Source organism: Pseudomonas sp. ICMP 561, from assembly GCF_002699985.1.
Lineage (GTDB): Bacteria > Pseudomonadota > Gammaproteobacteria > Pseudomonadales > Pseudomonadaceae > Aquipseudomonas > Aquipseudomonas quasicaspiana.
The window spans coordinates 115344-170265 of record NZ_LKBT01000067.1 but is presented as its reverse complement, the minus strand read 5'-3'; the positions used below and the strand labels follow the sequence as shown (position 1 = coordinate 170265).

Annotated in this window: 62 protein-coding genes, 1 other RNA gene and 1 pseudogene (2 of these 64 only partly in view); 45 read left to right on the top strand and 19 right to left on the bottom strand. The window is 56.7% G+C overall.

Going from position 1 to position 54922, the window contains the following annotated elements:
• A protein-coding gene (gene tldD / locus AO242_RS26280) for a metalloprotease TldD (protein WP_027898155.1) crosses the window boundary here: on the top strand, positions 1-354 show its 3' end. The gene continues 1086 nt to the left of window position 1, outside the view; the window shows 354 of its 1440 coding nt (coding positions 1087-1440); its start codon lies beyond the left edge, outside the window; its stop codon occupies positions 352-354.
• 87 nt (positions 355-441) lie between these two features.
• Here the strand turns inward: tldD and yjgA are convergent, their stop codons facing one another.
• Positions 442-963: a ribosome biogenesis factor YjgA gene (gene yjgA, locus AO242_RS26275; protein ID WP_099271036.1), complete on the bottom strand. Its 522-nt coding sequence runs from the start codon at positions 961-963 to the stop codon at positions 442-444.
• A gap of 107 nt (positions 964-1070) precedes the next feature.
• Between yjgA and pmbA the strand changes: the two genes are divergently transcribed.
• The 9 genes and pseudogenes from pmbA (at position 1071) to AO242_RS26230 (ending at position 7646) form a co-directional block, all read left to right on the top strand.
• Entirely contained in the window at positions 1071-2417 is a 1347-nt protein-coding gene (gene pmbA, locus AO242_RS26270) for a metalloprotease PmbA (RefSeq protein WP_099270968.1), read from the top strand.
• A gap of 239 nt (positions 2418-2656) precedes the next feature.
• The gene (locus AO242_RS26265; RefSeq protein WP_027897853.1) at positions 2657-3055 is read left to right on the top strand and encodes a hypothetical protein; all 399 of its coding nucleotides are present in this window, start codon (positions 2657-2659) and stop codon (positions 3053-3055) included.
• A complete protein-coding gene (locus AO242_RS26260; RefSeq protein ID WP_099270967.1) occupies positions 3048-4424 on the top strand; it encodes a class II fumarate hydratase in 1377 nt (458 codons plus the stop codon). The genes AO242_RS26265 and AO242_RS26260 overlap by 8 nt, the downstream gene beginning before the upstream one ends.
• A gap of 30 nt (positions 4425-4454) precedes the next feature.
• Complete coding sequence (locus AO242_RS26255; RefSeq protein ID WP_027897851.1) at positions 4455-4916, top strand: hypothetical protein; 462 nt, start codon at positions 4455-4457, stop codon at positions 4914-4916.
• 1 nt (position 4917) lies between these two features.
• Positions 4918-5529, top strand: a complete 612-nt coding sequence (locus AO242_RS26250) for a superoxide dismutase (protein ID WP_027897850.1) — start codon at positions 4918-4920, stop codon at positions 5527-5529.
• A gap of 29 nt (positions 5530-5558) precedes the next feature.
• Positions 5559-6443 (top strand): ZIP family metal transporter, encoded by an 885-nt coding sequence (locus AO242_RS26245; RefSeq protein WP_099270966.1) that lies wholly within the window; start codon positions 5559-5561, stop codon positions 6441-6443.
• Between the two features lie 88 nt (positions 6444-6531).
• Positions 6532-6876 carry a zinc ribbon domain-containing protein YjdM gene (locus tag AO242_RS26240; RefSeq protein ID WP_027897848.1) on the top strand — a complete coding sequence of 115 codons (345 nt, stop codon included), beginning with the start codon at positions 6532-6534 and terminating at the stop codon, positions 6874-6876.
• A gap of 173 nt (positions 6877-7049) precedes the next feature.
• Positions 7050-7348 (top strand): annotated as a pseudogene (locus AO242_RS26235) (type II toxin-antitoxin system RelE/ParE family toxin).
• Positions 7341-7646 (top strand): XRE family transcriptional regulator, encoded by a 306-nt coding sequence (locus AO242_RS26230; RefSeq protein WP_099270965.1) that lies wholly within the window; start codon positions 7341-7343, stop codon positions 7644-7646. The pseudogene AO242_RS26235 and the gene AO242_RS26230 overlap by 8 nt, the downstream one beginning before the upstream one ends.
• A gap of 41 nt (positions 7647-7687) precedes the next feature.
• On the opposite strand, the gene AO242_RS26225 is transcribed toward AO242_RS26230, so the two are convergent.
• The 10 genes from AO242_RS26225 to AO242_RS26180 all read right to left on the bottom strand — a co-directional run bounded on the left by AO242_RS26225 (position 7688) and on the right by AO242_RS26180 (position 14788).
• Positions 7688-7960 carry an HPr family phosphocarrier protein gene (locus AO242_RS26225; protein ID WP_099270964.1) on the bottom strand — a complete coding sequence of 91 codons (273 nt, stop codon included), beginning with the start codon at positions 7958-7960 and terminating at the stop codon, positions 7688-7690.
• 16 nt (positions 7961-7976) lie between these two features.
• Positions 7977-8834, bottom strand: a complete 858-nt coding sequence (gene rapZ / locus AO242_RS26220) for an RNase adapter RapZ (protein ID WP_027897844.1) — start codon at positions 8832-8834, stop codon at positions 7977-7979.
• 2 nt (positions 8835-8836) lie between these two features.
• Positions 8837-9301 carry a PTS IIA-like nitrogen regulatory protein PtsN gene (ptsN, locus tag AO242_RS26215; RefSeq protein WP_027897843.1) on the bottom strand — a complete coding sequence of 155 codons (465 nt, stop codon included), beginning with the start codon at positions 9299-9301 and terminating at the stop codon, positions 8837-8839.
• A 12-nt stretch (positions 9302-9313) separates the two neighbouring features.
• The gene (gene hpf, locus AO242_RS26210; protein WP_027897842.1) at positions 9314-9622 is read right to left on the bottom strand and encodes a ribosome hibernation-promoting factor, HPF/YfiA family; all 309 of its coding nucleotides are present in this window, start codon (positions 9620-9622) and stop codon (positions 9314-9316) included.
• 130 nt (positions 9623-9752) lie between these two features.
• Entirely contained in the window at positions 9753-11246 is a 1494-nt protein-coding gene (locus AO242_RS26205) for an RNA polymerase factor sigma-54 (RefSeq protein WP_099270963.1), read from the bottom strand.
• A 185-nt stretch (positions 11247-11431) separates the two neighbouring features.
• Positions 11432-12157, bottom strand: a complete 726-nt coding sequence (lptB, locus tag AO242_RS26200) for an LPS export ABC transporter ATP-binding protein (protein ID WP_027897840.1) — start codon at positions 12155-12157, stop codon at positions 11432-11434.
• A complete protein-coding gene (lptA, locus tag AO242_RS26195) occupies positions 12158-12703 on the bottom strand; it encodes a lipopolysaccharide transport periplasmic protein LptA (RefSeq protein ID WP_027897839.1) in 546 nt (181 codons plus the stop codon).
• Positions 12690-13262 (bottom strand): LPS export ABC transporter periplasmic protein LptC, encoded by a 573-nt coding sequence (gene lptC / locus AO242_RS26190; protein ID WP_027897838.1) that lies wholly within the window; start codon positions 13260-13262, stop codon positions 12690-12692. Before lptC ends, lptA begins: the two co-directional genes overlap by 14 nt.
• Before the next feature lie 13 nt (positions 13263-13275).
• Positions 13276-13800 carry a KdsC family phosphatase gene (locus tag AO242_RS26185; RefSeq protein ID WP_099270962.1) on the bottom strand — a complete coding sequence of 175 codons (525 nt, stop codon included), beginning with the start codon at positions 13798-13800 and terminating at the stop codon, positions 13276-13278.
• A 13-nt stretch (positions 13801-13813) separates the two neighbouring features.
• On the bottom strand, positions 13814-14788 hold the full coding sequence (locus AO242_RS26180; protein WP_099270961.1) for a KpsF/GutQ family sugar-phosphate isomerase: 975 nt from the start codon (positions 14786-14788) through the stop codon (positions 13814-13816).
• A gap of 287 nt (positions 14789-15075) precedes the next feature.
• Here AO242_RS26180 and AO242_RS26175 point away from each other — a divergent pair, with 287 nt between their 5' ends.
• The 10 genes from AO242_RS26175 (at position 15076) to hisC (ending at position 23067) form a co-directional block, all read left to right on the top strand.
• Positions 15076-15885, top strand: a complete 810-nt coding sequence (locus AO242_RS26175) for an ATP-binding cassette domain-containing protein (RefSeq protein ID WP_027897835.1) — start codon at positions 15076-15078, stop codon at positions 15883-15885.
• Positions 15885-16682, top strand: coding sequence for a lipid asymmetry maintenance ABC transporter permease subunit MlaE (gene mlaE, locus AO242_RS26170; protein ID WP_027897834.1), 798 nt, complete (start codon positions 15885-15887; stop codon positions 16680-16682). The genes AO242_RS26175 and mlaE overlap by 1 nt, the downstream gene beginning before the upstream one ends.
• Positions 16682-17149 carry an outer membrane lipid asymmetry maintenance protein MlaD gene (gene mlaD, locus AO242_RS26165; protein WP_099270960.1) on the top strand — a complete coding sequence of 156 codons (468 nt, stop codon included), beginning with the start codon at positions 16682-16684 and terminating at the stop codon, positions 17147-17149. The genes mlaE and mlaD overlap by 1 nt, the downstream gene beginning before the upstream one ends.
• A gap of 11 nt (positions 17150-17160) precedes the next feature.
• Entirely contained in the window at positions 17161-17805 is a 645-nt protein-coding gene (locus AO242_RS26160) for an MlaC/ttg2D family ABC transporter substrate-binding protein (protein WP_099270959.1), read from the top strand.
• A complete protein-coding gene (locus tag AO242_RS26155) occupies positions 17802-18107 on the top strand; it encodes an STAS domain-containing protein (RefSeq protein ID WP_099270958.1) in 306 nt (101 codons plus the stop codon). Before AO242_RS26160 ends, AO242_RS26155 begins: the two co-directional genes overlap by 4 nt.
• 112 nt (positions 18108-18219) lie before the next feature.
• Positions 18220-18459 (top strand): BolA family protein, encoded by a 240-nt coding sequence (locus AO242_RS26150; protein WP_027897830.1) that lies wholly within the window; start codon positions 18220-18222, stop codon positions 18457-18459.
• A 22-nt stretch (positions 18460-18481) separates the two neighbouring features.
• Complete coding sequence (gene murA / locus AO242_RS26145; RefSeq protein ID WP_027897829.1) at positions 18482-19747, top strand: UDP-N-acetylglucosamine 1-carboxyvinyltransferase; 1266 nt, start codon at positions 18482-18484, stop codon at positions 19745-19747.
• A 175-nt stretch (positions 19748-19922) separates the two neighbouring features.
• Positions 19923-20558: an ATP phosphoribosyltransferase gene (hisG, locus tag AO242_RS26140; protein ID WP_027897828.1), complete on the top strand. Its 636-nt coding sequence runs from the start codon at positions 19923-19925 to the stop codon at positions 20556-20558.
• A 125-nt stretch (positions 20559-20683) separates the two neighbouring features.
• Positions 20684-22012 (top strand): histidinol dehydrogenase, encoded by a 1329-nt coding sequence (hisD, locus tag AO242_RS26135; protein ID WP_099270957.1) that lies wholly within the window; start codon positions 20684-20686, stop codon positions 22010-22012.
• A 2-nt stretch (positions 22013-22014) separates the two neighbouring features.
• A complete protein-coding gene (hisC, locus tag AO242_RS26130) occupies positions 22015-23067 on the top strand; it encodes a histidinol-phosphate transaminase (RefSeq protein WP_099270956.1) in 1053 nt (350 codons plus the stop codon).
• 153 nt (positions 23068-23220) lie between these two features.
• Here hisC and algW read toward each other — a convergent pair whose 3' ends face one another.
• Positions 23221-24384: a Do family serine endopeptidase AlgW gene (algW, locus tag AO242_RS26125; protein WP_027897825.1), complete on the bottom strand. Its 1164-nt coding sequence runs from the start codon at positions 24382-24384 to the stop codon at positions 23221-23223.
• 170 nt (positions 24385-24554) lie between these two features.
• Here algW and AO242_RS26120 point away from each other — a divergent pair, with 170 nt between their 5' ends.
• The 5 genes from AO242_RS26120 to AO242_RS26100 all read left to right on the top strand — a co-directional run bounded on the left by AO242_RS26120 (position 24555) and on the right by AO242_RS26100 (position 29772).
• Positions 24555-25313, top strand: a complete 759-nt coding sequence (locus AO242_RS26120; protein ID WP_099270955.1) for a Nif3-like dinuclear metal center hexameric protein — start codon at positions 24555-24557, stop codon at positions 25311-25313.
• Positions 25314-25465: 152 nt separating this feature from the next.
• Positions 25466-26383, top strand: coding sequence for a sulfate adenylyltransferase subunit CysD (gene cysD, locus AO242_RS26115; protein WP_099270954.1), 918 nt, complete (start codon positions 25466-25468; stop codon positions 26381-26383).
• A gap of 58 nt (positions 26384-26441) precedes the next feature.
• The gene (locus tag AO242_RS26110; protein ID WP_095096900.1) at positions 26442-26783 is read left to right on the top strand and encodes a four helix bundle protein; all 342 of its coding nucleotides are present in this window, start codon (positions 26442-26444) and stop codon (positions 26781-26783) included.
• 53 nt (positions 26784-26836) lie between these two features.
• Positions 26837-28735 (top strand): sulfate adenylyltransferase subunit CysN, encoded by a 1899-nt coding sequence (cysN, locus tag AO242_RS26105; RefSeq protein WP_099270953.1) that lies wholly within the window; start codon positions 26837-26839, stop codon positions 28733-28735.
• A 542-nt stretch (positions 28736-29277) separates the two neighbouring features.
• The gene (locus tag AO242_RS26100) at positions 29278-29772 is read left to right on the top strand and encodes a hypothetical protein (protein ID WP_099270952.1); all 495 of its coding nucleotides are present in this window, start codon (positions 29278-29280) and stop codon (positions 29770-29772) included.
• A gap of 333 nt (positions 29773-30105) precedes the next feature.
• On the opposite strand, the gene AO242_RS26095 is transcribed toward AO242_RS26100, so the two are convergent.
• The gene (locus AO242_RS26095) at positions 30106-30543 is read right to left on the bottom strand and encodes a YhcB family protein (RefSeq protein WP_099270951.1); all 438 of its coding nucleotides are present in this window, start codon (positions 30541-30543) and stop codon (positions 30106-30108) included.
• Between the two features lie 145 nt (positions 30544-30688).
• Between AO242_RS26095 and AO242_RS26090 the strand changes: the two genes are divergently transcribed.
• The 3 genes from AO242_RS26090 to zapE all read left to right on the top strand — a co-directional run bounded on the left by AO242_RS26090 (position 30689) and on the right by zapE (position 33848).
• The gene (locus tag AO242_RS26090) at positions 30689-31318 is read left to right on the top strand and encodes an alpha/beta hydrolase (protein WP_099270950.1); all 630 of its coding nucleotides are present in this window, start codon (positions 30689-30691) and stop codon (positions 31316-31318) included.
• A 24-nt stretch (positions 31319-31342) separates the two neighbouring features.
• The gene (locus AO242_RS26085; RefSeq protein WP_099270949.1) at positions 31343-32692 is read left to right on the top strand and encodes a tryptophan--tRNA ligase; all 1350 of its coding nucleotides are present in this window, start codon (positions 31343-31345) and stop codon (positions 32690-32692) included.
• 61 nt (positions 32693-32753) lie between these two features.
• Positions 32754-33848 (top strand): cell division protein ZapE, encoded by a 1095-nt coding sequence (gene zapE / locus AO242_RS26080; protein WP_027898482.1) that lies wholly within the window; start codon positions 32754-32756, stop codon positions 33846-33848.
• Positions 33849-33959: 111 nt separating this feature from the next.
• On the opposite strand, the gene AO242_RS26075 is transcribed toward zapE, so the two are convergent.
• Both AO242_RS26075 and AO242_RS26070 read right to left on the bottom strand, forming a co-directional pair.
• Entirely contained in the window at positions 33960-34880 is a 921-nt protein-coding gene (locus tag AO242_RS26075) for a GlxA family transcriptional regulator (protein ID WP_176560700.1), read from the bottom strand.
• A gap of 453 nt (positions 34881-35333) precedes the next feature.
• The gene (locus AO242_RS26070) at positions 35334-36371 is read right to left on the bottom strand and encodes an NADP(H)-dependent aldo-keto reductase (RefSeq protein ID WP_099270947.1); all 1038 of its coding nucleotides are present in this window, start codon (positions 36369-36371) and stop codon (positions 35334-35336) included.
• Between the two features lie 256 nt (positions 36372-36627).
• Here AO242_RS26070 and rplM point away from each other — a divergent pair, with 256 nt between their 5' ends.
• From rplM to AO242_RS26035, 7 genes are all read left to right on the top strand, one after another.
• Complete coding sequence (gene rplM, locus AO242_RS26065) at positions 36628-37056, top strand: 50S ribosomal protein L13 (protein WP_027900224.1); 429 nt, start codon at positions 36628-36630, stop codon at positions 37054-37056.
• Between the two features lie 14 nt (positions 37057-37070).
• The gene (gene rpsI / locus AO242_RS26060; protein WP_002555064.1) at positions 37071-37463 is read left to right on the top strand and encodes a 30S ribosomal protein S9; all 393 of its coding nucleotides are present in this window, start codon (positions 37071-37073) and stop codon (positions 37461-37463) included.
• A 251-nt stretch (positions 37464-37714) separates the two neighbouring features.
• Positions 37715-38308 (top strand): ubiquinol-cytochrome c reductase iron-sulfur subunit, encoded by a 594-nt coding sequence (gene petA / locus AO242_RS26055; protein WP_099270946.1) that lies wholly within the window; start codon positions 37715-37717, stop codon positions 38306-38308.
• The gene (locus tag AO242_RS26050; RefSeq protein ID WP_099270945.1) at positions 38308-39519 is read left to right on the top strand and encodes a cytochrome b; all 1212 of its coding nucleotides are present in this window, start codon (positions 38308-38310) and stop codon (positions 39517-39519) included. Before petA ends, AO242_RS26050 begins: the two co-directional genes overlap by 1 nt.
• Positions 39519-40301, top strand: coding sequence for a cytochrome c1 (locus tag AO242_RS26045; RefSeq protein WP_099270944.1), 783 nt, complete (start codon positions 39519-39521; stop codon positions 40299-40301). Before AO242_RS26050 ends, AO242_RS26045 begins: the two co-directional genes overlap by 1 nt.
• A gap of 225 nt (positions 40302-40526) precedes the next feature.
• A complete protein-coding gene (locus AO242_RS26040) occupies positions 40527-41144 on the top strand; it encodes a glutathione S-transferase N-terminal domain-containing protein (protein ID WP_027900228.1) in 618 nt (205 codons plus the stop codon).
• 17 nt (positions 41145-41161) lie between these two features.
• Positions 41162-41575: a ClpXP protease specificity-enhancing factor gene (locus tag AO242_RS26035; protein ID WP_027900229.1), complete on the top strand. Its 414-nt coding sequence runs from the start codon at positions 41162-41164 to the stop codon at positions 41573-41575.
• A gap of 66 nt (positions 41576-41641) precedes the next feature.
• Here the strand turns inward: AO242_RS26035 and AO242_RS26030 are convergent, their stop codons facing one another.
• The 4 genes from AO242_RS26030 to AO242_RS26015 all read right to left on the bottom strand — a co-directional run bounded on the left by AO242_RS26030 (position 41642) and on the right by AO242_RS26015 (position 45173).
• The gene (locus AO242_RS26030) at positions 41642-42220 is read right to left on the bottom strand and encodes a BON domain-containing protein (protein ID WP_099270943.1); all 579 of its coding nucleotides are present in this window, start codon (positions 42218-42220) and stop codon (positions 41642-41644) included.
• Positions 42217-42810 (bottom strand): phosphoheptose isomerase, encoded by a 594-nt coding sequence (locus AO242_RS26025; protein ID WP_027900231.1) that lies wholly within the window; start codon positions 42808-42810, stop codon positions 42217-42219. Before AO242_RS26025 ends, AO242_RS26030 begins: the two co-directional genes overlap by 4 nt.
• Before the next feature lie 176 nt (positions 42811-42986).
• Positions 42987-43358: a YraN family protein gene (locus AO242_RS26020; protein WP_099270942.1), complete on the bottom strand. Its 372-nt coding sequence runs from the start codon at positions 43356-43358 to the stop codon at positions 42987-42989.
• Entirely contained in the window at positions 43359-45173 is a 1815-nt protein-coding gene (locus tag AO242_RS26015; protein WP_027900233.1) for a penicillin-binding protein activator, read from the bottom strand.
• Between the two features lie 283 nt (positions 45174-45456).
• Here AO242_RS26015 and rsmI point away from each other — a divergent pair, with 283 nt between their 5' ends.
• From rsmI to murD, 10 genes are all read left to right on the top strand, one after another.
• Entirely contained in the window at positions 45457-46329 is an 873-nt protein-coding gene (gene rsmI, locus AO242_RS26010) for a 16S rRNA (cytidine(1402)-2'-O)-methyltransferase (protein WP_099270941.1), read from the top strand.
• A gap of 72 nt (positions 46330-46401) precedes the next feature.
• Positions 46402-46760: RNase P RNA component class A (rnpB, locus tag AO242_RS26005), an RNA gene on the top strand.
• Between the two features lie 307 nt (positions 46761-47067).
• Complete coding sequence (gene mraZ / locus AO242_RS26000) at positions 47068-47523, top strand: division/cell wall cluster transcriptional repressor MraZ (RefSeq protein ID WP_004881513.1); 456 nt, start codon at positions 47068-47070, stop codon at positions 47521-47523.
• A 2-nt stretch (positions 47524-47525) separates the two neighbouring features.
• Positions 47526-48467 carry a 16S rRNA (cytosine(1402)-N(4))-methyltransferase RsmH gene (gene rsmH, locus AO242_RS25995; RefSeq protein ID WP_099270940.1) on the top strand — a complete coding sequence of 314 codons (942 nt, stop codon included), beginning with the start codon at positions 47526-47528 and terminating at the stop codon, positions 48465-48467.
• Positions 48464-48757 (top strand): cell division protein FtsL, encoded by a 294-nt coding sequence (ftsL, locus tag AO242_RS25990; RefSeq protein ID WP_027900236.1) that lies wholly within the window; start codon positions 48464-48466, stop codon positions 48755-48757. The genes rsmH and ftsL overlap by 4 nt, the downstream gene beginning before the upstream one ends.
• Positions 48754-50490: a peptidoglycan D,D-transpeptidase FtsI family protein gene (locus AO242_RS25985; RefSeq protein ID WP_099270939.1), complete on the top strand. Its 1737-nt coding sequence runs from the start codon at positions 48754-48756 to the stop codon at positions 50488-50490. The genes ftsL and AO242_RS25985 overlap by 4 nt, the downstream gene beginning before the upstream one ends.
• Positions 50490-51953 (top strand): UDP-N-acetylmuramoyl-L-alanyl-D-glutamate--2,6-diaminopimelate ligase, encoded by a 1464-nt coding sequence (locus tag AO242_RS25980; RefSeq protein ID WP_099270938.1) that lies wholly within the window; start codon positions 50490-50492, stop codon positions 51951-51953. The genes AO242_RS25985 and AO242_RS25980 overlap by 1 nt, the downstream gene beginning before the upstream one ends.
• Positions 51946-53316, top strand: a complete 1371-nt coding sequence (locus tag AO242_RS25975) for a UDP-N-acetylmuramoyl-tripeptide--D-alanyl-D-alanine ligase (RefSeq protein ID WP_099270937.1) — start codon at positions 51946-51948, stop codon at positions 53314-53316. Before AO242_RS25980 ends, AO242_RS25975 begins: the two co-directional genes overlap by 8 nt.
• Positions 53316-54398 carry a phospho-N-acetylmuramoyl-pentapeptide-transferase gene (mraY, locus tag AO242_RS25970; protein WP_027900240.1) on the top strand — a complete coding sequence of 361 codons (1083 nt, stop codon included), beginning with the start codon at positions 53316-53318 and terminating at the stop codon, positions 54396-54398. Before AO242_RS25975 ends, mraY begins: the two co-directional genes overlap by 1 nt.
• A 5-nt stretch (positions 54399-54403) precedes the next feature.
• Positions 54404-54922: the beginning of a UDP-N-acetylmuramoyl-L-alanine--D-glutamate ligase gene (gene murD, locus AO242_RS25965; protein ID WP_099270936.1), read on the top strand. 828 nt of this gene lie beyond the right edge of the window; the window shows 519 of its 1347 coding nt (coding positions 1-519); the start codon lies at positions 54404-54406; its stop codon lies off the right edge, out of view.

The window sequence follows — 54922 nt, the reverse complement described above, 5'->3', positions numbered from 1 at the left end:
ACCTACATGTTGGGTGGGCAGAGCGATCCGCAGGAAATCATTGCGTCGGTCAAGCGCGGTATCTACTGCGCCAACCTGGGTGGCGGTCAGGTAGACATCACCAGCGGCAAGTTCGTTTTCTCCACCAGCGAAGCCTATTTGATCGAAGACGGCAAAATTACTGCCCCGGTCAAAGGTGCGACGTTGATCGGTAACGGCCCGGAAGCCATGAGCAAGGTGTCGATGGTCGGTAACGATCTGTCGCTGGACAGCGGTGTCGGTACCTGCGGCAAGGATGGTCAGTCGGTTCCGGTGGGCGTGGGTCAGCCGACCCTGAAGATCGATGCGATCACGGTAGGCGGCACGGGCGGTTGATACATGGTCCCGTAGGAGTGGCTTCAGCCGCGAGCGGCAGCAATGCTTCCCTCGCGGCTGAAGCCGCTCCTACGGGCCAGATGAGAGTTAACGCAAACCGCGTAGTTTCTCGTCCAGCTCACGGATGTACTTGAAGATTTTCCGGCTCGACGCAGGCGCCTTGTTATGGGCCAGCTCGTGTTGGGCCTGACGGATCAGCGAACGCAGCTGCTGACGGTCCGCTTCCGGATATTCAGCAACGAACATTTCGAGCAGACCGTCATCACCGGCGATCAGTCGATCACGCCAGCGTTCCAGGCCGTGAAAACGTTCGTTGTATTGGCGAGTGGAGGCATCGAGTTGATCGAGAAGCACCAGAATGGCGTCCAGATCCTGATCGCGCATCAGCTTGCCGATGAACTGAATATGCCGTTTGCGTGCGATATGAGCCGTGTGCTTGGGCGCATCGGCCAAGGCTCTGCGCAGCGGATCGGTCAAAGGCAGCTTGTTCAGCAAATCAGGTTTGAGCGACACAAGACGCTCGCCAAGTTCAACCAGAGCATGCAGCTCGCGTTTGACCTGGGTTTTGCTTTTCTCCCCGTCGAGGGAGTCGTCGTAAGAATCAACCATGGGGGCAGTCCGCAAATAAACGCCGCCATGATAACCAGTCATGGGCCTCTTGTCCGGCCCGCTCGGTATTCGGCTCGTGCCGAAAGCAGAATTTGATGGAGAAAGTCATGAGTGCATCACAAAGCGTCGGCCCACAGGCCTTGCCCGCACTGCAGGAACAAGTCGAGCAAATCATTGCCGAAGCCAGGCGTCAGGGTGCCAGTGCCTGCGAAGTCGCTGTGTCGCTGGAGCAGGGCCTGTCGACCTCGGTTCGTCAGCGCGAAGTGGAAACCGTCGAATTCAATCGTGACCAGGGTTTCGGCATTACCTTGTACGTAGGCCAGCGTAAAGGCTCGGCCAGTACCTCAGCCAGTGGTGCTGATGCAATTCGTGAGACTGTCGCCGCCGCGCTCGCCATCGCTAAACATACATCTGAGGATGAGGCGTCAGGCCTCGCTGATGCTGCGCTGATGGCCAGGGAGCAGCAGGATTTTGACCTGTTTCATGCTTGGGATATCACGCCTGAACAGGCCATCGAGAAAGCCTTGATCTGCGAAGCAGCAGCTTTTGACGCCGATAGCCGGATCAAGAATGCCGACGGCACAACGCTTAATACCCATCAGGGCTGCCGCGTGTACGGCAACAGCCACGGCTTTATCGGCGGCTATCCCTCGCCCCGCCACAGCCTTAGCTGCGTGATGATCGCTGAAGGCAATGGCCAGATGCAGCGTGATTACTGGTATGACGTAAGTCGCCAGGGTGAGTTGCTGGCCGATCCGCAGAGCATCGGTCGTAAAGCTGCCGAGCGGGCAGCCAGCCGTCTGGGTGCACGCCCAGTGCCGACGTGCGAAGTGCCGGTGTTGTTTTCGGCCGAGCTGGCCGGTGGACTGTTCGGCAGTTTCCTCGGGGCGATTTCTGGCGGCAATCTTTATCGAAAGTCGTCGTTCCTCGAGGGCTCCATCGGTCAGCGACTGTTTCCCGAATGGCTGACCATTGACGAACGGCCGCACTTGATGCGCGCCATGGGCAGTTCGGCCTTCGACGGTGATGGTCTGGCAACGTATGCCAAACCGTTCGTCGAAAATGGCGAATTGGTTTCTTACATTCTTAGCACCTACTCTGGCCGTAAGCTGGGCTTGCCGAGTACCGCAAACGCGGGCGGCGTGCATAACCTGTTCGTTACCCACGGGACTGAAGACCAGGCAGCGCTGATCCGCCGCATGGGCCGCGGGCTGCTGGTCACCGAGTTGATGGGCAGTGGCCTGAACATGGTGACCGGTGATTATTCTCGCGGCGCGGCGGGTTTCTGGGTCGAGAACGGCGAAATCCAGTTCGCGGTGCAGGAAGTGACCATCGCCGGCAACATGCGTGACATGTTCAAGCAAATCGTCGCCGTTGGCAGCGATCTTGAGTTGCGCAGCAACATCCGCACCGGCTCGGTGCTGATCGAGCGGATGACCGTCGCCGGTAGCTGATACAAAAGTTATCCGCACCCACTTTGTCTCTGTGGGAGCGGAGCTTGCTCGCGACAAGGCTGGATGCGATCTGAAGTGAACCGTGTCCAGCCTTATCGCGAGCAAGCTCAGCTCCCACAAAAAACATGCCGCTCCGACGATTATTCTCCTCCCCCTCAAAATCCCCTTCACCTTCTACGGTTGTTTTGATTCTCAATATCATTTAATAATGAATATCATTATCTGAATGAGCCGTGGTTATGGGTCCTGTTTTGCACGCACTTCCTGCACACCTGGAAAACTGGCGCGGGATGAGTTTCAGAATTCGTTGTGCCCTTGAGCCTGACGAACCACGGCTGATCGATCACTACCTCGCCGAAGGCCGGTATCTGGCGCGCTTCACCGCTACACCTCAGCGAATGATTGCTGAAACCTCCTTCCGGCTGCTCATCGACACTGCTCGCGATACGGTTTTGCCCTGGCATTGGCGCTGTCTATGCGTCGATCAGGCCTGGCGTCCGCTGCGCGATCTCAAGGCCCTCATCAACTCCCCGGCCGACCAACAACGCTGGCAGGCCTACAGCTGGCAGTTGGCGACATGCCTGCTGCAGCCCTCGATCTCTCCTACTGAACTGGTGCAAGGAAATTCCGATGAGTAATACCCGTATCGAACGCGACAGCATGGGCGAATTGCAGGTCCCGGCCGAGGCCCTGTATGGCGCTCAGACCCAGCGTGCGGTGAATAACTTCCCTATCAGTAACCTGCGCATGCCAACGCAGTTCATCCGTGCACTATTGCTCGCCAAGGCTGCCGCCGCGCACGCGAACCTTGAGCTGGAGCAGATAACGGCCGCGCAGAGCGAAGCGATTGTCAGTGCCTGTCAGGAATTGCTGAGCGGCGATTACATGGCGCACTTTCCGGTGGACGTGTTTCAGACCGGTTCCGGCACCAGCACCAACATGAACGCCAACGAAGTCATCGCTACCATTGCCAGCCGCGTACTGGGCGACAAGGTCAACGCCAACGACCACGTGAATTGTGGCCAGAGCAGCAACGACATTATCCCGACCACTATTCACGTCAGTGCCGCCCTGGCGTTGCACGAGCAGCTATTACCGGCGTTGACCCATCTGGTCGACGTGATCGAGCGCAAGGCTGATGAGGTGCACCCCTTCATCAAGACCGGCCGCACACACTTGATGGACGCCATGCCGGTGCGCATGAGTCAGGTGCTGAACGGTTGGGCTCAGCAGATTCGCGCCAATATCGAACATCTCCAGGCCTTGCTACCAAGCCTGCAGGCGTTGGCTCAGGGCGGCACCGCCGTGGGTACCGGAATCAATGCGCATCCGGAGTTTGCCAAGCGTTTCAGCAGTCATTTGAGCCGTTTGAGCAACGTGGCTTTTGTGCCCGGCAAGGATTTGTTTGCGTTGATCGGCTCCCAGGACACTGCCGTTGCTGTGTCTGGCCAGCTAAAGGGAACTGCGGTTTCGCTGATGAAAATCGCCAATGACCTGCGCTGGATGAATTCCGGTCCGCTGGCCGGGCTGGGAGAGATTGAACTGGAAGCTTTGCAGCCGGGTTCGTCGATCATGCCGGGCAAGGTTAACCCGGTGATCCCGGAAGCCACAGCCATGGTGGCGGCACAGGTCATTGGCAATGACGCGGCGATTACGGTCGCCGGGCAGTCGGGCAACTTCGAGTTGAACGTGATGCTGCCGATCATTGCGCAAAACCTGCTGAGCAGCATCGAGCTACTGGCCAACTCCAGCCGACTGCTGGCCAACAAGGCCATCGCGACCTTCAAGGTCAATGAAGCGAAGCTAAAGGAAGCCTTGTCGCGCAACCCGATTCTGGTCACTGCCCTGAACCCGATCATTGGTTACCAGAAGGCCGCCGAAATTGCCAAGACGGCCTACAAGCAGGGGCGTCCGATCATCGACGTCGCCCTTGAACACACCGACCTGCAGCGCAGCCAGCTGGAGGCATTGCTGGATCCGGAAAAACTCACTGCTGGCGGGATCTGACCCGTCGGCCATCGCTTGAGGAGTCGCGCCATGGAGCATTGGAAACGCACAATCGAAAAAGCCAATCGCTGTTTCAATCTCGGTGAGCTGGTTGACGCCCGCGAGTTGTATCTGCAGGCGCTGGCGCTGGCTCAGGTGTTGTTCGAGCGCTGGCCCAACCCTGATGAAGCGGTGGCCGCTTGCGTCATTTCCCATCACAACCTTGCCGACCTGCATTTGAGTCTGGGCCAGCCGGAGGAGAGCGCGGAGTACCTGTGCGCGATCCATCAGCACCTGTTGCGGGTCATGCAAGAGCAACGTCTGCCGCCAGCTTTGCGTCAGGCTGCGTTGCGCCATAGCAGCAAAACCTACGCCGAGCTGCTGAATTTTATCAGCGAGCACGGTGAATACCCGCGCACCCATCGCCTGTTGAACAGTGGCGGCGAGCATTCGCGCTCGTCATTACAACGCAATGCCGCAGCCACTTCCGGCCTTTTCTACGGAGTACATTGATATGCCGTTTACTTTGCCTGCCTTGCCATACGCTTACGATGCCCTGGAGCCGCACATCGATGCGCAGACCATGGAGATTCACTACAGCAAGCACCACCAGACTTACATCAATAACCTGAACGCGGCGGTTGAAGGTACTGAGTGGGCTGAGTGGCCAATCGAGAAGCTGGTGGCATCTGTCGCTCAACTCCCGGAGAAGCTGCGCCCTGCGGTCATCAACCAGGGTGGGGGGCACGCCAACCATTCGTTGTTCTGGGATGTCATGACCCCAACCGGTGGCGGCTCGCCTGACGGTGCACTGGCAAAAGCGATTGATGAGCAACTGGGTGGCTTCGAGCAATTCAAGGATGCTTTCACCAAAGCAGCACTGACACGTTTCGGCAGTGGCTGGGCGTGGCTGAGCGTGACCCCGGAGAAAAAACTGGTGGTTGAGAGCAGCGGTAACCAGGACAGTCCGCTTATGAACGGCAACACGCCAATTCTGGGGCTGGACGTCTGGGAGCACGCGTATTACCTGCGTTACCAGAACCGTCGCCCGGAATACATCAACGCGTTTTATAACGTCGTCAACTGGGCTGAAGTCGCTCGTCGTTACCAGGCCGCTCTGGTCTGATCTCCCAATAATCAGATCCAGGGCAGTTTATGCGCACGGAAATACTCACCGTCAGCAGCGGGCGGTTGTTTCGCCTGGCACTGGGATCGGTTCTGCTGTTGGCAGGTATGGCGCTTCTGGTCGCTCATGCGCTTGAGTGGCTGAATCTTGAACCGCGCCTGATGCGGGCACTTGAGGGCGGAGCGATTTGTGCTCTGGGCACCGCGTTAGGTGCCGTTCCCGTGCTGGTCATCAGGGGCATGCCTGCATCGGTGTCCGATGGTTTGCTCGGCTTCGGTGCAGGAGTGATGTTGGCGGCGACCGCGTTCTCCCTGATCGTGCCTGGCCTTGCGGCAGCTGAAAGCCTCGGATTTTCCCCGTGGGGAGCTGGCGGGCTTGTCAGTCTTGGTATTTTTCTCGGGGCTGTCGGCTTGTTTGTGGTTGACCATACCGTCTCCAAAGGTTCGCCTCTGAGCGGTGGAGAACTTCCTGCCATTGCGCCGCGGATCTGGTTGTTCGTTATCGCGATCATTGCCCACAACATCCCTGAAGGCATGGCTATTGGTGTGTCCGCTGGCGGCGGTTTGCCCGATGCGGACAGTCTCGCTATGGGCATCGCGATACAGGATGTGCCCGAGGGACTGGTCATTGCGTTGGTGCTGGCGGGGGCCGGGATGTCGCGCTTCAAGGCATTTCTGATCGGCGCTGCCTCAGGTCTGGTTGAGCCGGTTTTCGCACTGCTGTGCGCCTGGCTCGTAGCAATCGCCGAGTTGCTGTTGCCGCTAGGACTAGCATTTGCTGCCGGTGCCATGTTGCTGGTGGTTACTCAAGAGATCATCCCCGAATCACGTCGCAATGGGCACGACAAGGTCGCCAGCCTTGGCCTGATCGCGGGGTTCTGCCTGATGATGGTGATGGACACAGCCCTGGCTTGAAGGGTGGGCGAGGCGGCGAAGTGACATTCGCCTCCTGCCTACGTCTAAAACCACTTATAATCCATGGTTTTTACCCTTCGACGCGAGAATGTCCGTGAGCTTACCTGCCTGCCCGAAATGCAATTCCGAATACACCTACGAAGACGGTACTCAACTGATCTGCCCGGAATGCGCGCATGAATGGTCTGCCGACGGCAGCAGCGAAGCGGCTGATGACGTCAAAGTCATCAAGGATTCGGTAGGCAATACCCTGCAAGACGGCGACACCGTCACCGTCATCAAGGACCTTAAAGTCAAAGGCTCTTCGCTGGTGGTGAAAGTTGGCACCAAGGTGAAGAACATCCGTCTGGTGGATGGCGATCACGATATCGATTGCAAGATCGACGGCATTGGTGCGATGAAGCTGAAGTCGGAGTTTGTGAAGAAGGGGTGAGGTTTTGAGTAAGCCCTGTTAATGATGAAGAGTCCGGACCCGAAAGGGGCCGGATTTTTTTTGAGGTACCGTATAGATATACGAACAATTCCTACATGAATTACGGAGGTTTCTGTTAGCGTTCGCTGATATATTCCGTTGAGGTTATATTTTCATCCCTTCATAGTTCTCCTATGAATTGGGAAATTGAATACACAGATGAGTTTGATGTTGGTGGGACGGTTTGGGGGAGGACGAGCAGGCCAGTGTTGAATCAAGCGTCAGGCTGCTGGGGCAATTCGGTCCCTCTCAGCACGCCGGTCGGCCTTACCGGGTTCTTTATGCCTTCGATCCCAGGCGTTGCGCTTTATTGCTGATTGGTGGGGAAAAAACCGGGCAGAACCGCTGGTACGATGAGCATGTGCCTTTAGCTGAGCGTCTTTACCGCGAGCACCTTGAAACATTGCGTACAGAGGGTCTTACAGATGGCTAAAAAATTCTCCGAACTGCAAGCACGTATGTCGCCGGAGTCCCGGGCCGCTGCTGATCGGTTGTATCAAGAGCACCTGGAGCAAATGCCGCTTCACGAATTGCGTCAAGCAAAAGCCTTGAGCCAAGCGACTCTAGCCAAGACGTTACACGTCAATCAGGCGGCTATTTCGAAAATGGAACGTCGTACGGATATGTACATCAGCACTTTGCGCAATTACATCCGTGCGATGGGCGGAGAGTTGGAGATTGTCGCTACTTTCCCGGATGGGCAGGTCAAGATCGAAAGTTTCGCGAGTTGAGGGCGTTAGTGTAAGAGGCTGTGGCGCGCCGAGCTCAACGACTATTCCCCCTCATCAAACTTGTTATTGATCAACTCAACCAGACCATCCAGCGCAGCCTGCTCTTGCTCGCCTTCGGTCGAAAGGTGAATATCCGTGCCTTTGCCAGCGGCGAGCATCATCACTGCCATGATGCTTTTGCCATCCACCATGCTTTCAGGTGAGCGACCCACGCGGATCTGGCAGGGGTACTTGCCGGCGACTCCGACGAATTTGGCGGCTGCGCGGGCGTGCAGGTCCAACTTGTTGATAATGGTGATTTGAAGAGCGGGCATCGCAGGGGAAGTCCTTTCAGCTTAAGTCGCGGTGGCGAACCTGAACGTTTTTGAGGGATTGTTGCAGGACCTGACCCAGGCGCTCGGTCAGGTACACCGAGCGGTGATGGCCGCCAGTGCAGCCAATGGCAATGGTTACATACGAGCGGTTGCTGGCAGCAAAGCGCGGCAGCCACTTGTTGAGATACGCGAAGATGTCCTGAAACATCTCTTCCACATCAGGCTGTGCAGCTAGATAGTCGATAACAGGCTGATCTTTTCCCGATTGTTCTCGCAGCTCTGGCTTCCAGTAAGGATTAGGTAGGCAGCGTACGTCGAATACCAGATCGGCATCCACGGGCATACCGCGCTTGAAACCGAAAGACTCGAGCAGGAACGCGGTACCCGGCTCTGGCTTGTTCAGCAGGCGAAGCTTGAGGGTGTCGCGCAACTGGTAGAGATTCAGGTGCGTGGTGTTGATCTTCAGGTCGGCAAGATCAATGATCGGTCCCAGCAATGTGGTCTCGTCCCGAATGGCCTCGGCCAGCGAGCGGTCAGCGTTGCTCAGAGGATGACGGCGACGGGTTTCCGAGAACCGCTTGAAGAGCGTTGATTCATCCGCATCCAGGTAAAGCACGTCGCACTGGATATTGCGTGAACGAACCTCTTCCAGCATCTGTGGGAAGCGGGTCAGGTGGCTGGGCAGGTTCCGTGCATCAATAGACACCGCCAGCAGTGGTTCGGCCAGCTCGGTGTTGATCAGCGCGCGCTCGGCAAGCTCGGGCAGCAGGCCCGCCGGGAGGTTATCAACGCAGTAAAAACCGCTGTCTTCCAGAACGTCCAGCGCGGTACTTTTGCCGGAGCCTGAGCGACCGCTCACAATGATCATGCGCATGATTAATGACCGTTTTGCTCGTCCAGTACGACCTGATAAAGGGCTTCATTGCTCGGGGCACTACGCAGGCGTTCACGCACTTCTTTGCGGTCGAGCATGCTGGCTATCTGGCGCAGCAATTCCAGGTGTGCATCGGTAGCCGCTTCCGGGACCAGCAGAACAAACAGCAGGTCAACGGGGGCGCCATCGATAGCGTCGAAATCTACAGGAGCGTTTAGGTGCAACAACGCGCTGATAGGGGATTCACACCCCTTCAAGCGACAATGCGGAATGGCTATGCCATTACCAAAGCCGGTAGAACCTAGCTTTTCACGGGCGATAAGACTCGAAAACACGTCGTCCGAATCCAGATCAGGCACTTCCTTGCCGATCAGGTTGGCAATTTGTTCGAGGACTTTTTTCTTGCTGCCGCCCGGCACGTTCACGAGTGAACGGCCGGGGGTCAGGATATTTTCTAGTCGGATCATGTTTTGGGGGTATCAGCGAGCCGTTGCACCCTGAAGGAGGCTTAGCTGCTTTTCCTTATGCTTGAGCAGTTGTCTATCCAGCTTGTCGGTCAAAAGGTCGATTGCCGCGTACATGTCATCATGTTCCGCATTGGCGACGACCTTTGAGCCGGGGATGTGCAGGGTGGCTTCGATTTTCTGCTTGAGCTTCTCGACCTCCATGATGACCTGCACATTAGTGATCTTGTCGAAGTGGCGCTCCAGTCGTCCGAGTTTTTCGGTGATGTAGTCGCGTAGGGCGTCGGTCACATCCAGTTGATGTCCACTGATGTTGACTTGCATACCGCTTTCTCCTTATTGCCAGTGCATAAAGAGGCAGGCTTTTGCCTGCCACTGGAACGCTGTGGCTAGCAACCGGGCTGTGTAGAACCGCTTTGGGCCAAAGCTCGCACGGTTGCTACTGTACCTCTCGTCACATCAGTCGCTTGCGTTCACTCGACGGCGCAATGCCAAGAGATTCGCGGTATTTGGCTACTGTGCGACGGGCTACTTGAATGCCTTGTGCCTCCAGTAAACCAGCGATCTTGCTGTCACTCAACGGCTTTTTCTGATTTTCCGCTGCAACCAGTTTTTTGATGATCGCGCGAATGGCTGTGGATGAACATTCACCGCCCTCGGAGGTACTTACATGGCTCGAGAAGAAATATTTCAACTCGTAAATACCACGCGGGGTATGCATGAATTTCTGGGTGGTTACACGAGAAATGGTCGACTCATGCATGCCGACGGCCTCTGCGATGTCATGCAGGACCAGTGGCTTCATCGCTTCATCGCCGTATTCAAGAAAGCCGCGCTGATGCTCGACGATCTGCGTCGCCACTTTCATCAGGGTTTCATTGCGGCTCTGCAGGCTTTTGATGAACCAGCGTGCTTCTTGCAGCTGATTGCGCATAAAGGTGTTATCGGCGCTGGTATCAGCGCGGCGGACAAAACCGGCGTACTGCGGATTTACACGCAGGCGGGGGACTGATTCCTGATTGAGCTCAACCAGCCAGCGTTCGTTGTCCTTGCGCACAATGACGTCCGGTACCACATACTCAGCTTCGGTGGATTCGATTTGCGAGCCGGGGCGAGGGTTAAGGCTTTGCACCAGCTCGATGACCTGGCGCAGTTCATCTTCCTTGAGCTTCATACGGCGCATGAGCTGCGAGTAGTCGCGGCTGCCCAGCAGGTCGATGTAGTCACTGACCAGCCGTTGCGCTTCGCTGAGCCAACGGGTCTTTGCCGGAAGCTGACGCAGTTGCAGCAGCAGGCATTCGCTCAGGTTGCGCGCGCCGATACCGGCTGGTTCAAACTGCTGGATGCGGTGCAGCACGGCTTCAATCTCGTCGAGCTCGATATCAAGCTCGGGATCAAAGGCGTCGAGGATTTCTTCCAGCGTCTCGTCCAGATAACCCTGATTGTTGATGCAGTCGATCAGCGTCACGGCGATCAGGCGATCGGTGTCGGACATCGGCGCCAGATTCAACTGCCAGAGCAAATGGCTTTGCAGGCTCTCACCGGCAGAAGTGCGAGTGGTGAAGTCCCATTCGTCATCGTCGTTGCTGGGCAGGCTGCTGGCGCTGGTTTGGTAGACGTCTTCCCACGCGGTGTCGACGGGCAGCTCGTTGGGGATGCGCTCGCTCCAGTCGCCCTCTTCAAGGTTGTCCACAGTAGGCGCCGGCTCCTGATAAGTCGGCTCCTGTACATCAGGATTGGGTTTCTGCTCGACGTTGTCAGCCAGTGGATCAGCGTTGTCGAAATCGTCGCCTTCTTCCTGGCGTTCCAGCATAGGGTTCGACTCCAGTGCCTCCTGGATCTCTTGTTGGAGGTCCAGTGTCGACAATTGGAGTAAGCGGATGGCCTGTTGCAGCTGCGGCGTCATCGTCAGCTGCTGGCCCATTCTCAAGACTAGCGATGGTTTCATGGCTGGGGCTTAACACCTTATTCGCCGGCGCACATGCGCCATCCACTACCGAGCGCCTGGGCGCGTACATAAGCAAATTATATGCCTGAAACTGAAGTGTTTGCCTAGGGGATGCTGGCATTTAATAACCATCAGCACCAACAACCAGGCATGCCCGCCTTTAAGGCCGGGCACCGCAGTTCTTTTTACAGGCGGAACTCGTGACCGAGGTAGACCTCTTTCACCAGCTGATTTGCGAGAATGGTTTCCGAGTCGCCTTCGGCAATTAGCTGCCCGTCATTGACGATGTAGGCTGTCTCGCAGATGTCCAGAGTTTCACGAACGTTGTGATCGGTGATCAGCACGCCGATGCCCTTGGCTTTCAGATGGTGGATGATCTGTTTGATATCGCCTACGGAAATCGGGTCCACACCTGCGAATGGTTCGTCGAGCAGGATGAATTTCGGTGAAGTAGCAAGTGCGCGTGCGATTTCTACGCGGCGGCGCTCACCACCAGACAGGCTCATGCCCATATTGTCGCGGATATGGGTGATGTGGAACTCCTGCAGCAGGCTTTCCAGCTCCTTGCGGCGTCCATCCCGGTCCAGTTCCTGACGGGTCTCGAGAATCGCCATGATGTTGTCGGCTACCGACAACTTGCGAAAGATCGAGGCTTCCTGTGGCAGGTAGCCAATACCAGCACGTGCACGGCCGTGCATGGGCTGGTGGCTTACATCCAGGTCGTCGATCAACACTCGCCCCTGATCCGCCTGAACCAGGCCGACAATCATGTAAAAGCAAGTGGTCTTGCCAGCGCCGTTAGGCCCCAGCAAGCCAACGATCTGGCCGCTTTCGATGGACAGGCTCACATCGCGAACGACCTGACGCCCCTTGTAGCTCTTAGCCAAATGCTGGGCTTTCAGCGTCGCCATTTACTGGGCCTTCTGCTGGTCGGTTTTCTTTTTCGGCTGGATAACCATGTCAATACGCGGGCGTGGCGTGGTCACCTTGCTGCCGCCATTGGCACGACCGGCACTGACGATCTGCTTGACCGTGTCATACACGATCTTCTCGCCTTCGGACGTGTTGCCATCATTGATGACCTTGGCCTTGTCGATCAGTACGATACGATCCTGCGCAGCGTAGTACTGGATGGTGATCGCGTAGGCTTGAACGATAGGCTTGTCTACAGACGGCTTCTGCTCGTAGTAGGCCAGGTTGCCGACCGATGTGAACACGTCGACTTCGCCTTGGGCATTACGTGTGATGGTCACTGTGTTGCCGGTGATCTTCATCGAGCCCTGGGTGATGATTACGTTGCCTTTGTAGGTGGCAACGCCTTTCTTGTCGTCGAGTTGTGCGTCGTCGGACTGAATGTGAATCGGCTGATCGCGATCAGTCGGCAGGGACCAGGCGCTCGCGCTTCCCAGTGCTGCACCCAGGCCAAGCAAAAAAGGAAGGGTTTTAACGAGCCTCATACTGTCCTCTTACATTAGATAGCAGGTCCATCCTGCCGTCGTTCAAATACGCTTTCATTCCCTTGGCCGTAGTCACACCGCCCGCGCCGTCGATTCTAACGGCTTGCTCGGTCTGCGCATATTGCTTCTGCGGGAATACGGTCATTCGACTGCTGGTGATTATGGTCGTACGTTTTTTCTCGTCGGTTCTTGCTATGCGAACCGAGTCAATCAGTTCGACTTGCTCACCACCTGGGGAAACCTCACCCGTTTTGCTCTGGATATGCCAGGGAAACAGGGTGCCACGGTACATCTGTAAGTCTGGCGTGGTCAGCATTGTCACATCGGTGGCCTTGATATGCTCGACCTTGTCGGCCGTCATTTCGTACTGCAACTTGCCATCCGGCAGATACTGCACGCTGTGAGCATTGATTGCGTAAAAGTCGATGGCGCTTTCGTCCACCGTAGCAGCCGGTTGCTCCATGAAGCTTTCCGGGCTGATGTTCCAATAGCCTGCGGCCGCCAGCAAAAATGCCAGCACACCGAGGATCAGAAACGTTCGAATTCGTTTGCTAAGCATAAATGGCTTCTGTCTATAAGTAGGCTGCGTGGGCGGCTTCAAGACTGCCTTGGGCGCTCATGATCAATTCACAGAACTCGCGCGCTGCGCCTTCGCCACCGCGTGCCTGGGTAATGCCATGGGCATGTTGCCGGACAAAAGTAGCGGCATTGGCCACCGCCATGCCTAGGCCGACACGCCGAATGACTGGCAAGTCTGGCAGATCATCACCCAGATAGGCGACCTGTTCGTAATTCAGACCGAGTTGGCCGAGTAGTTCGTCGAGAACCACCAGCTTGTCTTCACGGCCCTGGTAAAGATGTTCAATGCCGAGGTTCTTTGCCCGGCGTTCAACCACTGGTGTCTTGCGGCCGCTGATAATGGCCGTTGCCACGCCAGAGGCGATCAGCATTTTAATGCCTTGGCCGTCCAGCGTGTTGAAAGTCTTGAATTCGCTGCCGTCTTCAAGAAAGTACAGGCGACCGTCGGTCAGTACGCCGTCGACGTCGAAGATGGCCAGTTTGATATTTTTGCCGCGTCGCAGCAGATCGGTAGTCATTTGCACATCTCCATTACATGACGCCTGCGCGCAGCAGGTCCTGCAGGTTGAAAGCTCCGACCGGATGATCATTTTCGTCAACGACGATGAGTGAGCCGATCTTGTGATCTTCCATGATTTTCAATGCTTCAGCCGCGAGCATTTCAGGGCGGGCTGTCTTGCCGTGAACGGTCATCACGTCATCGATGGTTGCCAGGCGAATATCAATCGGACGATCCAGAGTGCGGCGCAGGTCGCCGTCAGTGAATATCCCGGCCAGTCGTCCATCGGCCTCGATAACTGCGGTCATGCCCAGTCCCTTGCGGGTCATTTCCATCAGCGCGTCGCGCAGCAGAGTGCCGCGCTGTACTTGTGGCAGTTGTTCGCCGCTGTGCATGACATGCTCAACCTTGAGCAGCAAGCGTCTGCCTAAAGCACCACCGGGATGCGAGAACGCGAAGTCTTCAGCCGTGAAACCGCGGGCTTCCAGCAGTGCTACTGCGAGAGCATCGCCCATGACCAGTGCTGCAGTTGTCGAAGAGGTAGGCGCCAGATTCAGTGGGCAGGCCTCATGCTCGACGCGAGCATTAAGGTTAACGTCGGCAGCTTCAGCCAGGGTTGACTCCGGATTTCCCGTCAGGCTGATCATCTTGATGCCGAGGCGTTTGATCAGGGGGAGCAAAGTGACGATTTCAGCCGTTGTTCCCGAGTTTGAGAGGGCAAGGATGATGTCACCGGAGGTGATCATGCCCATGTCGCCATGGCTGGCTTCAGCTGGGTGAACAAAAAATGAAGTGGTGCCGGTGCTCGCCAGAGTGGCGGCAATTTTTTTTCCGATGTGGCCTGATTTACCCATGCCCACCACGACAACGCGTCCTTTGCTCGCGAGAATCATCTCGCAGGCCTTGATGAAATCCGCGTCGATATGAGGTAACAACCCCTCCACGGCTTCGATTTCAAGGCGGATGGTGCGTTGTGCTGACTGGATCAGGTCGCTGGATTGGTTCATGTGAAAATCGGTTGGCCGGTTAAAAGGCGGCGATTATAGCGGTAATGCGCGATTCCCTCACGTCTGATCGTCAAGCTTTGCGTTTAATCGTTCCGTATGACGATAGGTCGAGCCCATTTGTAGGAAGTGTCGCAAATTGTGTATGGCGATATTGATTGATCGTCTTCGCGCTTTGGCGACGCCTTATTGCGGTGGTATAGTCCGCGGCTTGTTCTGCCCACCGAGACAGCATGTCTCCCGCCAGGGACTCGGCAGCTGAACGTGAGGCTGTATCGCAAGGAGTTTAGATGAGCGCCGATAACGCCTACGCGATCGAGCTGAAGGGCGTTTCCTTCAGGCGCGGTACGCGCAGCATTTTCGATAATGTTGATATTCGTATTCCCCGCGGAAAAGTCACCGGCATCATGGGACCTTCGGGCAGTGGCAAAACTACTTTGCTGCGTTTGATGGGCGCCCAGCTACGGCCTTCTGCGGGCGAAGTGTGGGTCAACGGTCAGAACCTTCCTGCCTTGTCGCGCAGCGATCTGTTCGATGCGCGCAAGCACATGGGTGTGTTGTTTCAGAGCGGCGCACTGTTTACTGACCTGGATGTGTTCGAGAACGTTGCCTTCCCGTTGCGGGTCCATACCGAGCTGCCGGAAGAAATGATCCGTGACATTGTCCTGCTCAAGTTGCAGGCAGTGGGGCTGCGCGGCGCCATCGAGTTGATGCCCGACGAGCTGTCAGGTGGCATGAAGCGTCGCGTGGCGCTGGCTCGTGCGATTGCCCTCGATCCTCAGATACTCATGTACGACGAGCCATTCGTGGGGCAAGACCCCATTGCGATGGGTGTACTTGTTCGTTTGATCAAGCTGCTCAATGATGCGCTCGGTATCACCAGTGTTGTGGTTTCCCATGATCTGGATGAAACGGCGAGTATTGCTGACTACCTCTACCTGGTTGGCGACGGTCAGGTGCTGGGGCAGGGGACACCCGAGGAACTGATGGGGTCGGACAACCCGCGCATTCGTCAATTCATGACCGGCAACCCGGATGGCCCGGTGCCGTTTCACTATCCTGCGCCGGATTACCGCGAAGATCTTTTGGGGAAGCGCTGATGCGCAAGAAGTCATTAATGGAGCGAGTTCGCCTTCTCGGGCGTGCCGCAATCGATATCCTGGCGGTGCTCGGGCGTTCGGCGATTTTTCTGGTTCATGCCTTGCTGGGCCGGAGCTCGATTGGTGGCAGCTTCCAGTTGCTGGTCAGGCAGCTCTATTCGGTCGGTGTCATGTCCCTGGCGATCATCGTCGTGTCGGGTATGTTCATCGGCATGGTGCTGTCGCTTCAGGGTTTCAGCATTCTGACCAAGTACGGTTCGGAGCAGGCAGTCGGGCAGATGGTTGCCCTGACGCTTTTGCGAGAGCTGGGTCCAGTGGTTACGGCTTTGCTGTTTGCTGGCCGTGCAGGTTCGGCATTGACCGCCGAGATCGGCAACATGAAGTCCACCGAGCAGTTGTCCAGTCTGGAAATGATCGGTGTTGACCCGCTCAAATACATTGTTGCGCCACGTCTGTGGGCCGGGTTCATTTCTCTGCCGCTGCTGGCCATGATCTTCAGCGTAGTGGGTATCTGGGGCGGTTCCTGGGTAGCGATCGACTGGTTGGGTGTCTATGAAGGCTCTTTCTGGTCAAACATGCAGAACAGCGTTTCTTTTGTTGATGATGTGATTAACGGCGTCATCAAGAGCGTCGTATTTGCGTTCGTTGTGACCTGGATTGCCGTTTTCCAGGGTTACGACTGCGAACCCACCTCAGAAGGGATCAGTCGTGCCACGACGAAAACAGTCGTGTATGCCTCCCTGGCCGTGCTGGGCCTGGACTTTATTCTGACCGCCTTGATGTTTGGAGATTTCTGATGCAAAACCGCACCATCGAAACAGGTGTAGGCCTGTTCCTGCTGGCCGGGATTCTGGCTTTGCTCCTGCTTGCCCTGCGCGTCAGCGGTCTTAGCTCCAGTGCCAGCACTGATACTTATAAACTTTATGCAAATTTCGACAATATTGCCGGTTTGACTGTCAGAGCCAAGGTGAGCATGGCTGGCGTCACAATTGGTAAGGTCACGGCGATCGATCTTGATCGCGACACCTTCACAGGTCGGGTGACCATGGAAGTCCAGAAGAAGGTGAATAACCTGCCTATCGACTCCACTGCATCGATTTTGACCGCTGGCTTGCTTGGTGAGAAATATGTGGGTATCAGCGTAGGTGGCGACGATGGGTTGCTTAAGGATGGCAGTACCATCCATGACACGCAGTCGTCGCTTGTGCTGGAAGACCTTATCGGAAAATTCCTGCTCAATACCGTGAGTAAAGACGCTAAATGAGGAGCTTTTACATGATCTCTATCGTGCGCCGTGGTCTGCTGGTGTTGCTGGCATTGTTACCAATGCTGGGGAATGCCGCCGCCACACCGTCCGCTCATGATCTGGTGGATCGCACCACCAAGGAATTGCTGAGTGATCTGGCAGCCAACAAAGAACAGTACAAAACCAATCCGGGCGCGTTTTACGACGCGCTGAACCGCATCGTCGGTCCGGTGGTAGATGCCGATGGCATTTCCAAAAGCATCATGACCGTGAAGTACTCGCGCAACGCTTCTCCAGAGCAGATTCAGCGCTTTCAGGAAAACTTCAAGCGCAGCCTGATGCAGTTCTATGGCAACGCACTGCTTGAATACAACAACCAGGGCATCACCGTTTCGCCTGAAAAACCTGAAGGCGCCGATCGCACCAGCGTTGAAATGCAGGTCAAGGGTACCAACGGCGCGATGTATCCTGTCTCCTACACACTCGTCAAGATTGGCGGCGAGTGGAAGGTACGTAACGTGATCATCAACGGGATTAACATCGGCAAGCTGTTCCGCGATCAATTCGCCGATGCAATGCAGCGTAATGGCAACAACCTCGACCAGACGATCAACAACTGGGCAGGTGAAGTTGCCAAGGCTAAAGAGAAAGCGCCTGAAGCTGCTCCGCAATGACCGAGTCAGCCGTCAAGCTCGTTGCGCCGGGTGAGCTACAGTTAACCGGTACGCTCGACTATTCGACCGGCCCGGCCTTGCGCAAGCAGGGGGCTGCACTGATCAAGTCGAGCGAGTTGTCGACCGTTGTTCTGGATTGCTCCGGTGTCGAGAAGTCCAGCAGCGTTGGTCTGGCCTTGCTGCTCGCATTCATGCGCGATGCGCGTGATGCCGGCAAGGACGTGAGCATTCGTTCGATGCCGGAAGACATGAGCAAGATCGCCCAGGTGTCCGAGTTGACTGAACTGCTTCACAATCATTGATTGTCCTTTATGAAAGCCCCTCGTCCGGGTCCTGCGTTGCGGGGTTCGCATTGAGTGGGCTTTTTTGTATGATGGCCGACCCGCGCGCGTAGGTCGCCAATCGAGGTTTTGCATGCACGCCGTAGAAGTTAAGAGCTTCCTTGAAGGGAAGCTGCCCGAGGTACAGGTCGAAGTTGAAGGCGAAGGCTGCAACTTCCAGCTGAACGTGATCAATGACGAGTTGGCTACGCTGAGCCCGGTCAAGCGTCAGCAGCAGATCTACACGCATTTGAACCCGTGGATTGCCGATGGCAGCATCCATGCGGTCACCATGAAATTTTTCAGCCGCGCTGCGTGGGCCGAGCGCACCTGAGCCACTTGGCGTCGAGACTCTAATGGATAAATTGATTATTACTGGTGGCGTTCGTCTTGATGGCGAAATCCGCATTTCCGGGGCGAAAAACTCTGCCCTGCCGATTCTTGCCGCGACCCTGTTGGCCGATGGCCCGGTAACCGTCCAGAACCTGCCGCACTTGCACGACATCACCACCATGATCGAACTGTTCGGTCGTATGGGTATCGAGCCGGTGATCGACGAAAAACTCAGTGTGGAAATCGATCCGCGCACGATCAAGACGCTGATTGCCCCGTACGAGCTGGTGAAGACCATGCGCGCCTCGATTCTGGTGCTCGGCCCTATGGTCGCCCGTTTCGGCGAAGCTGAAGTCGCGTTGCCAGGCGGTTGTGCCATCGGCTCGCGTCCAGTGGATCTGCACATTCGTGGCCTCGAAGCCATGGGCGCTATCATTGACGTCGAGGGCGGCTACATCAAGGCCAAGGCCCCTGAGGGCGGCCTGCGCGGTGCCAACTTCTTCTTCGATACCGTCAGTGTGACCGGTACCGAAAACATCATGATGGCCGCGAGCCTGGCCAACGGCCGCAGCGTTCTGCAGAACGCCGCCCGTGAGCCTGAAGTCGTTGACCTGGCAAACTTCCTGATTGCCATGGGCGCGAAAATTCAAGGCGCTGGTACTGACACCATCACTATTGATGGCGTGAAGCGTCTGCACTCGGCGACTTACAAAGTCATGCCAGACCGCATCGAGACCGGCACTTATCTGGTCGCTGCTGCCGCTACCGGTGGCCGCGTCAAGGTCAAGGATACCGATCCGACCATCCTCGAAGCAGTGTTGCTCAAGCTTCAGGAAGCGGGCGCCGAAGTCACCAGCGGCGTCGACTGGATCGAGCTGAACATGCACGGCAAGCGTCCTAAAGCCGTCAATGTGCGTACAGCTCCGTATCCTGCGTTTCCGACTGACATGCAAGCGCAGTTCATCTCGCTCAACGCCATTGCTGAAGGCACGGGTGCGGTAATCGAGACCATCTTCGAAAACCGTTTCATGCACGTGTACGAAATGCACCGCATGGGCGCGCAGATTCAGGTCGAAGGCAACACGGCCATCGTGACCGGTACCGAAGTGCTCAAAGGCGCGCCAGTCATGGCTACCGATCTTCGTGCATCGGCCAGCCTGGTTATCTCTGCACTGGTTGCCCAGGGCGATACGCTGATCGACCGCATCTACCACATAGACCGCGGTTACGAGTGCATCGAAGAGAAACTGCAGATGCTGGGCGCGAAGATTCGTCGCGTTCCGGGCTAGCAGTCATATAACTGGCGTCTGGGGCCATTTGTGGCCTCGGACGTTGGTCTTGCACGTTTCGCGGCGTGTGAATTCTGATTTGTTTCACCTCATGCCCGTTTTTATGCGGCATGAGGATTTGCCCGGCGTCGATTGCGTCCGGGCAAAAGCTTCCTGATAAGGACTGACGTTTCCCATGTTGACCATCGCATTGTCCAAGGGCCGCATTCTTGATGACACCCTGCCGCTTCTTGCTGAAGCAGGCATTGTGCCGACCGAGAATCCGGACAAGAGCCGCAAGCTGATCATCCCCACGACCCAGGCCGATGTGCGCCTGTTGATCGTGCGTGCTACCGATGTGCCGACCTACGTCGAGCATGGCGCTGCTGATCTTGGCGTTGCCGGTAAAGATGTGCTGATGGAATACACCGGCCAAGGCCTGTATGAGCCATTGGACCTGCAGATTGCCAAGTGCCGTTTGATGACAGCAGGCGCCATCGGTGCTCCTGAGCCCAAAGGCCGTCTGCGCGTGGCAACCAAGTTCGTCAACGTTGCCAAGCGCTATTACGCCGAGCAAGGTCGTCAGGTCGACATCATCAAGCTGTACGGCTCCATGGAGCTGGCACCGCTGATTGGTCTGGCTGACAAGATCATCGACGTTGTTGACACTGGCAACACGCTGCGGGCCAATGGCCTGGAGCCTCAGGAGTTGATCGCGACGATCAGTTCCCGTCTGGTGGTCAACAAGGCTTCCATGAAAATGCAGCACGCCCGTATTCAGTCGCTTATCGATACCCTGCGCAATGCAGTGGAATCGCGACACCGCGGCTGACTTACTCGCGCAACCTTGAGTTGCGCCCGTCTATCCGCCTCATAGCCAGAATTCTCAGGTGCCCAAGCGGAACGACTGCTAGTTTAGGGCGCCTGAGTTTTTGCCATTCCTATGAGGCTCTAGCTATGACCGCACCGACTGCAATTCGCCGACTCAATGCTGCTGACCCGGATTTCGCGCATCATCTGGATCATCTGCTGAGCTGGGAAAGTGTGTCTGACGATTCGGTCAACCAGCGTGTCCTCGACATCATCAAAGCCGTGCGTGAGCGGGGCGATGCCGCGCTGGTCGAATTCACCGAGCGCTTCGACGGTTTGCAGGTGGCCTCCATGGCTGATCTGATTCTGCCTCGCGAGCGTCTTGAGTTGGCACTGACCCGCATCACTCCAGCCCAGCGCACAGCGTTGGAAAAAGCCGCAGATCGTGTACGCATGTACCACGAAAAACAGAAGCAGGACTCCTGGACCTACACCGAGGCCGACGGCACGGTACTTGGCCAGAAGGTTACGCCGCTGGATCGCGCCGGTCTGTATGTGCCCGGTGGCAAGGCGTCGTATCCGTCGTCGGTATTGATGAACGCTATTCCTGCCAAGGTTGCGGGTGTTGCTGAAGTCGTCATGGTCGTGCCGACCCCGCGCGGGGAAATCAACGAGCTGGTACTGGCCGCGGCATGTATTGCCGGAGTCGACCGGGTGTTCACCATCGGTGGTGCTCAGGCGGTTGCGGCACTGGCGTACGGCACTGAAAGCGTACCTCGCGTCGACAAGGTCGTCGGCCCGGGCAACATCTATGTCGCTACGGCCAAACGCCATGTTTTTGGTCAGGTCGGGATCGACATGATCGCTGGTCCTTCCGAGATCCTCGTGGTCTGCGACGGTCAGACAGACCCGGACTGGATTGCTATGGATCTGTTCTCTCAGGCCGAGCACGATGAGGACGCCCAGGCCATTCTGGTAAGTCCGGATGCAGACTTTCTGGATCAAGTCGCAGCGAGCATTGCCAAATTGATGCCGACCCTTGAACGTGCGGACATCATCGATAAGTCGATCAATGGCCGTGGTGCGTTGATCAAGGTCGCTGATATGCGGCAGGCCATTGAAGTCGCCAACCGTATTGCTCCGGAACACCTTGAGTTGTCGGTGGCAGACCCTGAAGCCTGGTTGCCGCAGATTCGTCACGCGGGTGCGATCTTTATGGGGCGTCACACCTCCGAGGCGCTGGGCGACTATTGCGCCGGTCCAAACCACGTGTTGCCAACCTCCGGCACAGCGCGTTTTTCATCGCCGCTGGGTGTTTACGATTTTCAGAAGCGTTCGTCGATCATCTACTGCTCGCAGCAAGGTGCATCCGAACTTGGCAAGACCGCATCGGTACTGGCGCGTGGCGAATCATTGACTGCACACGCCCGCAGCGCCGAGTACCGGATCATTGATAGCGAAGGGCAGGGGAGTTGAGCATGAGTAAATTCTGGAGTCCTTTCGTCAACAGCCTGGTGCCGTATGTGCCGGGTGAACAACCCAAGCTGACCAAACTGGTCAAGCTCAACACCAATGAAAATCCTTATGGCCCTTCGCCTAAAGCTCTGGCCGCGATGCGCGCCGAGCTGACTGATGACTTGCGTCTTTATCCCGATCCGAACAGCGACCTGCTCAAGCAGGCTGTAGCGACCTATTACGGCGTGCAGACCAGCCATGTATTTTTGGGCAATGGTTCCGATGAAGTGCTGGCACACGTGTTCAATGCGTTTTTCCAGCACGGCAAGCCTTTGCTGTTTCCGGACATCAGCTACAGCTTTTATCCGGTTTACTGTGGCCTGTACGGCATCGAGTTCGACGCCATCGCGCTGGATGAGCAGTTCCAGATTCGTGTGTCGGATTACGCCAAACCTAATGGCGGGATCATTTTCCCTAATCCAAATGCGCCAACCGGTTGCGTAGTGGGGCTGGATGCTGTTGAGCAGATGCTGAAGGCGAGCCCTGATTCAGTGGTTGTGGTGGATGAGGCGTACATCGATTTTGGTGGCGAGACGGCGATCTCGCTGGTGGAGCGTTATCCGAACCTGCTGGTGACGCAGACGTTGTCCAAGTCCCGCTCGCTGGCGGGTTTGCGGGTCGGTCTGGCGATTGGACATCCTGATCTGATCGAGGCGCTGGAGCGGGTCAAGAACAGCTTCAACTCGTATCCGCTGGATCGTCTGGCAATCGTCGGTGCCGCTGCAGCCTTCGAGGACCGCGAGCACTTCGATTCCACCCGTAACAAGGTGATCGCCAGCCGGGAATTATTGACCGCTGAGCTGCAAGCCCTTGGTTTTGAAGTACTGCCATCTGCGGCCAACTTCATCTTTGCCCGTCACCCGCAACACGACGGAGCGGGCATTGCGGCGAAGCTGCGCGAGAAGGGTGTCATCGTTAGGCACTTCAAACAGGAGCGGATTGCCCAGTTCCTGCGGATCAGCATTGGTACGCCGGAGCAGAACCAGGCGTTGCTGGATGGGCTGGCGGGTCTGTAAGACCCCCATCGCAGTATCGCCGCAATCGCGGATTGCATCACACTTGTGGGAGCGAGGCTTGCCCGCGATAAAAGCACTGAGGTCTGTCTGATAAACGAGGCGGCCTTATCGCGGGCAAGCCTCGCTCCCACAGGTATCTACGCAACTCAGTGATCACTGCTCTTCAACCGGAGTAGCCGACGGCGGAGGCGGTGGGCGCAGGCCAACTTCAGCGTTGAGCTTCACTTCTTTTCCGTTGCGCATCACCTCGATGGCGATCTTGTCGCCGGGCTTGGTGCGTGCCACCTGATTCATCGAGCGACGACCATCACCCGCGGGCTCGCCGTTGATGCTCAAAATCACGTCACCCAATTGCAAACCTGCTTTCTGTGCAGGTCCATCGCGGAAGATACCTGCGACGACGATGCCTGGTCTGTCTTTCAACCCGAATGACTCGGCCAGATCCTGTGTCAGCGGCTGCACTTCAATACCCAGCCAGCCACGAATCACCTGACCATGCTCGATGATCGATTTCATGACCTCCATGGCCAGTTTGGTCGGAATCGCGAAACCGATGCCTTGAGAGCCGCCAGACTTGGAGAAAATCGCTGTGTTGATCCCTGTCAGGTTGCCATTGGCATCAACCAGTGCGCCGCCAGAGTTGCCCGGGTTGATCGCTGCGTCGGTCTGAATGAAGTCTTCATAAGTGTTCAGGCCGAGCTGGTTGCGGCCGGTGGCGCTGATAATACCCATGGTCACGGTCTGGCCGACGCCGAAAGGGTTGCCGATGGCCAGTGCAACGTCACCGATGCGGATGCTGTCGGAGCGGCCAATAGTGATGGACGGGATGTTCTTGAGATCAATCTTCAACACTGCCAGATCGGTTTCCGGATCATTGCCGATCACCCTGGCAATGGTTTCCCGACCGTCCTTCAGTGCAACGACGATTTGATCGGCACCGGTGGTGACATGATTGTTGGTCAGAATGTAGCCTTCCGGACTCATCAGAACGCCGGAGCCGAGGCTCGACTCCATGCGTTTCTGCTTGGGCATGTTGTCGCCGAAGAAACGTCGGAACTGCGGGTCCTCGAACATCGGATTTGCCGCTTTGTTGACCATCTTTGTGGTGTAGAGATTGACCACCGCAGGTGCCGCCATGCCAACCGCATCGGCATACGTGACAGGGCCTTGCTGGACGTAGGTGGTTTGTGGCGCCTGTTGCAGGTTGACGTCGAGACTTGGCAGACCCACCAGATCCGGGAAACGCTGAATAATCAGCAGTGCGACGAGTACGCCTGCCAGCAATGGCCAACCAAAAAAGCGCAGTGCCTTGAACATTGAGCAAATCCTGAAAGTGATCCGACGCTGCGGCTTGCTGCCCATCTGCGCCATAATGGGCGGCATTATACGAGCACTTGGGGTTGTGTCTCGCAAATAAGATCTTCTGAAGTGAACCATTTCAGCAGCACGACCCTATCAGCTTCAAACCACACATTCAGGAGTCTTTTATGGCTGTTGCGCTCAGCACTCTGGTAGAAGAAGCCAACCGTTATCTCGGCAGTTCGCGTATCCAGGATTATTGCCCCAATGGCTTGCAGGTCGAAGGTCGTCCGCAGGTCATGCGCATCATCAGCGGCGTCACTGCCAGCCAGGCTTTGCTGGATGCCGCAGTGGATGCGCAGGCCGATCTGATTCTTGTGCATCACGGGTATTTCTGGAAAGGCGAGAACCCTTGCGTCGTCGGCATGAAACAGCGCCGCCTGAAAACCCTGCTCAAGCACGACATCAGCCTGCTGGCCTATCACTTGCCACTGGATGTGCATCCGGATGTGGGTAATAACGTGCAGTTGGCGCGCCAGCTGGATATCACCGTGGAAGGCCCACTGGATCCAGATAATGCCCGCGTCGTCGGCTTGGTCGGTTCGTTGAATGAACCCATGATGCCCCGCGACTTTGCCCGTCGTGTGCAGGAAGCGCTTGGGCGCGAACCGTTGTTGATTGAAGGTGCCGATATGATTCGCCGGGTGGGTTGGTGTACCGGGGGCGGGCAGGGTTATATCGATCAGGCAATAGCGGCGGGTGTCGATCTGTTCATCAGTGGCGAAGCGTCTGAGCAGACGGTTCACAGTGCCCGGGAAAACGGCATCAGCTTTATTGCCGCCGGACACCACGCAACTGAACGTTACGGGGTTCAGGCGCTGGGTGACTATCTGGCGCGGCGGTTTGCGTTGGAGCACCTGTTTATCGACTGCCCTAACCCGGTTTGAATACCTAACGAGACGGTATATCCATAGAACGTTTCGATCTATTGGGGCCCCTGAATAGAAGCAGGTGCTGTGCTAGAGTGCGGCCTCGAACACGGCCCGCTGGCCGTCCCGGGCGTTGTCCGGTCAATAATGAATGCAACCCGTGAGTAACCATGGTCGATAAACTGACGCATCTTAAGCAACTGGAGGCGGAAAGCATCCACATCATCCGCGAGGTCGCCGCCGAGTTTGATAACCCGGTGATGCTGTACTCCGTCGGTAAAGACTCTGCCGTAATGCTGCACCTTGCGCGCAAGGCGTTCTTTCCGGGCAAGCTGCCATTCCCGGTGATGCATGTGGACACCCGCTGGAAATTCCAGGAAATGTACCGTTTTCGCGACCAGATGGTTAAGGAAATGGGCCTGGACCTGATCGTCCACATCAACCCGGACGGCGTGGCTCAAAACATCAGCCCGCTCACCCACGGCAGCTCCAAGCACACTGACATCATGAAGACCGAAGGTCTCAAGCAGGCCCTGGACAAGCACGGCTTCGATGCCGCGTTCGGTGGCGCGCGTCGTGATGAAGAGAAATCCCGTGCCAAAGAGCGCGTGTACTCGTTCCGCGACAGCAAGCACCGCTGGGATCCGAAGAACCAGCGCCCGGAGCTGTGGAACGTCTATAACGGCAACGTCAACAAAGGCGAGTCGATTCGCGTGTTCCCGCTGTCCAACTGGACCGAGCTGGACATCTGGCAGTACATCTATCTGGAAGGCATCCCGATTGTCCCGTTGTACTTCGCCGCCGAGCGCGATGTCATCGAGATGAACGGCACCTGGATCATGATCGACGACGAGCGTCTTCTGAATCATCTCAGCGATGAAGACAAGGCTCGCATCGTCAAGAAGAAAGTCCGCTTCCGTACACTTGGCGACTACCCGTTGACGGGCGCAGTCGAGTCCGAGGCCACCAGCCTCACTGACATCATTCAGGAAATGCTTCTGACGCGTACTTCCGAACGTCAAGGCCGGGTCATTGATCACGATGGCGCTGGTTCGATGGAAGAAAAGAAACGTCAGGGTTATTTCTAAAGAGCAGCTACAAGCCTCAAGTGGCAAGCTGCAAGTGAATCAAAAGCAGGTGATCGAAATGGATTTCGAGAAACTCTTGGTTTGGCAAAGAGCCAAGGCTTTGGCAGTCAATCTTTACAAGGAGATGGCTTCCTGTCCCGATTTGGCTTTCAGGAGTCAGATCACGCGCTCTGGGCTGTCGGTGCCGAGCAATATTGCGGAAGGTATGGAGCGTTTCACTGCGAAGGACAAATGCCGCTTTCTATCGATTGCTAAAGCATCCTGTGGCGAGCTAAGAACTCAGCTCATCATCGGCGGTGAAATTGGTTATATCGCTGAACCACTTGCAGCAGCCTGGATTATCGAAACCCGTGAGCTTTCAAAAATGCTTTGCGGGCTGATCAATAAAATTTCTGACTAGCTGTACGCCGACAAGCTTGCCGCTTGAAGCTTACAGCTTGGAGCTCGAATGAAATGAGTCACGCATCTGATTTGATCAGCGAGGACATCCTCGCCTATCTGGGCCAGCACGAACGCAAGGAAATGCTGCGCTTTCTTACCTGTGGCAACGTCGACGACGGCAAGAGCACGCTGATCGGGCGTCTGCTGCACGACTCCAAGATGATCTACGAAGATCATCTTGAAGCCATTACCCGCGATTCGAAGAAGTCCGGCACCACCGGCGAAGACGTCGATCTGGCGTTGCTGGTTGACGGCCTTCAGGCCGAGCGGGAGCAGGGCATCACGATTGATGTTGCTTACCGTTATTTCTCCACCGCCAAGCGCAAGTTCATCATTGCCGATACTCCGGGCCATGAGCAGTACACACGCAACATGGCAACCGGTGCATCGACCTGCGACCTGGCGATCATCCTGGTGGATGCCCGTTACGGCGTACAGACCCAGACCCGCCGTCACAGCTACATCGCATCGCTGCTGGGCATCAAACATATCGTTGTAGCCATCAACAAGATGGACCTCAATGGCTTCGACGAAAGCGTCTTCGAGTCGATCAAGTCCGACTACTTGAAGTTCGCCGACGGCATCGCGTTCAAACCGACCACCATGGCCTTCGTGCCGATGTCGGCTCTCAAGGGCGACAACGTGGTGAACAAGAGCGAGCGTTCGCCCTGGTACACCGGCCAGTCCTTGATGGAGATCCTCGAAACCGTCGAGATTGCCAACGACCGCAATTACACCGACATGCGTTTCCCGGTGCAGTACGTCAACCGTCCAAACCTGAACTTCCGTGGTTTCGCCGGTACGCTGGCGAGCGGTATCGTGCACAAGGGTGACGAAGTCGTCGTGCTTCCGTCGGGCAAGAGCAGTCGTGTCAAATCCATCGTCACCTTTGAAGGTGAGCTGGAGAGTGCCGGGCCGGGTCAGGCCGTCACTCTGACCATGGAAGACGAGATTGATATCTCCCGTGGTGACTTGCTGGTACACGCCGATAACGTTCCGCAAGTGGCTGATGCATTCGATGCCATGCTGGTATGGATGGCTGAAGAGCCGATGCTGCCGGGCAAGAAATACGACATCAAGCGTGCCACCAGCTATGTGCCGGGCTCGATTGCCAGCATCACCCATCGTGTCGATGTGAATACCTTGGCCGAAGGGCCTGCCAGTTCGCTGGGCCTGAATGAGATTGGTCGCGTCAAGATCAGCCTAGACTCGGCCATCGCGCTGGACGGTTACGACAGCAACCGCACCACGGGTTCGTTCATCGTAATTGACCGTTTGACCAATGGCACAGTGGCCGCGGGCATGATCATCGCCAAGCCCGTTGGCGGCGCAGGTGCCAATCATCACGGCGCTCTGGCTCACGTTGCGACTGAAGAGCGAGCTCAGCGTTTTGGTCAGCAGCCAGCCACTGTGCTGTTCAGCGGCCTGTCGGGCGCTGGCAAAAGCACCTTGGCTTATGCGGTCGAGCGCAAGCTGTTCGACATGGGACGCGCGGTTTACGTGCTGGATGGCCAGAACCTGCGTCACGACCTGAACAAAGGTCTGCCACAGGATCGCGCCGGGCGTACCGAGAACTGGCGTCGTGCCGCTCACGTTGCGCGTCAGTTCAACCAGGCGGGGCTGATTACCCTGGCTGCGTTCGTTGCGCCTGACGGCGAAGGTCGCGAGCAGGCCAAGTCTCTGATCGGTGCTGATCGCCTGCTGACCGTATACGTCCAGGCATCCCCTGCGGTTTGCCGCGAACGCGATCCACAGGGCCTGTACGCAGCCGAGGGCGATAACATCCCGGGCGAGTCCTTCCCGTACGACGTACCGCTCAATGCGGATCTGGTCATCGATACTCAAACCCTGAGTCTCGAAGACAGCGTCAAGCAAGTGCTGGACCTGCTGCGCAGTCGCGGCGCGATCTGACGATCGCTTTCTGTCACAGGAAACCCGCCAGAGATGGCGGGTTTTTTGTTTGTGGGGGGGCTCCAGAGAATCCTGTTGGAGCGAGGCTTGCCCGCGATTGAGGCGACTCGCTCCGTCAGCTATACCGCGTTATCGTTCATCGCGAGCAAGCTCAGCTCCCACATGGATCACGCTATTTCGTAGGACCGGCTTTAGCCGGGAGGGCGTCGGGACATTCGCTAAATGTTCTTCGGTAGTAGAACCGCCCTCCCGGCTAAAGCCGGTCCTACGGGATTGCAGGTGAACATAGAATCTCCCACAGGGATAACCGATACCTGTAGGAGCCGAGCTTGCTCGCGATGAACGATTACGCAGTCTGTCTGAAGCCCGCTCCACAGATTTTGTATCTGCCGTGCAACTTAGGGGATCATGGGCACTGGCGCGGCTACTGCAAGAATAATCAAGGCGTTAAGGTAATTCAGATGCGGTATATATTTATCGCATGCTGTGAATCAGTGGATGATTAGTTGAATGCTCAATCAATAGCTTTCAAAGGTGAAAGTATGAGTATTCAGTATGGTGTGTTTGGAAATAATGGCGCTCCGGTATTGCCGCCCAATCAGAAAATGACACCGGGGCAGTTTTTACAATCGCCCAATGGGCGTTTTCGTCTGGAACTGCAAAGCGACGGCAACCTGGTTATTAAAGATAACGGCGCTGTCGCCTGGGTCGCTGACCGAGGTCAGACCTTTAGCAGCACGTTGTCCCGCAAGCAGAGAGGTGCTCCGTGGTTTGTGGTAAGCAACAGCGGCTTCCTCTATGATCCAGCCAGGTCGAGGCTTTGGATAGCGGAAAGCACGCACACCAAGGACAAATCGTTGTGGTACCACAGTCACATGTCCATACAGAATGATGGGAATCTGGTTATTTATGATGGGCGGCAGGGCGACCTCCGGTGGGCGCGTTTTGGCTTTACACCGGGGCGCATCAAGAAACCAAAGCTAATTAACGTCAATGGCCCTCATAACAAAAAAGATATTTACACGTGGCACTTTTGACTGCCTGTCTATCTGTTGACGGGGCAGTCTGATCGATAAGGGTCCATGTTGCATTTGTGCTCGAGTTCCAGATCTTTGCTTGTGAGGATGTAGCAGTCTTTTGTGCAGTCACCTGGTACGCAGCCAAATAGCAAAATGCTTGCTGCGAGTATTTGGAATTTTTTCATGCTTCCTCCGTTTTCCAAAAAGCATAGAGGTCGCAACAAAATATATATAGCCGCTGTATTCCTGAAAGTGCGTAGGAAGTTTCTTCGCCCGGATTTTATCCCTGACTGATCTACAAAAAAGCCCGCCATTCTCACGAATGGCGGGCTTTCCTGATCCAGCTTTCGCTTACGGCTTTTTCAAACCGTAGTGCTCATCGAGCATGCCGGGAGCGTTGGGTGATTTTGGCGCGTAGTCTTTAGGTGCTTCATTTGTGCGGGGTGGGGTCAGGCGATCGCGGTGGACCTGGCTGGCTTCAGGATGCAGGGCAGCCAGCAGACGCTGGCGAGTCAATTCGTCGGTAGCAAGACGGTTGGCACCTTCGGAGAGATGTTCCTGTACGTCCTGATAGCTTTGCGAAAGCTTCTGGACCAGATTGGCCGTGCTGTTGAAGTGGGTGACTACCTCGTTCTGATAGGCATCGAAACGCTCCTGAACGTCATCCAGCTGACGCTGGGTTCCATTGGGAGCAGCGTTGGGCACCAGACGTGCGACCAGAAAACCGATGACAACACCGACAACCAGGGCGATGGTTGGCAACAACCAAACTAAGAGCGACAGTTCCACGAGTCCTTCCTCTATAAACGGCTTTGCTTTACGTTAACGGCTCGAACCTGCTCTGTATACCGCGACACGCTCACGGATATGCTATTTGCAGACAATCAGCTAGACGAGTCGACCCATTGCGAGGTCACGGAGTTCCTTTTTGCTCATGCGCGAAACCCCCGTATTGATCAATGGCCCGGTGGGCCAGCTTGAAGCCCTTTACCTTGATTTGCCTGATGCTACAGGCGTGGCGTTGATCTGCCATCCTAACCCGATCCAGGGCGGCACCATGCTCAACAAGGTCGTCTCGACCCTGCAACGTACGGCTCGCGATGCGGGTTTGATTACATTGCGTTTCAATTATCGTGGCGTCGGGGCGAGCGCCGGTACGTCTGAAGCGGGCCCTGGCGAAATCGAAGATGCTCAGGCCGTCGCTCGCTGGGTGCTGGAAAAACACCCCGATCTGCCCCTCACACTGTTCGGTTTTTCCTTTGGTGGTTTCGTTGCAGCCAGTCTTGCCGGCCGGCTTGAGGGCGCTGGACACACGATTAGCCATCTGTTCATGGTCGCGCCTGCGGTCATGCGCTTGAGCGAGCAATATCCTCTGCCGCAGAACTGCCCGCTGACCGTTATCCAGCCGGAGACCGACGAAGTCGTCGAGCCTGAACTGGTTTACAACTGGTCGGCAGCATTGCCGCGCCCACATGAACTGCTGAAAGTGGCAGAATGTGGACACTTTTTTCACGGCAAGCTCACTGATCTCAAAGATCTGGTTGCGCCACGCCTTTCGAACTGATGACAGCCCCATAAGCGACCTGCCATGACCACTCGTATCCTGACCGGTATTACTACCACCGGCACGCCTCACCTGGGTAACTACGCGGGCGCAATCCGCCCGGCCATCGTTGCCAGCCGCCAGAGCGATGCTGATTCGTTCTACTTCCTGGCTGACTACCACGCCTTGATCAAATGCGATGACCCGCTGCGCATTCAGCGCTCGCGTCTGGAAATCGCCGCAACCTGGCTGGCTGCTGGCCTGGATGTGGATCGCGTGACTTTCTATCGCCAGTCCGATATCCCGGAAATCACCGAGCTGACCTGGCTGCTGACCTGCGTTGCTGCCAAAGGCTTGCTCAACCGTGCTCACGCCTACAAAGCGTCCGTGGACAAGAACGTCGAAACCGGTGAAGACCCGGATGCTGGCGTCACCATGGGCTTGTACAGCTACCCGGTGTTAATGGCAGCCGACATTTTGATGTTCAACGCGCATCAGGTTCCGGTGGGTCGTGACCAGATTCAGCATGTCGAGATGGCCCGCGATATCGGCCAGCGCTTCAATCACTTGTTCGGCAAGGGCAGAGAGTTCTTCGTCATGCCTGAAGCCCTGATCGAGGAAAGCGTCGCCACGCTGCCAGGTCTCGACGGCCGCAAAATGTCGAAAAGCTACGACAACACGATTCCGTTGTTCAGCAGCGCCAAGGACATGAAGGATGCGATTTCGCGCATCGTGACTGACTCCAAGGCACCGGGTGAAGCCAAAGACCCTGACAACTCCCATCTCTTCACGCTCTATCAGGCCTTCGCTACCCCAGAGCAGATCGCAGAGTTCCGCTCCGACTTGTTGCAAGGTCTTGGTTGGGGTGAAGCGAAGAGTCGCCTGTTCACCTTGCTGGATAGTGAGCTGGGCGAAGCTCGTGAGAACTACCATCGTCTGATCGAGCGTCCGGCGGACCTGGAAGATATTCTGCTGGCTGGCGCAGAGAAAGCCCGGAAAGTCGCCACACCTTTCCTCGGCGAGTTACGTGAAGCGGTAGGCCTGCGTTCATTCCGCAGCAATGTGCAAGTGGCCGAAACCGGCAAGAAGAAAGTTGCCAAGGGTGCACGCTTTGTCAGCTTCCGTGAAGACGATGGCAGTTTCCGTTTCCGTCTGCTGGCGGCCGATGGCGAGCAGTTGCTGTTGTCGCGCAATTTCGCTGATGGCAAGGCCGCTGGCGCAGTCAGCAAACAGCTGCAGCAGGGCAGTGAATTCGAGCTCCGTCCAGAGCATTTCGGGTTTACTCTCTGGATCAATGGTGAGCACATCGCCGAAAGTCCGCAATTTGTCGACGCTGCAGCGCGTGATGCCGCTATCGAAAGCCTCAAGCTGGCTCTTGCCCCCCAACAGGATTAATTGCCAATCTGCCGGGCCGTCGCTACAGTGACGGCCCGTTTTTGTTGCCTTGTTAGCGAATATGACCCCTCTAGAACGATACCAAGCTGATCTGAAACGCCCTGACTTCTTTCATGATGCGGCGCAGGAAACGGCTGTGCGTCACTTGCAGCGTCTTTATGACGATCTGGTTGCCGCCAACCAGAGCAAGCCGGGCATGTTCGGCAAGCTGTTTGGCAAGAAGGAACAGGCGCCGGTGAAGGGCTTGTACTTCTGGGGTGGCGTTGGCCGGGGCAAGACCTACCTGGTCGACACCTTCTTCGAAGCCCTGCCGTTCGAGCAGAAAGTCCGTACTCACTTCCACCGTTTCATGAAGCGCGTGCACGAAGAGATGAAGACCCTCAAGGGGGAGAAAAACCCGCTGACCCTCATCGCCAAGCGTTTTTCTGATGAAGCGCGGGTGATCTGTTTCGATGAGTTCTTCGTCTCCGACATCACCGACGCCATGATCCTCGGCACCTTGATGGAAGAACTGTTCAAGAATGGCGTGACTCTGGTCGCGACCTCGAACATCGTCCCGGACGGCCTGTACAAGGATGGCCTGCAACGTGCGCGCTTCCTGCCCGCTATCGCGCTGATCAAACAGAACACCGAAATCGTCAACGTCGACAGCGGCGTGGACTATCGCCTGCGTCACCTTGAGCAGGCTGAGCTGTTCCACTTCCCGCTGAATGAAGCCGCGCAGGAAAGTCTGCGCAAGAGCTTCAAGGCCCTTACGCCTGATTGCGCCGAGACCATCGAAAACGATGTGCTGATGATCGAGAATCGCGAAATCCGTGCACTGCGCACTTGTGATGACGTGGCCTGGTTCGACTTCCGCGAACTGTGCGACGGCCCGCGTAGCCAGAACGACTACATTGAGCTGGGCAAGATCTACCACGCCGTGTTGCTCAGTGGCGTTGAGCAGATGAGCGTCACCACCGACGACATCGCCCGACGCTTCATCAACATGGTCGACGAATTCTACGACCGTAACGTCAAGCTGATCATCTCGGCTGAAGTTGAATTGAAGGATTTGTACACGGGTGGACGTCTGAACTTCGAGTTCCAGCGGACATTGAGCCGGTTGCTGGAAATGCAGTCCCATGAGTTCTTATCGCGGGCGCATAAGCCGTAGGCGATCGCTTGGCGTCGCGGCGCCTCGGACGGGTTTGTAGGACCGGCTTTAGCCGGGAGACAAGTCTGACGCGCTCCCGGCTAAAGCCGGTCCTACGTTTCAGCAGGCCGCTTACGCGGCCTGCTGAAACTGCTGCCGATACTGATTCGGCGACAACTCTGTATGTTGACGAAACAGTCGGGCGAAGAAGCTGGCGTCGTCGTACCCGACTTCATAGCTGATGGTCTTGATGCTTTTGCGCGTGCCGGACAGCAAGCCTTTGGCGGTTTCGATGCGCAGGCGTTGCAGGTAGTGCAGGGGCTTGTCTCCGGTGGCAGTCTGGAAACGGCGCATGAAGTTGCGGATGCTCATGCCGTGATTGCGGGCCACATCTTCGAAGCGAAACTTGTCGGCGAAATGCTCTTCCAGCCAGTGCTGGATTTGCAGGATCACGACGTCCTGATGCAGTTTCTGCCCGCCAAACCCCATTCGGCCCGGTGCGTAGTTGCGCTGCACTTCATACAGAATGTCCCGAGCCACGGCTTGCGCGACGTTTGCACCGCAGAAGCGCTCAATCAGATAAATGTACAGGTCACAGGCTGAAGTCGTGCCGCCTGCGCAGTACAGATTGTCCGCGTCTGTCAGATGTTTCTCTTGGTTCAACAAAACATTCGGAAAACGCTCACCGAAGTCGTTGAAAAATCGCCAGTAGGTTGTCGCTTCCTTGCCATCGAGCAGGCCGGATTCTGCCAGCCAGAACACGCCGCTGGCTTCACCACAGAGCACTGCGCCGTTGGCATGCTGTTCACGTAGCCAGGGAATGACCTGGGGGTATCGCAAGCGAAGCGCGTCGAAGTTGTCCCAGAATGCCGGGATCACGATGACATCGCTTTGGTCGAGGTCGCCATCGACGGGGAGTACGACGTCGCTGAAGCTACGCACGGGCTTGCCGTCCGGGCTGACCAGTCGGGTTTCGAACGCAGGGACTCTGCCAAGGCCCAGCTGTTTGCTGTAGCGCAGAGCGGCAAGATGGAAGAAATCCTTGGCTTGCATCAATGTGGAAGCGAACACCCCGTCAATAGCCAGGATGCTGACGCGCCGCAGGGGCGCGGAGGCGTGAGTCGACATATTCTTTTATTCTTATATGGGGAAGTGGTCAGGTTACGGCTGGATCGTCTTATTTTTTTTCGGGTGTGTCCAGCTATGGAATGCTGAGCAGGCTATTGGGCGATGTTGGTCAGGTGGGAGATTCTATGTTGGCCCGAAGTCCCTTAGGACCGGCTTTAGCCGGGAGGGCGGTATTTCTGGCGAAGAAGAATGGGTGGGTGTCCCGACGCCCTCCCGGCTAAAGCCGGTCCTACGGAATAGCGCAATTTCATGTGGGAGCGAGGCTTGGTCTGGGCGGCATTCCGACGATAAGTACGACGCGGTTTAAAGTACATCGCGTCCAGCCTTATAGCGTTCAGGCTCGCTCCCACAGGGCTGCGTTAAAGTCGAGCTGGCAGTTCAGGGCGCAGGATTCGGATGATCCTTGTGAATCGCCTCGATACCCGCCAACACCTCGTCCGACAACTTCAGCCCGAAACTGGCGATGTTGCTGTCCAGTTGCTCAAGGGTGGTCGCGCCAATGATATTGCTGGTCACGAACGGCTGACGGGTCACGAAGGCCAGCGCCATTTGTGCTGGCTCCAGACCGTGCTCACGGGCCAGCGCCACGTAGCGGCTGCACGCTGCTTCCGATTGCGGATTGAAGTAGCGGGTGAAACGGCTGTAGAGGCTCAGGCGACCTTTGGCCGGGCGAGCGCCACCTTCGTATTTGCCTGAAAGCGTGCCGAACGCCAGAGGTGAGTAAGCCAGCAGTCCACATTGTTCGCGAATGGCAATTTCGGCCAGGCCCACTTCAAAGCTGCGGTTGAGCAGGTTGTAGGGGTTCTGGATCGACACCGCCCGTGGCCAGCCACGGCTTTCGGCCAACTGCAGGAATTTCATGGTGCCCCATGGCGTCTCGTTGGACAGACCAATGTGGCGGATCTTGCCCGCTTTGACCTGCTCGTCCAGGGCTTCGAGGGTTTCTTCCAGCGGGGTGAAATCTTCGTCTTTATGGGTGTAACCCAATTTGCCGAAGAAGTTGGTGCTGCGCTCAGGCCAGTGCAGTTGATACAGATCGAGGTAATCGGTTTGCAGGCGCGCAAGGCTGGCGTCGAGAGCTGCCACAATGTGCTTGCGGTTGTGTTTGAGGTTGCCGTCGCGAATATGATCGATGGCATTGCCTGGACCGGCGATCTTGCTGGCCAGAATCCAGTCGGCGCGGTCACCCTGTTGCTTGAACCAGTTACCGATGATTGTCTCGGTTGCGGAGTAGGTTTCTGCTTTTGGCGGTACCGGGTACATCTCGGCGGTATCAAGGAAATTGATGCCGGCTTCTTTGGCGCGTTCGATCTGGGCAAAGGCTTCAGGCTGGTTGTTTTGCTCGCCCCAGGTCATGGTGCCGAGGCAGATTGCGCTGACTTTCAGGTCGGTTCGGCCAAGTTGGCGATAGTCCATTTGCTTCTCCTCAAGTAAGAGAACCATAAAAGCAGGTTGATATTTATTTCGCAATCCGCATAATCCCGCGGCTCTTTGCAGTGGAAGTGATGCTCCATCTGCCGGAGAGACATCTTTGCCGTACCACAGATGCGCCGACCCGAGCCCTCGGCAGCGTCTGTATAACGGCTGCCTTTGACATGCTGCTTGTCAAAGTACGATCTATTCAGTAAGATCCGCCGTCTCAATTTATCAGGGCGGCCCCTGAGGCTAAATAATGAAAACTTATACTGCTAAACCGGAAACAGTTAAGCGCGAATGGTTCGTAGTCGATGCTGCTGGTCAGACCCTCGGTCGTCTGGCTACAGAAATCGCGAGCCGTCTGCGTGGCAAGCACAAAGCGGAATACACCCCGCACGTTGACACTGGTGACTACATCGTTGTTATCAACGCTGAGCAAATCCGTGTTACCGGTGCTAAAACCACCGACAAAATCTACTACTCTCACTCCGGTTTTCCGGGCGGGATCAAGTCGATCAACTTCGAAAAGCTGATCGCCAAAGCTCCTGAGCGTGTGCTCGAGACCGCGGTTAAAGGCATGCTGCCTAAGAACCCGCTGGGTCGCGACATGTACCGTAAGCTGAAAGTCTATGCGGGCACTGCACACCCTCATACTGCTCAGCAGCCCCAAGAACTGAAGTTTTAACGGAATAGTTGATTATGTCGGCGACTCAAAATTACGGCACTGGCCGTCGCAAGACCGCTACCGCACGCGTTTTCCTGCGTCCAGGTACCGGTAACATCTCCATCAACAACCGTTCGCTGGATAATTTCTTCGGCCGTGAAACTGCCCGCATGGTAGTTCGTCAGCCGCTGGAATTGACTGAGACTGTCGAGAAGTTCGACATCTACGTCACCGTGATTGGCGGTGGTGTAAGTGGTCAAGCTGGCGCAATCCGCCACGGTATCACTCGCGCTCTGATGCAGTATGACGAAACCCTGCGCGGCGCTCTGCGCAAAGCTGGCTTCGTTACACGCGACGCCCGTGAAGTTGAACGTAAGAAAGTCGGTCTGCGTAAAGCGCGTAAGCGTCCGCAGTACTCGAAGCGTTAATACGCACTTCGTTCAAGAAGAACGCCCAGCCTCCTCACGGAGCTGGGCGTTTTTTTATGCGCGTCGTATACCTGTGACAACATGACTCATTCAGCGCAGGCCCCGTATTACAAGGCTTTCAGCTTTTCGTGAAAAGTAATTCCCTTGTGGTTTGAAGGGTTTTTATCTACCATCCGGCAAAATTTGGATACATGAATTTTTAAATTAGACGCCTGATCGAACAGGCCACATAGCTGATGGGAGAGGACGGAATGAGCAATGACGGCGTGAATGCAGGCCGGCGTCGCTTCCTCGTGGCGGCCACATCTGTGGTTGGTGCAGCAGGAGCGGTGGGGGCGGCGGTCCCGTTCGTAGGGTCATGGTTTCCCAGTGCCAAGGCGAAAGCCGCAGGCGCACCGGTAAAGGTGAATATCAGCAAGATCGAACCAGGGCAGCAGATGATTGCTGAGTGGCGCGGTCAGCCAGTTTTCATTGTCCGTCGTACCGATGAAATACTGGGCAACCTCGGCAAAATTACGGGCCAGTTGTCGGACCCCGAATCCAGGGACTCGCTCCAGCCCGCTTACGTCGACCCTGTTGTACGATCCATCAAACCTGAAATCCTGCTGTTGATCGGTATTTGCACCCACTTGGGTTGCTCCCCGACTTTCCGTCCTGAAGTAGCTCCAGTCGATCTGGGCAAAGATTGGGTGGGTGGCTATTTCTGCCCTTGTCACGGCTCACATTACGACCTCGCTGGCCGCGTCTATAAATCCCAACCTGCACCTTTGAATCTGCCAGTGCCGCCGCATTCCTATGAGTCGGACAACATTATTGTCATTGGCGTCGATCAGGAGAGCGCGTGATGAGCAAGTTCATGGATTGGATCGATGCTCGCTTCCCCGCCACAAAAATGTGGGAAGACCATCTCAGCAAGTATTACGCCCCCAAAAACTTCAACTTTTTCTACTTCTTCGGTTCACTAGCCCTGCTGGTGTTGGTCAATCAGATCCTGACCGGTGTCTGGCTCACGATGAGCTACACGCCGACGGCTGAAGAGGCGTTTGCGTCTGTCGAGGGCATCATGCGTGATGTGCCTTACGGGTCGATTTTGCGTTTGCTGCATTCCACCGGTGCTTCGGCGTTCTTCATTGTCATTTATATGCACATGTTCCGCGGCCTGCTGTATGGCTCGTATCAAAAGCCTCGTGAGCTGGTGTGGATCTTCGGCATGCTGATTTATCTGGCGCTCATGGCTGAAGCGTTCATGGGGTATTTACTGCCCTGGGGGCAGATGTCGTACTGGGGCGCGCAGGTGATCATCTCGCTGTTTGGCGCCATTCCGGTTATCGGCGATGACCTGACGCAATGGATTCGCGGCGACTACCTGATCTCCGGGATTACCCTGAACCGTTTTTTTGCGCTCCACGTGATTGCGCTGCCGATCGTAGTGCTGGGCCTGGTCGTTCTGCATATTCTGGCGTTGCATGAAGTGGGTTCGAACAACCCCGATGGCGTCGACATCAAGAAACACAAAGACGAAAACGGTATCCCTCTGGATGGAATTCCGTTCCACCCCTATTACACCGTGAAAGATATCGTTGGCGTTGTCGTCTTCCTCTTCGTGTTTTGCTTCATCGTGTTTTTCTTCCCGGAAATGGGTGGCTACTTCCTCGAAAAACCCAACTTCGAGATGGCAAACCCCTTCAAGACGCCAGAGCACATTGCACCTGTCTGGTATTTCACGCCGTTCTACGCGATTCTGCGCGCCGTTCCTGACAAGCTGATGGGGGTCATGGCTATGGGGGCTGCAATTGCAGTGTTGTTTGTGCTGCCCTGGCTGGACCGGAGCCCCGTCAAGTCAATGCGCTACAAGGGATGGCTGAGCAAGGTCTGGTTACTGGTGTTCTGTGTGTCTTTCGTAATCCTCGGTGTGTTGGGTGTTTTGGCGCCAACTCCGGGGCGCACGTTGCTGTCGCAGGTTTGCACCTTCCTGTACTTCGCCTACTTCATTCTGATGCCGTTCTATACCCGGCTTGAGAAAACCAAACCGGTTCCGGAAAGGGTGACTGGCTAATGAAAAAGCTATTTGCTGTATTGATGCTTGTTGCTCTGCCAATATTTTCCGTTGCTGCTGAACACGGCGGTCCTGAGCTGGAAAGCATCGATATCGATGTCTCGGACAAGGCTGCCATGCAAGATGGCGCGCGCACGTTCGTCAACTATTGCATGGGCTGCCACAGCGCTAAATTCCAGCGTTACGAGCGCGTTGCCGACGATCTGGGCATCCCTCATGAGCTGATGCTGGATAAGCTGGTATTCACCGGTGCCAAGATCGGCGACCACATGAACATCGGAATGCAATCTGCCGACGCTAAAGCCTGGTTCGGCGCGGCTCCGCCGGATCTGACGCTGGTGGCGCGAGTGCGGGGCACAGATTGGCTATATGGCTATCTGCGCTCTTTCTACGAGGATCCAGCGCGTCCATTCGGGGTGAACAACACAGTCTTTCCTAATGTGGGGATGCCCAACGTGCTGGCTGGCTTGCAAGGTCGTCAGATCATCGGCTGCAAGCAGATTCAGTTGGTCGAGGAGGGCAAGAAGCAGTACGACCCGTTGACGGGCGCGCCACTGACGCACGAAGCATGCGATCAACTGACGATTGTTCCCAATACCGGCAGTCTGAATGCAGAGCAGTTCGACGAGAAGGTCAAGAATCTGGTGACCTTCCTCGCTTATTCCGCGAACCCGACGAAGCTTCAGCATCAGCGCATCGGGATGTATGTGTTGCTGTACCTGGCTTTCTTCTTTGTCTTCGCTTACCTGCTCAAGCGTGAATACTGGAAGGACATTCACTGACCGTATGTAACGCTGAGGTAACACTCGCGCGCTCGTGCGTCCCATTTAGGCAATAAATGCAGGGCAAATGTGGTTGTGACGGCAAGATTGCAGAATTTACCAAGCGTAAATGAGCTATCTTGTCGCCCGCGATGACCACTGCCTCAATGCGGTTGTTGTCGGAGGCGTCCGAGGGCGCGTCCGTTTTTGTGTATTCGATAAATTTAACAAGCGAGGAGGACCGCCATGGGCGTGACCAATCGGTTGGCCTGTTACTCCGACCCCGCCGACCACTATTCCCACCGCGTGCGCATTGTGCTCGCCGAGAAAGGTGTCAGCGCCGAGATCATTGATGTTGTGACGGGTACCCAACCGCCGAAATTGATCGAGGTGAACCCATACGGCAGCGTACCCACCCTGGTCGATCGTGATCTGGCGCTGTACGAGTCGACTGTGGTGATGGAATATCTGGATGAGCGTTATCCGCACCCGCCGTTGCTGCCGGTTTATCCGGTCGCACGCGCCAATAGCCGCCTGCTGATCCATAGAATTCAGCGCGACTGGTGCGCTCAGGTGGACCTGATTCTGGATCCGCGCAGCAAGGAATCTGCTCGTGCGGTAGCTCGTAAGGAGCTGCGTGAAAGTCTGACCGGCGTCTCGCCATTGTTTGCCGAGAAAGCTTTTTTCCTCAGTGACGAGCAAAGTCTGGTTGACTGCTGTCTATTGCCCATACTCTGGCGTTTGCCTGTTTTGGGTATTGAATTGCCGCGGCCTGCCAAGCCGTTGCTTGATTATATGGAGCGCCAGTTTGCGCGTGAGGCATTCCAGGCAAGTCTGTCTGCTGCCGAACGTGATATGCGCTAAGGCCTAAGGAGCCGTTGATGAACTCCAGTCGCCCTTATCTGATTCGTGCTCTCTATGAGTGGATCGTGGATAACGATTGCACCCCGCATATGCTGGTCAATGCGGAGTATCCATCAGTGCAGGTCCCGCAAGGGTTTGCCAACGATGGGCAGATTGTCCTGAACGTTTCTCCGTCTGCTGTGCGCCATTTGCACATGGACAACGATGCAGTCAGTTTTGAAGGTCGCTTCGGCGGTGTCCCGCATACCCTGTACGTCCCTGTAGGGGCGATTCTGGGCATTTATGCCCGGGAGAATGGTCAGGGTATGGTTTTCGAGCTGGAGCCTCCATTCGAGGACGAAGACAGCGTCGATGCGGATGATGATCTTCCACCACCGGATACCGAGCCACCGCGTCCAAGCGGTAGACCCAGTCTGAAAGTGGTCAAGTAAGCAGCTTCACGTGTAACAAAAAAAGGCGACCTCAGGGTCGCCTTTTTCATGCGTGCGAAGTGGAAGTCAGTCGATGTACTCGAACAGCTTGACGATCTTTTGCACGCCAGACACGCTCTGTACCAGGCTGGTCGCGCGGGTGGCCTCCTGTTGCGTCACCAGGCCAAGCAGAAAGACGATGCCGTTCTCGGTCACGACTTTGATGCGTGAGCCAGGGATTGCACTGTCGGTCAGCATCTGGCTTTTGATCTTGGTGGTCAGCCAGGCGTCATTGTTGCGAGCCAGCAAGGACGAAGGCGCCATGACCTGCAACTCGTTGTTGACCTTCTTTACCCGCTGTACGCCACTGGCTTCTTTTTCGGCCAGGGCTTTGAGGTCTTCACGTGGGGTCTGGCCAGCCAATAGCACGATGCCGTTGTAGCTGGTGACGACGATGTGCGAGTTCTGATCCAGATCAGGGCTCGCCTTGGCGATGTTCACCGCTGCCTTGGTTTCAATCAGCGAGTCATCGATTTTGCTGCCGAACGTACGCGTCCCACGATCGTCTTCAATCGGGTTGTCGCGGGTAGCAGTCAGCACCGAGCTGCATCCGCTGATGCCTATGCACAGGGTCAGGGCCAGCAGGCTGAGACGATTAACGGTCATTCTTCACTCCCGAACAGTTGGCTGTCGATCAAATCGCACAAGCAATGAATCGCCAGCAGATGGACTTCTTGAATTCGTGCGGTGACTTTTGCCGGTACGCGGATTTCCACGTCCTCAGGCAAAAGCAGCGAGGCCATGCCGCCGCCGTCGCGACCCGTCAATGCTACGACAATCATTTCACGATCATGTGCGGCCTGGATCGCTTGAATTATGTTCGCCGAGTTGCCGCTGGTGGATATCGCCAGCAACACATCGCCCGGTTGGCCCAGCGCGCGGATCTGCTTGGAGAAGATCTCGTTGTAGCTGTAGTCGTTGGCAATCGACGTGATCGTCGAGCTGTCGGTTGTCAGTGCAATGGCCGGCAGGCTAGGGCGTTCACGTTCGAAGCGGTTGAGTAGCTCGGATGAGAAGTGCTGAGCATCACCCGCCGAACCGCCGTTGCCACAAGCGAGCATTTTGCCTTCGTTGAGCAGCGCATTGACCATGACCTGGCTGGCTTGCTCGATGTGGGGTGCAAGGACTTCCATCGCCTGCTGCTTGGTGTCGATGCTGGCCTGAAAAAGCTGGCGAATTCGGGATTGCATGTCCATCTGGGTGACCTTAATTAGAACGTATCGCGGCTTATCGGCTGGCGCAGAAGGGGAAGCCCTCGGCGCAAGGCGGTACGGCCCGCAAAGCGAAAAGCGAAATCTGTGTTGGATGGCATATTGCGTGAGTCGGCATTTCAGTTCCGGGGTCTACCCGCATGGCGTGGACGCCAGGGATTTCAGCTCTCGAATGCATGCTTGATCCAGTTCAAGGATGGGCCGCCACGCGGATCACCCTCAATGGCTATGACGTCGAAACGACATGCCGCATCTGCCCATTGTGTGTCGCTCTGCAGGAACAATTGTGCCGCCAGAACCAGCTTTTGCTGCTTGCGAAAATCAACGCTTTCCAACGCTCCACCCCATGTCGAATGGCGGCGGTAGCGAACTTCGACGAATACTACTGTATCCCCGTCGAGCATGACCAGATCAAGCTCACCACGTTTGCATAACCAGTTTCGTGCAATGAGCTGCAAACCGTGCTGCTGTAAATGCTGCAGGGCGCGGGTTTCAGCCTCGCGCCCTGCAGTTTGGCGGGTGTTGCCGGGCATTTACTGAGCGGTATCCGGCAGGCGCTGAATCTTGCCGTCAACGAATTCGGCCCATGGCAATTGACGTTCCACGCGGCGAGCCGGGTTGATGCTCAAGCTGCCGGACAGGCCGTCGATGCGGCTTTCAGGCATGGTTTTGAGTTGGCCCAGGCGCGGAGCAAGGCGATAGGCATCGACGCCCATAGCGTAGAGGCGGCCCAGACTGCCTGAAGCTTGAGGCCACTGGGTGACGACCTGCTGACGCAGTGGATCATTGGCGTTGAGCAACCATGGAGTTTCGCAGAAGCGCACGCCATTCAGGTCCATGTATTGCGCGTGATCGTTACTGTTGGTGAACAAGTGCGATGTGGCGTAGACCGGAACATCACCTGCGTACTGGAAGACCATGGTTGGCTTGATCTGCTGCGCCTGTTGTGGGGTCGCAGCCAGGAACATGAAATCAATGTCCTGACGGCGCGTCGGTTGGGCGGCTACTTGGGTCCCTACAGTGCTCTGCAGACGTTGCGCGCGGCCTTCGCTGTTGCGCAGCTGGAACAGGTCAGCAACTTGCTGTGCCAGTGCAACGGGTTGGTCGACGTGTTCAGCCGCAATCAGCGTGCCGCCTTTGGCTTGCCAGCTCTGGCGGAAAGCGTCCAGAACGCGGTCGCCCCATTCGCCTTTTGGCACCATCGCAACAGCGCTGCGCTTGCCATCTGCCCAGGCGCGGCGTGCTACTTCACGGGCTTCGTCCTCAGCGGACAGACCGAACTGGAACAGTTGCTGAGGGCCTTCAGGGCCTGCATCACTGTAGTTCAGCGCCAATGTGGTGATAGGCAGTTGCGGGCGGGTGCTCAATTGTTTGACCAGTGGTTTTTCCAACGGACCGACAACCAGTTGCACGCCTGCAGCTTGAGCCTCGCGATAGAACTCATCCATAGAGGTCAGGCGCGAACTGTCGAATACCTGAATGGCTGGAGGATTCTGACCGGCTTGCTGTGCCTGGTAGTGTGCGGCCATGAAGCCTTCACGCAGTGCCTTGGCGACGGCTGCAAGTGGGCCTTCCTGTGGCAGCAACAGGGCGATTTTGGTCAGCGGCTCGCTGGTCAGGGCGCGCAATTGCGCAAGTGTCGCAGGCAGCTGGATAGCAGCGGGGTGCTTTGGATTCTGTGCTTTCCAGGTGTCGATAGCGGCTTGTTGCTGTTCCAGCGTGCCCGCGCCTTTGATGCTGCGCGCAAGGCTTAGCCAGCCGCCCAGATCGTCGGTCGCGTTGCTTTGCAGTTGTTCCGGAGGCAGTGCCCCAACGAGTTTCCAGATAGCGTCGTTGTTGGCGCTCAGGTCGTTGCCTTGCAGCAATGGACCCACGAAGACTCGCTCGCTGATCGCCGGCAGGATCTGGCCATCAGCTTCGAGTGCGCGAGCGCGGACGGTGTGGGTCCGAATCTGCTGTTCAACGGACAGCTCGCTCAGGCGTTGCAGGCTCGGGTGGCTCAGCGCAGTCAGTGCGGCTTTTGGCTGATTGCGACCCATCGCCAGTTCAGCATCCAGAGTCGCGGCAAACACCTGCTGGCCAGGCTTGAGCAACTCAATCTGCACTTGCGTGAGGATTTGCGCAGCGCGTCCGGGATTGTTCTGCCGGTTGGCCAGATCCGCAGCGCTGAGTCGGAGCAGGGAGGCCTGTTCCGGGGTTTTCGCGGCGGCCGCCTGATCGAGTAACTGCTCGATGCTGGCGTCAGGGGTGCGTGGAAGTTCGCCAAGGCTGGACGAAGGCGAGCTGGCGCAAGCCGCCAACAGGGCAGCAAGGCAGAGGGCAGAGAACAGCCGCAGGCAAGCGATCATGTGTATGTTCCTGATACTCGAGCAAATTAGCGGGGAATTGTACCCAAGCACTGGCATGGGTGCGACGTCGTTAGCATTTAAAGCAGTGATATAAGTCGCAGTGCCTGATTACACGAGGTAAAACGGCCTTTACGAAATGTTGCGCTGGCAGATATCGGGCGCCAATCATGACTTTTCCTCCCTTTTTCAGGTCTTCCTTGAGTCTGCGAGTCATTGGTCGCGGTCGTAGTCTGTACAATGATGACCTTCGCCCTGAAGGGTAACAAATCATGAGGTCTGCGCTTTGACTGCTCCAGTTGCTTTGAATTCCGCCGCGGGCTCGCTTTATGTAGTGGCCACGCCAATCGGCAATCTGGATGACATGAGCGTGCGTGCATTGAAGGTCTTGCGCGAGGTGGCGCTGATTGCCGCCGAAGATACGCGACACTCGTCACGATTGATGCAGCATTTCGGCATATCAACGCCATTGGCTGCGTGTCACGAGCATAACGAACGCGAAGAGGGCAGTCGGTTTATTACTCGCCTGCTGGCAGGCGATGATGTTGCGCTGATCTCCGATGCGGGGACGCCACTGATCTCTGATCCTGGGTATCACCTGGTGCGTCAGGCTCGCGCTGCGGGTATTGCAGTCGTCCCGGTGCCAGGTGCCTGCGCGTTGATTGCTGCGCTCTCGGCGGCTGGTCTGCCTTCTGATCGTTTTATTTTCGAGGGTTTCTTGCCTGCCAAGGCTGTAGGCCGTCGCGCTCGCCTGGAGCTGCTTAAAGAAGAGCCACGCACCCTGATCTTCTATGAAGCGCCGCATCGTATTCTTGAATGTCTGCAGGATCTGGAACTGGTCTTCGGTGCGCAGCGACCTGCGTTGCTGGCCCGCGAGTTGACTAAAACCTTCGAAACCCTCAAAGGCTTGCCGCTCGCTGAGTTGCGTGAATTCGTCGAAAGCGACAGCAATCAGCAGCGTGGTGAGTGTGTGGTGTTGGTGGCGGGCTGGACCGAGCCTGAAGATGAAGACGTCATCGGAAGCGAGGCACGACGGATTCTTGATCTGCTGCTTGCAGAGATGCCGCTCAAGCGTGCCGCAGCCTTGGCCTCGGAAATTACCGGCGTGCGTAAAAATCTGCTTTATCAGGTGGCTCTGGACAAGCAAAAGGGCGAATAAATCCCTGCAACCCGAGTCCGCGACGTTTTAAAGCTTGTTCTGAGGGGGCTGTGCCGCTAACCTTGTCGGCGGAGAGTCGATTGGACAGTCGCTGCCTCTTATTGTTCGCAATTAAGGGGGGGAGGAAAGTCCGGGCTCCATAGGGCGGAGTGCCAGGTAACGCCTGGGAGGCGTGAGCCTACGGAAAGTGCCACAGAAAATAACCGCCTAAGCGCTTCGGCGCCGGTAAGGGTGAAAAGGTGCGGTAAGAGCGCACCGCGCGTCTGGCAACAGTTCGTGGTCAAGGTAAACCCCACTCGGAGCAAGACCAAATAGGGTTCCTAGGCGTGGCCCGCGCTGGAACCGGGTAGGTTGCTAAAGACGTCCAGTGATGGCCGTCGTAGAGGAATGACTGTCCTCGACAGAACCCGGCTTACAGATCGACTCTCCACCTTTTTTCTCCCCTCTCGTTTCAGCTGTATTACACCCTCCGTAATACCAAAAAAATCTTAAACCTCACAAATCACTTTAAGTTCGCGCTGCAGCGTTTTGAGCTGTGTCGGAATTTTCCGTAAGACCCCTCCTGAAATTCGCGCTAACCGTCCGATATCGCTCCTAAATCCCAGTTATGTAAGGGTTTTCCTTAAGACCGTGCCTTGACTGTGTGGTGGGCGGGTTCCTATAGTGTGCGCAAGTGGCAGAAAGTGGCGCGAAGTGGGTTTTTTTAACGCAAAAAGCTAGAATTCGGAGAAAGCGCCTGTGTTTCGTGGTGCCAACGCAATCAATCTCGATGCAAAGGGCCGTCTCGCTATGCCGAGCCGGTACCGTGACGAGTTGGATTCGCGTAGCGCCGGGCAATTAATCGTGACCATTGATGCCGTTGACCCTTGCTTATGCCTTTATCCGCTCTCCGAATGGGAGCTGATCGAGGCGAAATTGCGTGAGCTCGCTACTTTCCGCGAAGAAAACCGCCGCCTGCAGCGTTTGCTGATTGGTAATGCGGTTGATCTGGAGCTGGATGGGAGTGGGCGTTTCCTGGTTCCGCCGCGTCTTCGTGAATATGCCAAATTGGATAAGCGCGTGATGTTAGTGGGCCAGCTCAATAAGTTTCAACTGTGGGACGAGGACGCCTGGAACGCTCTTGCTGATGCGGATCTGGCGGCCATTCAACAACCGGGCGCGATGCCTGATGAATTACGTGATCTGATCCTGTGACTATGAATAGCGGCTTTACCCACATCACCGTACTGCTCGACGAAGCCGTAGAGGCTCTCGCGGTGCGTGCTGATGGCTGCTATATGGACGGCACTTTCGGGCGTGGCGGACATAGCCGACTCGTATTGGAGAAGCTTGGCCCTGATGGTCGATTGCTAGGATTCGACAAAGATCCTCAAGCAATTGCCACCGGGCAAGCGCTAGCGGCCGAAGACGGCCGCTTTGTCATTGTGCAGCGCAGCTTCGCTGAACTGGGCTCGGAGGCTCAAGCACGCGGCGTTGCGGGCAAGGTCAGCGGAATTCTGCTGGATCTCGGTGTCTCCTCGCCACAGCTTGATGATCCCGAGCGCGGCTTCAGCTTCATGAACGACGGCCCGCTGGACATGCGCATGGACCCGACCCGTGGCGTCAGCGCTGCCGAGTTCATCGCCACTGCACCCGTCGAAGAAATTGCCCGTGTATTCAAGGAATATGGCGAAGAGCGTTTCGCCAAGCGTATGGCCGGTGCCGTCGTTGCACGCCGTGAAGTGCAGCCTTTCGAGCGCACGGCTGACCTGGCTGAAGTACTCAAGGTCGCCAACCCGGCCTGGGAAAAAGGCAAGAATCCGGCGACACGTGCTTTTCAGGGCCTGCGCATTCACGTCAATAATGAACTGGGCGATCTTGAAGCGGGCCTTGACGCTGCGCTTGAAGCGCTGGAAGTGGGCGGGCGCCTGGTTGTCATCAGCTTCCACTCCCTTGAAGACCGCATCGTAAAACTGTTCATGCGCAAACTCGTCAAGGGTGAAGCGGACAACATGCCGCGCAACTTGCCGATCCAGTACAAGGCCTTTGAGCCGAAGATCAAACTCATCGGCAAAGCACAATTCGCCTCGGACGAAGAAACCAAAGCCAATCCACGCTCGCGCAGCGCTGTCATGCGTGTCGCGGAGAAGCTCAGGTGAGCCGTCAGTTCCTCAAGCCTTTGCCAGGCGGCAGCTTCTTCATGCTGCTGCTGTTTCTCGCCGTCCTCGTTTCGGCGATTGGTGTTTCCTACAGTGCCCACTGGAATCGTCAGTTGCTCAATTCGCTGTACTCAGAGCTGAGCATTCGTGACAAGGCGCAGGCTGAATGGGGCCGTCTGATTCTCGAACAGAGCACCTGGACCGCCCACAGCCGTATCGAAACCCTCGCCACTGAACAACTGAAGATGCGCATCCCGAGCGCAGCGGAAGTGCGGATGGTGGCGCCATGATGAAGCTCGACGGCGCACTTTACCCATGGCGTTTTCGCGTCGTTGTCGGCTTGTTGCTGGCATTGGTCGCAGCTATTTGCTGGCGGATCATCGACCTGCAAGTGGTCGATCACACGTTCCTCAAGGAGCAGGGTGATGCGCGCAGTCTTCGGCATATTCCTATTCCGGCACACCGTGGTCTGATCACTGACCGCAATGGCGAGCCGTTGGCTGTCAGTACGCCGGTGACGACCTTGTGGGCCAACCCGAAAGAAATGCAGCTGGACAAAAGCAAGTGGGCGGTTCTGGCTACCGCGTTGGGGCAGGACCCCAAGGCGCTGGCTGAGCGGCTGGACTCGCAGGCTGGTAAGGAATTCATCTATCTGGTCCGCGGCCTGACGCCTGAGCATGGTCAGGCTGTGCTTGATCTGAAAGTGCCAGGCGTTTACGGCATTGAAGAGTTCCGCCGCTTTTATCCTGCTGGCGACGTGACCGCCCACATGGTTGGCTTTACCGACCTCGACGACCACGGTCGCGAAGGTGTCGAGCTGGCCTATGACGACTGGCTCGCGGGTGTGCCCGGGAAAAGACAGGTCATCAAGGATCGGCGCGGACGACTCATCAAAGACGTTCAGGTCACCAAAAACGCCAAGGCTGGAAAGACCGTGGCGTTGTCTATTGATCTACGCCTGCAATATCTGGCCACTCGCGAACTGCGTAATGCAATCGTCGAGAACGAAGCCAAGGCTGGCAGCATGGTCATCATGGACGTCAAGACCGGCGAAGTGCTGGCCATGGTCAACTTCCCGACTTACAACCCGAACAACCGTCGCACCATGGTTCCGGCAGCCATGCGTAACCGGGCGATCATTGACGTGTTCGAACCTGGTTCGACCATGAAGCCGATCTCTATGACCGCCGCGCTCGACAGTGGTCGCTGGAAACCTACTGACAAGGTTGAGGTTTATCCCGGCACCTTGCAGATTGGCAAATACACGATCCGCGACGTGACCAAGACTGAAGGTCCGGTTCTCGACCTGACCGGTATCCTGATCAACTCAAGTAACGTGGGCATGAGTAAGGTCGCGTTTGACGTCGGTGGCGAAGCGATCTTCCAGGCCATGCAGCGCGTGGGCCTGGGGCAGTACACCGGCCTGGGCTTCCCGGGTGAGCGTGTCGGTAACTTGCCGAATTATCGTGAGTGGCGCAAGGCTGAAACTGCAACGCTATCTTACGGCTACGGCTTGTCCGTGACGGCGCTGCAACTGGTGCACGCCTATGCGGCCATCGCCAACAACGGCCGCATCGTGCCGCTGACCATTTTGAAAAGCGACAAGCCGCCGGTAGCAACCCAGGCAATTCCGGAGCCGACCGCCAAGACCCTGCAAACCATGCTGCAGGCTGTGATTGAAGATTCTCGTGGTGTTTATCGCGCACGTGTCCCTTCGTATCACGTGGCAGGCAAGAGCGGTACGGCACGTAAAACGTCTGTCGGTACCAAGGGCTACGCAGAAAACTCCTATCGCTCGCTGTTCGCGGGCTTCGGTCCGATGAGCAATCCGCGCTACGCCGTGGTTGTGGTCATTGATGAGCCAAGCAAGGGCGGCTACTACGGCGGTCTGGTATCGGCGCCTGTGTTCAGCAAGGTCATGTCCGGCACCTTGCGTCTGATGAACGTGACACCTGACAACCTCGCTCCGATTCCCGCAGAGCAGGTCAATGCAGCTCCAGTCGTTAAAGGAGGGCGTGGTTGATGTCGTCCAGCCTGAACAAGATTTTCGCCCACGCTTCCAGCGATCTGATGATTCGCGAGTTGACGCTGGACAGCCGTAAAGTGCGCGGCGGCGATTTGTTTCTCGCCGTTCCCGGTGGCCGTTCTGACGGCCGCGATCATATCGTCGACGCCCTGGCGCATGGGGCCGCAGCAGTGGCCTATGAAGTCGAAGGTGCGAAAGTATTGCCGATCACCGACGTGCCGATGATTCCGGTCAGAGGTCTTGCTGCCCAGTTGTCAGATATTGCCGGGCGTTTTTATGGTGATCCGAGCCGCAGCCTCAACATGGTTGGCGTGACGGGCACCAATGGCAAAACCAGTGTCACCCAACTGGTCGCGCAAGCGCTGGATTTGCTGGGTCAGCATTGCGGCATCGTCGGCACTTTGGGGACTGGTTTTTACGGTTCACTGCAAAGCGGTCGACACACCACCCCCGACCCTATCGCGGTGCAGGCGACGCTGTCTGACCTGAAGAAGGCCGGTGCACGCGCAATCGCAATCGAAGTTTCGTCTCATGGTCTTGACCAGGGGCGCGCAACCGCTCTGGCTTTTGATGTCGCCGTGTTGACCAACCTGTCCCGTGACCATCTGGACTACCACGGCACGATGGAAGCTTACGGCGCGGCCAAAGCCAAGTTGTTCGCCTGGTCTGATCTGCGTTGCCGCGTGATCAATATCGACGATGAGTTCGGTCGTACGCTGGCGGCTGAAAAGCGCGAGTCCCGTCTCATTACTTATAGCCTGGAAGATTCCAGCGCTTATCTGTATTGCCGTGATGCGAAATTCGATGACGAAGGTGTTCGCGCCACACTGGTCACGCCGCAGGGTCAGCACTTGCTGCGCAGCACCCTGCTGGGCCGGTTCAACCTGAGCAACGTACTCGGCGCAGTGGGCGCATTGCTCGGCCTGGATTATGCCCTGGACGAAATTCTTAAAGTCCTGCCGAAGCTGGAAGGTCCGGTAGGGCGCATGCAGCGTTTGGGTGGCGGTGAAAAGCCGCTGGTGGTGGTCGACTATGCCCACACCCCGGATGCTCTGGAAAAAGTACTGACCGCTTTGCGCCCGCACGCCAAGGGCCGCTTGCTGTGCCTGTTCGGCTGCGGCGGTGATCGTGACCGCGGCAAGCGTCCGCTGATGGCGGAAGTCGTTGAGCGTCTGGCTGATGGCGTCCTTGTCACTGATGACAATCCCCGTACAGAAGCGTCAGCGCAGATATTCGATGACATTCGTCAAGGTTTCAGCGCTGCGCACAACGTTCGTTTTGTCGAAGGCCGTGGTCAGGCAATTGCCGAAATTATCGCCAGTGCTAAAGCCAGCGATGTGATTGTGCTCGCAGGCAAAGGTCATGAGGACTATCAGGAAATCAACGATCAGCGCCAGCCATTCTCCGATCTGGAAGAGGCTGCCAGGGCATTGGCCGCATGGGGGGTGACGAATGCTTAAGCCGTTATCTCTCAGTGAACTGACCATAGTGCTCGATGCGCGTCTTGTGGGCGATGATCGTACTTTTGATGGTGTGAGCATCGACAGCCGCGCTATCAAGCCAGGTCAACTGTTCGTGGCACTGACGGGGCCGCGTTTTGACGGTCACGACTACCTGGAACAAGTTGCCGCCAAAGGCGCGGTAGGTGCGTTGGTCGAGCGCGAAATCCCGGATGCCGCATTGCCGCAACTGGTGGTGCTCGATACCCGCAAGGCGCTCGCCCAACTGGGTGCGCTCAATCGCAATGCGTTCGTCGACAGGCCCGTTGCAGCTATTACAGGCTCCAGCGGCAAAACCACGGTTAAAGAAATGCTCGCCAGCGTAATGCGCACCCGCGGGCCGGTTCTGGCTACCCGTGGCAACCTGAACAACGAGCTTGGCGTTCCGTTGACCCTTCTTGAACTGGCGCCTGAGTACTCGGCTGCCGTTATCGAAATGGGCGCCTCTCGTGTGGGCGAAATCGCGTTCACTGTCAGTCTGACCAAGCCTCACGTCGCGCTGATTACCAACGCGGGAACTGCTCACGTTGGCGAGTTTGGCGGACCAGACAAAATTGTCGAAGCCAAAGGCGAAATTCTCGAAGGACTCGATAGCTTTGGCGTCGCTGTTCTTAATAAAGAAGACAAGGCTTTCCCGATCTGGGCAGCCCGCGCAGGTGATCGTCGCATCGTGAGCTTCGCGATCGCTGATCAAAGCGCCGATTTCCATGCTCAGGAACTGAGCCTTGATGCCCGGGGTTGCCCTGGCTTCATTTTGAACAGCCCAGTGGGCTCGGCAGCGGTGCAGCTTAATCTGCTAGGTACGCACAATGTGGCCAATGCGTTGGCCGCGGCGGCTGCAGGTCACGCCATGGGCGTCGATCTGAACGGCATCGTCGCCGGGCTCAACGCTGTGCAGCCGGTCAAAGGTCGCACTGTTGCGCAGCTCGGTCTTAATGGCGTGCGCGTTATCGATGACACCTACAACGCGAATCCGAGCTCCATCAATGCTGCCGTAGATATTCTCACCGGTTTTTCCGGCCGTACCGTGTTGGTCCTCGGTGATATCGGCGAGCTGGGCGACTGGGCCGAACAAGGTCATCGCGACGTCGGTGCCTATGCCTCTGGCAAGGTCTCCGCGCTGTATGCCGTTGGTCCGTTGATGGCCCACGCGGTCAGTGCCTTCGGTGAGCATGCGCGCCATTTTGCCAATCAGACTGACCTGATCGCTGCGCTGGGCGCCGAACAGGATCCTCAAACCACTATTTTGATCAAGGGCTCGCGGAGCGCTGCGATGGAAAACGTCGTTGCCGCCCTCTGCGGTTCTAGCCTGGAGACACATTAATGCTGCTGCTGCTGGCCGAGTTTCTGCAACAGTTCCACAAAGGCTTCGCGGTCTTCCAATACCTGACCCTGCGCGGGATTCTCGGCGTGCTCACTGCATTGTCGCTCTCGCTGTGCCTGGGTCCCTGGATGATCCGTGCATTGCAGATGCGCCAGATTGGCCAGTCCGTTCGTAACGACGGGCCACAGTCTCACCTGTCCAAATCCGGTACGCCGACCATGGGCGGGGCGTTGATTCTGTCTTCCATCGGTATCAGCACCTTGCTCTGGGCTGACCTGAGCAACCGCTATGTCTGGGTGGTGCTGCTGGTGACATTGCTATTCGGCGGCATTGGCTGGGTGGACGATTACCGCAAGGTCATTGAAAAGAACTCTAAAGGCCTGCCGAGCCGCTGGAAGTATTTCTGGCAGTCGGTATTTGGCTTGTGCGCGGCGATCTTTCTGTATGTAACCGCGCCTTCGGCCGTGGAGACCACGCTGATTATTCCGATGTTCAAAGACGCCAGTATTGCGTTGGGCATCGGTTTTATAGTGCTGACCTACTTCGTGATCGTGGGCTCCAGTAACGCGGTCAACCTGACCGACGGCCTGGACGGTCTGGCGATTCTGCCAACGGTTCTGGTGGGTGGCGCGCTGGGCATCTTCTGCTATCTGTCAGGTAACGTGAAATTCGCTGAATACCTGCTGATCCCCTATGTACCGGGCGCGGGTGAACTGATTGTGTTCTGTGGGGCATTGATCGGTGCCGGGCTTGGCTTCCTGTGGTTCAACACTTACCCGGCTCAGGTCTTCATGGGTGATGTCGGCGCTCTGGCACTTGGTGCAGCGTTGGGCACCATTGCGGTCATCGTTCGTCAGGAGATCGTCCTGTTCATCATGGGCGGCGTGTTCGTGATGGAAACCCTGTCAGTCGTCATTCAGGTTGCATCCTTTAAATTGACCGGCCGCCGCGTTTTCCGCATGGCACCGATCCACCACCACTTTGAACTCAAGGGCTGGCCCGAGCCGCGCGTGATCGTCCGTTTCTGGATCATTACCGTGATTCTCGTGTTGATCGGCCTTGCCACGCTGAAACTGAGGTAGAACGAGTGTCTCTTATCGCTTCAGACCATTTCCGCATCATTGTCGGCCTCGGCAAGAGCGGCATGTCCCTGGTTCGCTTTCTGGCGAACCGGGGCGTGTCGTTTGCCGTGGCCGATACGCGGGAAAATCCACCGGAGCTGGCGACTTTGCGTCGTGACTATCCGCAGGTGGATGTGCGTTGTGGCGAACTGGACGTTGAATTCCTTTGCCGTGCCAACGAGCTTTACGTGAGCCCGGGTCTTGCTCTGGCGACCCCGGCTTTGCAGCAAGCCGCTGCGCGTGGCGTGAAGCTGTCCGGCGATATCGAGCTGTTTGCCCGTTACGCCAAGGCCCCGATCATCGCGATCACTGGCTCCAACGCGAAAAGCACCGTGACCACGCTGGTCGGCGAGATGGCTGCGGCGGCGGGCAAACGTGTGGCGGTCGGCGGTAATCTGGGTACGCCCGCGCTGGATCTGCTCAGCGACGACGTTGAACTCTACGTGATGGAGCTTTCCAGCTTTCAACTGGAAACCACTGATCAG

Coding starts and splice junctions, on each gene's coding strand:
- yjgA (WP_099271036.1), bottom strand. CDS start 963: ATGGTTGATTCTTACGACGACTCCCTCGACGGGGAGAAAAGCAAAACC.
- pmbA (WP_099270968.1), top strand. CDS start 1,071: ATGAGTGCATCACAAAGCGTCGGCCCACAGGCCTTGCCCGCACTGCAG.
- AO242_RS26265 (WP_027897853.1), top strand. CDS start 2,657: ATGGGTCCTGTTTTGCACGCACTTCCTGCACACCTGGAAAACTGGCGC.
- AO242_RS26260 (WP_099270967.1), top strand. CDS start 3,048: ATGAGTAATACCCGTATCGAACGCGACAGCATGGGCGAATTGCAGGTC.
- AO242_RS26255 (WP_027897851.1), top strand. CDS start 4,455: ATGGAGCATTGGAAACGCACAATCGAAAAAGCCAATCGCTGTTTCAAT.
- AO242_RS26250 (WP_027897850.1), top strand. CDS start 4,918: ATGCCGTTTACTTTGCCTGCCTTGCCATACGCTTACGATGCCCTGGAG.
- AO242_RS26245 (WP_099270966.1), top strand. CDS start 5,559: ATGCGCACGGAAATACTCACCGTCAGCAGCGGGCGGTTGTTTCGCCTG.
- AO242_RS26240 (WP_027897848.1), top strand. CDS start 6,532: ATGTCCGTGAGCTTACCTGCCTGCCCGAAATGCAATTCCGAATACACC.
- AO242_RS26230 (WP_099270965.1), top strand. CDS start 7,341: ATGGCTAAAAAATTCTCCGAACTGCAAGCACGTATGTCGCCGGAGTCC.
- AO242_RS26225 (WP_099270964.1), bottom strand. CDS start 7,960: ATGCCCGCTCTTCAAATCACCATTATCAACAAGTTGGACCTGCACGCC.
- rapZ (WP_027897844.1), bottom strand. CDS start 8,834: ATGCGCATGATCATTGTGAGCGGTCGCTCAGGCTCCGGCAAAAGTACC.
- ptsN (WP_027897843.1), bottom strand. CDS start 9,301: ATGATCCGACTAGAAAATATCCTGACCCCCGGCCGTTCACTCGTGAAC.
- hpf (WP_027897842.1), bottom strand. CDS start 9,622: ATGCAAGTCAACATCAGTGGACATCAACTGGATGTGACCGACGCCCTA.
- AO242_RS26205 (WP_099270963.1), bottom strand. CDS start 11,246: ATGAAACCATCGCTAGTCTTGAGAATGGGCCAGCAGCTGACGATGACG.
- lptB (WP_027897840.1), bottom strand. CDS start 12,157: ATGGCGACGCTGAAAGCCCAGCATTTGGCTAAGAGCTACAAGGGGCGT.
- lptA (WP_027897839.1), bottom strand. CDS start 12,703: ATGAGGCTCGTTAAAACCCTTCCTTTTTTGCTTGGCCTGGGTGCAGCA.
- lptC (WP_027897838.1), bottom strand. CDS start 13,262: ATGCTTAGCAAACGAATTCGAACGTTTCTGATCCTCGGTGTGCTGGCA.
- AO242_RS26185 (WP_099270962.1), bottom strand. CDS start 13,800: ATGACTACCGATCTGCTGCGACGCGGCAAAAATATCAAACTGGCCATC.
- AO242_RS26180 (WP_099270961.1), bottom strand. CDS start 14,788: ATGAACCAATCCAGCGACCTGATCCAGTCAGCACAACGCACCATCCGC.
- AO242_RS26175 (WP_027897835.1), top strand. CDS start 15,076: ATGAGCGCCGATAACGCCTACGCGATCGAGCTGAAGGGCGTTTCCTTC.
- mlaE (WP_027897834.1), top strand. CDS start 15,885: ATGCGCAAGAAGTCATTAATGGAGCGAGTTCGCCTTCTCGGGCGTGCC.
- mlaD (WP_099270960.1), top strand. CDS start 16,682: ATGCAAAACCGCACCATCGAAACAGGTGTAGGCCTGTTCCTGCTGGCC.
- AO242_RS26160 (WP_099270959.1), top strand. CDS start 17,161: ATGATCTCTATCGTGCGCCGTGGTCTGCTGGTGTTGCTGGCATTGTTA.
- AO242_RS26155 (WP_099270958.1), top strand. CDS start 17,802: ATGACCGAGTCAGCCGTCAAGCTCGTTGCGCCGGGTGAGCTACAGTTA.
- AO242_RS26150 (WP_027897830.1), top strand. CDS start 18,220: ATGCACGCCGTAGAAGTTAAGAGCTTCCTTGAAGGGAAGCTGCCCGAG.
- murA (WP_027897829.1), top strand. CDS start 18,482: ATGGATAAATTGATTATTACTGGTGGCGTTCGTCTTGATGGCGAAATC.
- hisG (WP_027897828.1), top strand. CDS start 19,923: ATGTTGACCATCGCATTGTCCAAGGGCCGCATTCTTGATGACACCCTG.
- hisD (WP_099270957.1), top strand. CDS start 20,684: ATGACCGCACCGACTGCAATTCGCCGACTCAATGCTGCTGACCCGGAT.
- hisC (WP_099270956.1), top strand. CDS start 22,015: ATGAGTAAATTCTGGAGTCCTTTCGTCAACAGCCTGGTGCCGTATGTG.
- algW (WP_027897825.1), bottom strand. CDS start 24,384: ATGTTCAAGGCACTGCGCTTTTTTGGTTGGCCATTGCTGGCAGGCGTA.
- AO242_RS26120 (WP_099270955.1), top strand. CDS start 24,555: ATGGCTGTTGCGCTCAGCACTCTGGTAGAAGAAGCCAACCGTTATCTC.
- cysD (WP_099270954.1), top strand. CDS start 25,466: ATGGTCGATAAACTGACGCATCTTAAGCAACTGGAGGCGGAAAGCATC.
- AO242_RS26110 (WP_095096900.1), top strand. CDS start 26,442: ATGGATTTCGAGAAACTCTTGGTTTGGCAAAGAGCCAAGGCTTTGGCA.
- cysN (WP_099270953.1), top strand. CDS start 26,837: ATGAGTCACGCATCTGATTTGATCAGCGAGGACATCCTCGCCTATCTG.
- AO242_RS26100 (WP_099270952.1), top strand. CDS start 29,278: ATGAGTATTCAGTATGGTGTGTTTGGAAATAATGGCGCTCCGGTATTG.
- AO242_RS26090 (WP_099270950.1), top strand. CDS start 30,689: ATGCGCGAAACCCCCGTATTGATCAATGGCCCGGTGGGCCAGCTTGAA.
- AO242_RS26085 (WP_099270949.1), top strand. CDS start 31,343: ATGACCACTCGTATCCTGACCGGTATTACTACCACCGGCACGCCTCAC.
- zapE (WP_027898482.1), top strand. CDS start 32,754: ATGACCCCTCTAGAACGATACCAAGCTGATCTGAAACGCCCTGACTTC.
- AO242_RS26075 (WP_176560700.1), bottom strand. CDS start 34,880: ATGCAAGCCAAGGATTTCTTCCATCTTGCCGCTCTGCGCTACAGCAAA.
- AO242_RS26070 (WP_099270947.1), bottom strand. CDS start 36,371: ATGGACTATCGCCAACTTGGCCGAACCGACCTGAAAGTCAGCGCAATC.
- rplM (WP_027900224.1), top strand. CDS start 36,628: ATGAAAACTTATACTGCTAAACCGGAAACAGTTAAGCGCGAATGGTTC.
- rpsI (WP_002555064.1), top strand. CDS start 37,071: ATGTCGGCGACTCAAAATTACGGCACTGGCCGTCGCAAGACCGCTACC.
- petA (WP_099270946.1), top strand. CDS start 37,715: ATGAGCAATGACGGCGTGAATGCAGGCCGGCGTCGCTTCCTCGTGGCG.
- AO242_RS26050 (WP_099270945.1), top strand. CDS start 38,308: ATGAGCAAGTTCATGGATTGGATCGATGCTCGCTTCCCCGCCACAAAA.
- AO242_RS26045 (WP_099270944.1), top strand. CDS start 39,519: ATGAAAAAGCTATTTGCTGTATTGATGCTTGTTGCTCTGCCAATATTT.
- AO242_RS26040 (WP_027900228.1), top strand. CDS start 40,527: ATGGGCGTGACCAATCGGTTGGCCTGTTACTCCGACCCCGCCGACCAC.
- AO242_RS26035 (WP_027900229.1), top strand. CDS start 41,162: ATGAACTCCAGTCGCCCTTATCTGATTCGTGCTCTCTATGAGTGGATC.
- AO242_RS26030 (WP_099270943.1), bottom strand. CDS start 42,220: ATGACCGTTAATCGTCTCAGCCTGCTGGCCCTGACCCTGTGCATAGGC.
- AO242_RS26025 (WP_027900231.1), bottom strand. CDS start 42,810: ATGGACATGCAATCCCGAATTCGCCAGCTTTTTCAGGCCAGCATCGAC.
- AO242_RS26020 (WP_099270942.1), bottom strand. CDS start 43,358: ATGCCCGGCAACACCCGCCAAACTGCAGGGCGCGAGGCTGAAACCCGC.
- AO242_RS26015 (WP_027900233.1), bottom strand. CDS start 45,173: ATGATCGCTTGCCTGCGGCTGTTCTCTGCCCTCTGCCTTGCTGCCCTG.
- rsmH (WP_099270940.1), top strand. CDS start 47,526: ATGAATAGCGGCTTTACCCACATCACCGTACTGCTCGACGAAGCCGTA.
- AO242_RS25985 (WP_099270939.1), top strand. CDS start 48,754: ATGATGAAGCTCGACGGCGCACTTTACCCATGGCGTTTTCGCGTCGTT.
- AO242_RS25980 (WP_099270938.1), top strand. CDS start 50,490: ATGTCGTCCAGCCTGAACAAGATTTTCGCCCACGCTTCCAGCGATCTG.
- AO242_RS25975 (WP_099270937.1), top strand. CDS start 51,946: ATGCTTAAGCCGTTATCTCTCAGTGAACTGACCATAGTGCTCGATGCG.
- mraY (WP_027900240.1), top strand. CDS start 53,316: ATGCTGCTGCTGCTGGCCGAGTTTCTGCAACAGTTCCACAAAGGCTTC.